Origin of the sequence: Desulfobacter latus (genome assembly GCF_013389365.1) — a bacterium.
Classification (GTDB): Bacteria; Desulfobacterota; Desulfobacteria; order Desulfobacterales; family Desulfobacteraceae; genus Desulfobacter; species Desulfobacter latus.
Genome location: NZ_JACADJ010000018.1, coordinates 1 through 57,671, shown reverse-complemented (window position 1 = coordinate 57,671; position 57,671 = coordinate 1). Strand labels below are relative to the sequence as shown.

The window sequence follows — 57,671 nt, the reverse complement described above, 5'->3', positions numbered from 1 at the left end:
GCACCGGCAATCCGGAACCGGTCTTTCTTATGGAAAATCTGTGGGTAACATCGTCCATCATCATTGGCGGCTGTCATCGAAAAATGACCCTTACGGATCAAAGCCGAGAACACCAGGTGGAAGCATTGCACTTCAACCTGGCTGACACGACCGGTTTGCCCGAATTTTTTCCAAAACTGATGGTAAAGCTCAGGTTGGACAGATTTAAACAGAATCGCGTTCAGGTTATTGTTCAGGATATATAGTTCAATCCATCCTTAAAATGCTGAAATATGTATGAAATTTCATAATGAAAAATCTGGGTATTGAATGGTGAGATTTAAAAAAACTGTTTTTCTCTCCACCCAATACCCACATATTTGATTGTTTGTTGTGTTCGCCGGAACATGGTCGTTATTTAAACATAAGTACCGTACCGGTATAGAAATAATTCCTGGTTAGTGTCTCTTGATAAAAATTCAATAAAGCTATATAAAAACAGAGTATTGAATAATAATCTATAACTTGTCTTAATAGGGATTTATTTTTTTACCCCTACTTACCTATTTTATTAAAAAAGGAGTTGAATCGGACTGATGAATGTTATTCTACACACCTGGTACGGTGGTTTAATCCTGATGATAATCTGTTCGTATATTATCGCAAAAGCCTGTGATGTTTTTGAATCGGCAACCGACTGTCTTGGAAGGAATATGAGCGAAGGGGTAAAAGGGGCCACGCTGAATGCAATCGGCTCTTCCATGCCGGAGCTGCTGACCACGGTTTTTTTTCTTGTTTTTGCGAAACAAGGAAATTTGGGGCGGGATTTTGCGGCGAGTGTCGGCGGAGACACCGGTTCTGCAATCTTCAATAGTATCGTTATTCCCATGCTCGTAATTTGGGTTGTTTTAGCCATGGGCATCACCGGCGTTAATGTATCCAAAAAAGCCATCTTAAGAGACGGTCTTTTCCTCATCGCTGCTGAAATCCTGGTTCTGGTCTTATTATCCAGCAGTTACATCACCCATTGGCATGGATGGTATTTTACCGGTTTCTATTTCATCTATTTAGCTTATACGCTGTTATCCATGAAAAGCGATAATAATGAAGCAGCGGAAGACAATGATGACTCTGACACCTGGTTTGAAAAATATAAATTTAGATCTAAAGAAGGCATCATCGGAAGAAGCTGGATATTATTAATATGTTCTACACTGGTTATTGCATCCGCATGTGCAGGACTCGTTGAAGGATGTAAAGGGATTTCAGAAGCACTGAAAATACATCCTTTGTTCATTGCATTGATTCTCGTTGCAGCGGCAAGTAGCGTTCCGGATACAATTATTTCCATTAAAGATGCTAAAAAAGGGAATTATGATGATGCGTTATCCAATGTATTGGGATCAAATATATTTGATATCACCATCAGCATGGGGCTGCCTCTTGCGCTTTATCTTTTATTTACGGGCCAGAAAATGGATTTTATTGAAGCGGGACCTGCTTTTATCGATATCCGGATCATGCTTCTGCTGGTTACCATTATAACAATCGGTATCTATTACTTCAGTGAAGAGATGCACAAGTCGCATGTTTATTTATTGGGAAGCCTTTATGCTGTTTTTATTCTTTATGCGATTGGTGCCGCAGATTATTTAAATGGCGGCGGGAATTCATTTTTGGCAAAGCTGTCCGGTGTCTTTATCGAATTCCTGCATCAACCCGGTGGTATCAGCGAATTTTTACACAATACGGCAAATGCTGTGACCGGTAGTTGGTGATAAATATTTCAGGGCTCGGAAGAATTCAACTACGATTATGGACTGAAAGTCCATAATCGTAAAATGAGGGAAATAATGACCCGTTTAAAGTTATTGACCATTGAGGATCTGATAAATGAGCTGGATATGGGTAAGGCCACGTTAAAGTTTATTTTACATCGATTCAGCCCGTGGCTTGCCACACAAGTCGTCAACGATGAAACATGTTATACCGAACAGGCGGTTACCATCCTTCTAAAAATCAAAAAATTTCTGGATGCAGGTATGCTGCCCGAACAGGTTGAGGCGTTCCTTGCACAGGACGCAGAACGGCTGAAAGCCCCGGTAAACGAGCAACATCCTGTGGGGAATCATGGCATAATCCCCGTGGATATCGCGTCGATATCTATGTTCAAGGATATGTTCCAGGTATATATGCAAAAACAGGACCGTATTGCGTTAGCCCAGGAAGCACTTGCCCGGGTGGAAGAAAAAAAAGCCGATGCAATGGAAAAACGGGCGGCAGCGGAAGAGAAAAAAGCCGATGCAATGACAAACATCGCCCTGGCATTGCAGGAGATGAACCAGCGGCACGGCGCTGCGCCCCAGGCCATGGAAATTGCCGGACGTGCCGTGGAAACCATGGCGCTGGAAGAATCACCAGAAATCGACCAAAGCACGTTGGATACCAGCTTTGATGAAAATGAACATCTGTTTGAAGATCGTGTGCCCATGGACGATCAATTCAAGGATCAGGACCACGAGGATATTGGCGACATCGGCTCTTCCAATATGGATGATCTCTCTTTGCTGGTCAATGAAACAGCCCTGAACCCTGACGATCTTGATGATTTATCCTCATTGATTGGCTCTGTATCAGATCCGGACAGCGACCTTAAAAACCTTCCGGAAGAGACGCAGTCCGCCGCACCTGAGACAAACAATCAACCAAGTGATATGGATGATTTGTCAAAGCTGATTGATTCTGATGTTTCTTCGTCCAATTCCCCTGAAAATGACAATGAAGACGATCTGGATGATCTGTTCAGCGTTGTGGATATGGACACCGATGTTCCAGAAGATCTTAATGAAGATCTGGATAACCTGTCTGCGCTGATAAATGAAGACAACAGCCAGGCCACAGCCGACACAAGGTCTGATGATAATGAAGACAGCTTTGAGGCTCCCACGGATAACCTTACGGAAACGCCCTCGATAAAACCGGATATTTCGCCGGATCAGGACATGAAAAAATACAAAGCTGCCGTCATGGAAATCATTATTAAATTAAAGGAACAAGGTCTTACAGCTCAGCAGACAACAGACCGGCTTAACCGCGACGATGTGGCCACCCTGTCCGGGAAACCTACCTGGGGATTAAAAGCCATAGAAAAAATTTACGGTTTTATTGATTCTGCAAAATAACAGCCATAGGCTGACCTGGTCTACCAACACCCGAGGCTGAGCCAAAAACAAAACATAAAATCAATTTCACAACTTATTAAGACTCCTATTTTGCCCCTGCAGCATCGGCAAAACGCGTGTCCACAAATTCATTCAAATCAATAAGGGAGGTCAGAATATTCATTTTATCCATCATGTATTTCTGGATTATATCAAGATCTTCTTTTTGGGGGTAAAGTTCGCCTGTCAGAATCCGGTCAGGGGGATCTGTAAGCACTCGCCTGATAATATCCTTGTCCTGGGAAAAAAACTCAGCACCAATAATTGAAGCCGGCTCAGGCTGGGCATCAATAGCAAGCCCGGACCGAACAAAACTTGTGCAAATTTCCTGAATGGCTTCGGGATGTTTTTCAATAATCTCGGTACGCATAACAAAAACACAACAGGGATGCTTGGCCCACAAATTTTTTGACAGTTCAAATTCTTCGCCATGCCCGGCGGCAATAACCTGGGAACCAAATGGTTCAGCGACAATAAATCCGCCGATTTCGCCTTCTTCATCATACTCAAGGGCTTCGGGCATCTGGAAGGGTGCAACCACCTCAAGGGTAACATCAATTCCTTTTTCCGTGGCACGCCCGGGTTTCAACCCTTTCTCGGATAACAGCTTATGGAACAGCATATTGTGGATGGAGAGTTGATATGGAATCAATACGGTCTTGCCCGCAAAATCTTCAACGGAATTGATGTTGGCTCTTTTATTTTTAACCAGAACACTGCCGGATTTATGGGCTAACAATAAGAGTTTGAGATCAACACCGGATTTAAAAAGATCCATGGCGGTTGGTGCCAAAACCAGCGCACCGTCCAAGGATTTCACAGAAAGCGCATCAGCAACTTCATTCCACCCGTTTTTAACCACAGGTTCCAGTGTGCAATGTTCAAAGGTTTCCATACCTTGTTGTAGTTTTCGATCTGTTACACCGAGAATGAAATGATCAGTGATTTTAAGATATCCGATCTTGATTGCGGGTTTTTCCGCCATTTCAGGCACCTCCGGGGATGATAAGTGTATAATAAATAATACTGAATCGCATTACCGATTATGCGTAAGTTTAATTTAAAGTCAATAAAAACCTGAGTGCCCGGTTAATTCAGCCTCTTTTTTTGCTCGAATAATCAGACCTGCGAAAATCAAATCCTGGGGAGACGTAAGTTTAATATTAAACAATCCGCCTTCCACCATCGCCACCGGTATTTTCGCATGTTCGCATACTGAAGCTTCGTCCGTACCCAGAAAGCCGGTTTTCCGGGCATGGGAAGCCGCCTTGATCATCAGATCCAGGCGAAAGACCTGGGGCGTCTGGGCCCGGAACAATCCATCCCGGTCAAGGGTGCAAATTATCTTGCCGTTTTTATCAGCCCTTTTTACGGTATCAGCGATACCAAGCACCGGGATGCAGGCACCCTCTTGCAATGCACCGTCAAGGCACCGATCAAGCAGATTGTCACCCACAAAAGGCCGGACTCCGTCATGAATCAGTACAAACGTTGTTTCTGGCTGGGTACAAATTTTCAACGCTTGATCAAGTCCGTTTCCCACGGAATCCTGACGGGTAACACCGCCTTTAATAATGTGCAACGGTGTGGAAAATGAAACTCGGTGCAAAAGGTCGTTGCGGGTAAAATTCAGATCCTGTTCAGGCACCACCAGAATAATTTCATCCACCCGACAGTATCTGTCAAAGGCGGCAAGCGTGCGAACGATCACCGGAATACCTTCCAGATCAATGAATTGTTTTTTTACAGTGGACTGCATGCGCAACCCTTTTCCGCCCGCCACAATAACGGCAATATTTTTAAACCTCTCTTTGTTTTCGACGTCAGACATGAATTCTAAATCAAATAACTCAATTCAATGGGCAAGGGAATCCCCTTGCCCATATGGTCTTCACCATAATTGACCCCGGAAAGGATTTTCAAATCATTCAACGCCCTGGAATCTCCCGTAAAAACGACCGTTTCAATCTCCTCTTTTTTAATTTTCCCCCCGGCCCACTGAATATCAAGGACCGAGGAAGCATCAAACTGGTCTTTTCCCACATGAAGCTTGACTTCTCCGCCGTAATGCTGAACGATTTTTGCCACCAAAAGGCTTGGCCGGCTGTGAAAGCCCCTGTCTTTGGGAATACCCACTTCAATTGTTTCGGATTCCATATTTTTGTTTAGAACCTTTGTGGCCACAGCCTTGCCCGAGGATAAAAAACGGCCTGCATAATATAGACAGTAATTTACGGCACGATCTAAAACATTATCCGGATCAATGAGATCCGAAAGGGACAGACTGATATTTTTATAAACATGCTTAAAGCCGGTATCATACAAATGACGTTCATAAAAATGAAGCAAGCGCCCTAAAACCTGCAGAATATGAAATACAATGGAAAAATGACTGCGCAACTGACTTAAAAGTTCAGCATCAGGGGACTGTAACGTGGTAACGACATAAGAATCAAATGAAGACTGAATATTATGCACCCGCATCTCATAACTTCTGATGGTCACCTCGTTGATAACATCAGGGACAAGCTTGTAAATGGCCTCAAGATCATAACGTTCGTAAAAGGTAAACTCTTCAAAATCCCGGATCAATTCAAGAAACTGACTGGCAATTCGTGTCAGATTCTTTTTCTGACTGCTTTGGGGCATGGCGTCGTCAATATTATGTTCCAGTTGGCCGGCTGTGGCAATGCCGGGGAAATAGTCCAGGTCATAGCCGGATTCCGGAATGGTGATACCTAAACGTTTTGCCTCCCTCAGGGCAACGGGTGCGGCCTGATGAATGGCATTCTGGAGAAATTGAAGCATATCCAGGGCTTCCTGTTTAAACGCACTGTGGTTCTGATCCCCGAAATTATAAAAATCGAACCGATCCAGGGTGTGACGCTGGGAATAACAGGCAAGGGAGAGGTGCCGAACAGATGCTGATATTGCACGGTAAAACACCCAATCCTTGTTTTTTTTTGCACCATGAAAGTCAAGAAAATCTTCCATGATATGGGAGGTGATGATCAGTTTTGAGCAAAGCTTCTTGGTAAAAAGATAACTGTCGTCATTCAATCCAATAAGAAACAGAATGCACTGAAGATACTCATATGAAAAAATATTTGCTTTTTCTTTAAAAGATATGTCACACGTGTCATTCATAGATAGATATTGTCTTCGTTCAAACATTATTTAATAAAATTTCGGTCTGACCGGCCCGTAAGCCGAATTCTGTTATTTTTTTGCAGTTACCCGCAAAAAAATCAACGGTCATTCATCTAGGATGCATGTTGCCATACACCTCAAGCAACCTACCCGGAGACTTGGACGGGCAGCCCTCAAGCGTCTCTCTATTTGGTCTTGCACCGGACGGGGTTTACCAAGCTTTCCCGGTCACCCGGAAAACTGGTGCGCTCTTACCGCACCGTTTCACCCTTACCCGGCAACTCATTTAAATGAGTCGCCGGGCGGTCTACTCTCTGTTGCACTTTCCTTCACGTCACCGTGACTCCACGTTATGGAGCGTCCTGCCCTGCGGTGTTCGGACTTTCCTCCCGGCGTTAATTTGCCCGGCGACCGTTTGTTCCGGTCAGACCGAAATTAAAAAAAATTGTTCGTTAACCCAAAAATCTCAGCCGTTCTCATAATAAAGAATTCGGCTGCACTGGGGACAGAATATTAACTTACTTCCGCGCTGAACTTCAATATACAGCTGGGGCGGAATATTCATAAAACACCCTAAACATACCTGATCCTGGGCCTGGGCAACAGCAGATCCCTGATTCATTTTGGAAATACGTTTGAATTGATCTAAAAGTTTAGGATCCAGACTTGCACCGATCTCTTTCTGACTTTCAAGATATTCCTCAAGACGCTTTCGGTCCTTAGTGGTTTGTTCTTCAATCTGATTCTGTTCCGCCTTGACCTGCTCTTCAAGCTGCTGATATTCTTTTGTACTTTCATCCACAATCGCCTGGGAGTTTTCCCGCTCTTCCATGATCTGTAACAGTTCTGTCTCTAAGGCATCTTTTCTTTTTTTGTTATCATCCACCTCCCTGAGCAACACCTGATACTCTTTATTGGTCGTTACATTGCGAAGGGTTTCGTTGCTTTTAATAATACGTGCATCAACAATTTTAATTTCATTTTCACTGTCAAGGCAGTTTTTATTAAGCTTTTCAAGTTCTTCTGTATTTTCCTCAAGTGCTGCCGCAAACTGTTTAAGCCTGGATGCCAGCTTGATTTTCTTTTTTTCAACCTCGTACAATACCTCCTTAAGACGGACTATTTCGGTTTCAGCCTCTTGAAGTCTTACAAGGGTGGATATATCTGGTTTTGACATAAGGTGTTACATCCTCATATGGTTAAAAATGGATCTTGTTCCTGATCATATGTATGAATTACAATTTCATATTTTTCGGCCTCAAATATCCGACCAAGGCGTTTTTTCAAAAGCTCAACAGCAATGGATTCGGAACCAAAGTGGCCGACATCGACAGCGGATTTAGCATGGCCTTCTATATCCCGTGCCTCGTGGTATTTTAAATCTCCTGTGATATATACATCCATTCCTGATGCTAAAAATTGAGTTGTCAAAGAGCCGCCTGACCCCGAACACAGCGCTGTTGTTGATACCATGTTCCCGGGATTTCCAATAATTCTTACCCGGGGAACTCCCAATTTTTCTTTAATCCGGCAAGCCAGTTGTTCAAGTGTCATGGCCCCGTCAAGCCGCCCGATACGCCCAATCCCCAGCATCTGATCGACAGATTCATTTTGCATTGCATCGGCAATAAAAACATTGGTGCAAACGATTCCCAATTTTTGGGCCAGATAATCGTTCAAACCGTCCCGGGCTTTATCCAGATTTGTATGGGCGCTTACGACGGCAATCCGGGATCCGGCACTGATCAGAATCGCTGCGCCGGGCATCTTGCTGAAATCAATTTTCTTTTCAGGTGACATGATCAGAGGATGATGGGTAATCAGCATGTCACACCCCAACGTTTCCGCTTCAGCAAGTGCTTTGTCCGTCACATCCAGGGCAATTAGAATTTTAGACACCGGCCACCCGGGATCACCGGCCTGAAGCCCTGAATTATCCCAGGATTCAGCCAGGGAAAAAGGCGCAATTTGATTTATAATATCAATAACCTGTTTTACTGTGGGCATATTTTTAATTATATATTATACGTCTCAAAATAAAAAAGCGTGGAGTACACTCCACGCTTTAGATTCAGTTTATTTTCGTAGTGCTTTACAGGCATATCCATGTATGACCTGGTCATTCATCCCCTCTTTTCAGCATATCAATCGGCTTCCCCTCCTGTTTAAGACCTCATAAATGAATAAGTTCTTTGGTGGGCCCACCTGGATTCGAACCAGGGACCGACCGGTTATGAGCCGGTGGCTCTGCCAAACTGAGCTATAGGCCCGAAAAGCCGCTTTGATACTGCGTTACAAGCAAATTTGAGATATATATAGTAACACCTGTTTACTGTCAAGTGTTAATTGTGTTTAGGATATTTGCCATAAGCACTTTTTACGTCTAAAGCGTCTGTATGTTGTGACTAAATGTTACAAAGATAGCGTTTGGTCATAACATCAGCCACAGCGTAGGTTGGGTAGAACGAAGTGAAACCCAACAACTTATCGGCGTTGGGTTTCGTTCCTCAACCCAACCTACCGGAAATTCGTATGCCCTAAACTATCCATGCCGTTCCTCAAGCATCTCCTGGATTGCAACCTCGTCAAGCAATTCAGACCTCAGTGAATTAATCGTCTGTGCCATCTCCACAGGAATGGCATAATCCATACCATCATCTTCAGAATGCAGATCAAAATCCATCTGCTCCATCGCCGATGAAAGCTGCAGTTCAGCCTGTCCCAGCGTTTCCTTGCTTACATTCAGCTCGGTAATGGCCTTGGTCATACTTTTCACGGAAACACCGGCGCGAAGTTCCCTGTTCAAGGATTGAATGCCCTCAAGTATGCCGGTCATGGCATTGCTCATCTGGCCGCGCATGGACAAATCTTCCATGCGCAAAAGAAAGGCATCCCATTTTTTTGCCTGCTGCTCATACTGCAGACGCTGCATCAAGTATTGATCGCACTGGGCCTGCCGGTCAAGTGCCAATGCACGTTTTGCCAGTTCTGTGTACTTACCTGCCATCTTCCTGCATTCTGCAACAAAGCCGGCCACCTTTTTCTGGGCCATGCGGATAGCCACCTCCCGCTTGGCCCGCTTAACCTCTTTGGATTCAAACAACCCCATTGCCTTCCTCCCTGTCAGCCGCGATACCGGGCATAAAAGTCATTGTTTTTCTTTGTGGTTTCCGGATCTATCTTTATTTTTTCAATCTCTTCTAAAAAATCACGCTCCAGAAGTGCGCTGACCTTCAGGGTATATTTCTCCACGGCCTGTTTCCCTTGGCGGATCAAATCCTTTATGGCCGTATTATTACGCGCCACCATCCTGGCCATGGCCCCCCGGAAAATCCCCTGCAGGTCCCGGCCGCTGAATCCTTTTGTTTCAGACGAAAGGTTTTCCACATCAAACCCTGCTGTCATGCCGCTTTTGGTGATGATTTTTTTTAATATATCGGTACGGGCCTGCTCCCCGGGCAACGGGATATAAAACTGCTTTTGAAACCGGCTGCGAATGGCCTGGTCTAATGTATCCGGCCTGTTGGTGGCGGCAATGGTCAACACCCCCTTGTCCTCGCCCTTTTCCGCTAATCCGTCCAGTTCCGATAGAATTGTGCTTAAAATTCTTTGTTCAGCCCCGGACGTATCCCCTTCCCGTGCCCGGCAAAGCGAGTCAAACTCATCAATGAAAATAATGGATAACCCGGTATCCGCGGCAGAGCGGGCCTCATCATACAGGGCATTGACAAGCTTGGAAGACTCGCCAAAATACTTGGACGTCAGATCCGAGGCTTTTACATTGAAAAAAACAGCGTCAAGCTGGTTGCTGATGGCAGCGGCGATCATGGTTTTTCCTGTGCCCGGCGGACCATACAGCATAATATTGCGAAAGGAATCAATCACAACCCCTTCGGGTTTTTGGGCAAGAAATATGCCGAAAAAACTCTCCAGCTCGTCCCTGACCTCATCAAGCCCGCCGATATCATCCCAGTGGATTCCGGAAGAAAACTTTAAACCCCGCACCTCTTTGCGATAGGGATTGTTATCATGGTTTTCTTCCCCGGCCGGTGTTGTCCGGCCGGTTTGGGGTTGCACCGTACTCTGGTCCGAGGCTTTTGTGGCCAAAGATCTTGCGTTTTGGGCATATTCACGGGCTTTGGCCAACCTGCGTGTTTTCGAATTGTCCGACAGCGCATCAATGGCAAATACCTGCATCATTTCAGCCGCTTCCTGCCAGGTTTGAGCTGCTTTTTCCCGGTTGCCCTGTTGCTCTGAAAGGGTTGCCAGGGCCACCTTTTTCCCGATACTGTCACCAAGATAAGTCATGGATTATCCTCCTGTTCAGACCATATCCAGGATCTGTTTTGCTTTTTCCTCGTCGCTCAGGTCGGATTTATCAAGAACGGTGTCCTGAACCTCGCCCACAATTTCCAGAAGATCCCTGTCCACATTTTTATCTACATTTGCGATAAATCCATCCATGATATCTTTAATCTCTTCTGCATTCATGTCCTGGATATTGGTTTGTTTCTTTAAATAATCGAGAATCTCGGCAAGTTTGGAGGGAGAAAGGGCTTCCATTTGTTTTAATATGGTCTTATCCATTCTGCTGCCCAATAACCCTTCCAGCTCAATACAAATTTCAAGTGCGTTGAGCTGCATGCCCCGGGTAAAAAACGCATTATGGCGCGCAGCCATCAAAGCTTTTCTCTGCTGCAGCTTACTGATCAGCATGGGGGCCTTGAATTTTGATGTTTTCACAAGCTCAAGGGCAATATCTTTCATTTCTCTTTCACCCAGGGTGATTTTCTGCTCCAGATTTCTCTGCCCAAGCTTCATTTCCCGTAACGCTTTTTGTTTTTCATCCCCAGTCAAGTCAAAATACTCTTTTTTCTTCATTCCCAATTGTTTTGCCATGTTTGAATACCAGCTCATTTTGTCTCCTTGATCAAGTTAAACATCAAGATCCAGTGATTTTTCCAGATCGTCTAATTCGTCATTACCTTGTATGTTTATGCCGTCCAATTCCCTTTCCAGATCATCCAGGGCGCTGTCATCCTGATATATGTTGGTGGCCCAGGAATCCATTGAACTAAAGGTCTTCATGCCCCAATCCTCAATGGATTTTTCGCATTTTTCCCGAATCGCTTCGGTTTGTTCCATATCCAGCCCCAGATCCCCCACAGCCTTTGATTTTTCTATTTCAAGCAACAAGGTTGCATTGACATCAATATTTTTTTCCCGGATGGTGCGCACATCATTAAAACCGCTGATCTCCTTGCGCAGACGACTGATTTTTTCAAGGCAGATTTTTCTGCGCGTGGATTTAGGGATTGTGTTTCCATAAGCTTTTAACTGCTTTTCTTCCTGGTCGAACAACAGGTCAAGCTTTTCTTCTATCTTGCGCAGCTCAAGCTTGTTCATATCCCTGTAGCGTTTACGTTCATCAAGCCAAAGTTCCAGATCTTCCTGGGTTTCCATACGCACATCTTTGACCCCTGAGTTTCCCAATATCTTTTTAACGGTTGAAATAAGTCCCTGTCCCATGTTTTCTTTTCCTCCCGGTTTATGGTGTGTTAAATCTTTAGACGAAAGCAATGCTGATTTTCTTTTACCTGGCTGTCATATTTTATCTTTATAGTACAATAACCGTTCTCGTCCACGTGAACGTCCACGTCCACGTTAACGTTAACGTTAACGTTCACGTTCACGTTCACGTGAACGTCCACGAGCACGAGCACAATATTTCCCGAAGACAAGTACAAATAAAAGTATTAACGAATTGAATCTTCAACCCATTGATTTGCGTTCTCAAGACGCAGCGCAATCACCCGCCCCTCTTTTTCAATATATTTCATATCACCCCGGAATCTGTCCGCACTGATACGATCCAGCAGATCCCGGGAATAGCAGTCGGATTCCCGGTTTACATTAATAAGCACGTCCGTATCCGGATTTTGGTTATACGCCTCAAAAAATTGTGCTTTCAGTTTTTTCCAGCAAAAGGCATCCTTATCATTGACCTTGATGGCAATCCCTTTGTCTTTTGTAATCTCAAGATGCGTGTCAAGCAAGCATATCTGCGCCAGTAACGGCAGCAAGATCTTTTGGGGGACCCCGAGAATCTGCATCAACTGTTCCGGCGGCAGCACAGTTTCAGGATCATTGTCACATTTATGCCGCAAGAGCTGATGATAATAATATTGCACCCTTTTTTCAAAAGCATCGGCAGATAACGCGCACCATACCGGCCAGGATATATCTGCACCAGACGCGCTGAACATCAGTTCCCCGGCCGTGTTGTCCGAAGGCCGGCAAAACACAAGGGATTTCATTTGCTTTACGGAGACGGCATCAAGAATTGAGGCCGGCCACGGATCAGGAGAAAACACAAGAAACGCACAGGGCGTATCCTTTGCCTGCATGGCAAGGCGCTGCAAATGCCGGTTCACGGTTTTCACATCCAGGACCACATCATTTGCGCCCATCTTTTCAAGCACCCGGGTGGCGGCAAAACTTTTAAAAATCACCCGGAGAACATTCTTTTTGCCGAACCATCCTTTTTTGACTAAATCAAAGCATTGCTCGGAATTGACCGGCATAAGCGTTTTTAAATCACTGTCAGCACCTTGCACACAAAGCGCTTCCTCCACCATAAAACGCTGGCTGTCTGCGCCGGCCTCTTCAGGGATTACTTTTTTAACATTCACAAGGTCTTTGGCAAGGGGTGAGGCCATGGCAAAAAGACTTGCCCTGGCCCCTTCTAAAAACTGTTTTTCCATCCCGGCTGCATGTCGGATAAAATCTTTGCCTGATCCGGCATCCTGTCCAAACTTTTTTTCAATCATTTTAGCTTCTGTATTTGTTTTCATTGGTGTCCCCTAAGTATGGACAATAACAGTTTCCATATTAACGCCCCCATTCCCATACGCACCGGCAAGCAGGGTCGCAGCCCTGTGATAGTCGCTTGCCTGTTCAGGCAGCGCGCCCCGGACCCGGTTGGTCATGCCCCTTATGGCGGTCTGATCCCGCAGCATGGCAACCCGGGCATCAGCCAGGTGATCAGTAATGTTCAGTTCCTGTTCACTGGCCACCACCATGATACGCTCCACACCCGGATCTTCATCAAGTATCCAGAACGGACAGGACGGATAATCCCTGTTCACCCCGGGCCAGATGGTCGGCACACCTGCCTGCTGGCGGTTTGTACGCATAATACCCATAAAATCCGCCAGATCCGGCAAAAGACACTGCCATGTGCCGGTGGAGCCCTTGAGCAGGATATACACCCAGGCATCTTTACTGGTTGTAACCTGGACATCCACCATGGAACCCGACGGCAGGCTGGGGCAAACACCAATATCGGGAATAAGAATACCCTGGACGTCATGGGCCCGCCACACCGCCGATAAAACAAGCATATCCCTGGTCTCCGGGTCAGGGGTCAAGTTCGCTGCCTTTCGTTCCGCCAATTGTTCTGTAACGATATGAAGATTACGTTCCAGAAGATCAATTTTTTCCTCATAGGCTCCGGCCTTAAAAAATTCTTTTTCCAGGTGTCCAAGCTTGAGCTGTTCCGCTTCAGCCTCCGCCTCCGCCTTTTGGGCCTTTGCCTGCTCGCATCGAATTTTCTGTTTTTCGATCTGTCTTGCAACTTCAGCCCGGGACCGGATGTTTTCCAGCTCTTTTTCATGATTCAGTGCTGCCAGATCCCGGACATGTTCACGCCGCTTTTTTTCCAGGGCAGCCTCAAACTCCGCCTGTTCCCGGGCGGAACGGATCTCATGATCAAGTTCTCTTTTCTTTTGTTCCTCTTTTGCTTTGACCTTGGTATGAAAATAATCATCCAGGGCCGGGACACCTAGGGAAGTGACTTTGATCTGCCCTGCAACATAGATTCCGGCAATATCCTTTAAGCTGTTTTTAAGAACACTATCCTGAAATAACTGTATGATCTTGGCCTGAATCTGATCCTGTCCCTGTCCGGGCTTGTATTCAAAATTGGCGGCAAGCTGCGCCAAAGGCCCTGTGATGGTGGCCTCAAGCGCTGATCCAATGATCTGTCCAAACAACGCCTGGGATAAATCTCCGGATAATGCGGATGCCATTGGGTGGGCTTGATCTTGCTTTGGGGTAACAAGCCCCAGGACAAGCTGTAAGCTCATGTTTCCCATATGCCCCCCTGAAAAAGGGATATTGCTGCACTGTACCTGCACAGAAAAGGTGCGCAGAAAGGTAAAAACCAGTGATTTTCCAGAACATTCAATTGTCTGTTCAGCAGTTCCCAAAGGGAAACAGATACGGGTTTTACCATTGGTTTGAACGATGGCCAGTTCACCGGATGGAATAACAAAATGGCATTTTTTCCTGGTCACCCCGGTACGCTGGGGTTTTTGCGGTTTCAGGATATCCTTTATTGTTGCAATCAGATTCATGCCTTGGACCTCCTGGGCGGGAGCGCGGGCCGGACGTCCGGGCTCCCATGTTAAATTAGCGCCCTTTGGGCGGGCTGTTAGGTACTGGGTAGTGGGTGCTGGGTGCTGGGTACTGGGTACTGGAAATTCCTATACTCTTAAATTATTTTTTATCATCTTTGTTTTTGTTTTTCATTTTAATGTACCATTCCTCGTTTCCGTATAATTTATCAGAGCATTCAGGACACATGCCATGACTGAAAGAAACATCAGAATGTTTTTCAATATATTCTTCTAAAATATTCCAACATCCTTTGTCATCTCTAATTTTTTTGCATACAGAGCAAATAGGAAGAAGACCACTCAGCGTTTTTACATTTTTAAATGCCGTTTCTTCTTTAAACTCGGTAATATCCATAATGATGTTTATATACTTGGAGAGTTTCCCCCTGGCGTCGAGAATCGGGTCGACAAATACCTTAAACCATTTCTTATTAATTTGAATTTCAATAGATTCTTGTTGCAAACTATGACCGGCCTTTATAACAGGGCATTTTTCAACTAGAACAGGGCACTTTTCAATCGGTTTTTCAGTACCGTACGCAATTTCCCAGCATTTTTTTCCGATTATTTCAGAATCAGGTTGATTGAATAAAACCCGGCAAGCACTGTTTGCCTTCAAGATATGGTGATTTTTATCAACAATCCAAACAACAGACGTCATGGCGTTGAAAGCAGAGTGAAGTTCCTCTTCTGAATTTAGTCCTTGACTTTTAGCCTCAGAAACACATATTGTACTAAATTTTTCAAACAATGATTTCATCAAAATATTTTATCTCCCGAAAATCTCTATAATTTATGTTTTCCTCCTGGTCTATGGTGTTAAATTTTTAGACGAGATCAATGCCGATTTTCTTTTACCCGGCTATCATTTTTTATCTATCCATGAGAATTACGTTCACGAGTACGAGCACGGATTAGGAATGAGTCCGAAATAACCAAGCCCGTATAAATTTTCACCGCCGCCGGCCGATGCAAAAATCCGTAGTCCCGGGCTCCGCCTTCCGGGCCTATCGGCTTTCTGCACCGGCCGGCGGCCCGAACCGGACCGGTACTGCCTTACTTGACGGCCTGGAAGACAAGGCGAAAGCCAAGGTTGCCGTTGCGGTAGTCCGGCGTGTCCCTGCCGCGGTTAGCCGAGCGCACGTACCTGGCAGAACTGTCCCAGCCGCCACCGCGAACCACACGGTCAGCGCCTCGGGGAGAATCCATCCAAGCCGTACCGTCATCGGGTGCCCCATCGTAATTATTGTGCCAATCATCTTCACACCATTCCCACACATTCCCGCTCATATCATACAGGCCCAGACCGTTAGGGGCCTTTGTACCGACTTCATGGGTTGAGTTATTACTATTATCATCATACCAGGCCAGGGCATCCACATCATCTCCCCCGGCATACTTCTCTTTTTTCCCGCCGCTGCGGGCCGCGTACTCCCATTCCGCCTCTGTGGGAAGGCGATATGTCTGGTCCGATAGTTTATTCAGCGCCGGTATAAATTGCTCTACAATCATATTCCAGCTTACATTCTCCACCGGATACCGGTCTCCTTTCTTAAAATCTGACGGATTAGGATCAAAGCCGATAATTTTACTCCAGAATCCTGGAGACTTTTTATCCATCACCTTAACCCACTCCCCTTGGGTGACTTGATACTTACCCATATAAAACCCGCCCACCTTTACCTTGTGTACGGGTTGTTCATTTTCTTTCCCATCGCCAAAGGTATCACCCATATCAAAGGTCCCCCCAGGCACCCATACAAACGCCATACCGGTTTTGGGATCTTTCCACGCTTTACCTAACAATCCTTCCCGGGCAAGGCGTTCCGCCTCACGCTGTTTTTGTTCTTTTTCCTGCTGCCGCTGTTTCTGTCTCTCTTTTTCTATTCTAAGCGCTTCTTTTTCTTTCTCCTGTGCCCGCCGGATACCGTCCTGCTCTATTTTCTTTTTTTGATGCGCCGCCTGGCACTGCTCGCAAACATAGGTATTGGCATCCTGATGAGTTAAACACAAATAATCCTTGCCGCAGGAAAGGCACTTAAAGGTATTGATTTCTTCATTACGCCTGCCGCACAGGGGACAAAGCACATAACATGGCGATAAAATATCCGGTTCATCAGGTTGCTTATCTGCCTTTGGCGCGCATGTACGCAAAAGCCCGTGCTCTAATTCTTCGGCTTCATAGCTCACCTGTCCTTCTCCACAGCCATAGATAATATCCACATAACTGTCACCCATCAGGACCGCTTCTATATCCCGGCTTGCATAAAACCCGGGGGTGGACCTGCGCTTGTTATCATAAACCCGGTTTTCATTGCGGCAGGCATCAAGCAAGATAAGGATTTTACTGAAGCCCAGATCATATTGCAGTATCCTGGATAATACGCTGAAATCCAGCGCACGGCGGCCATTTGCATTTGATCCGCTGGGAAACAGGTTATACTGTCCCCGGTGTTCTCCGCCGTGACCGGCATAAAACAACACAAACAGGTCTCCTCCCCGGTAATTGTCAAGGGCGTCTTCTATGCCTGCCCGGGTGGCGGCTTTACCCAGCAAAGTATCAACCTCAAACCCGTAACGGCTGCTGAAAATTTTGGAGATATGATCTGCATCTTTTTCCGCAAATTTAAGGGAACCCAGACCGGAATCTTTTTCGTATTCATTTACCCCTATGAATAAACCCTGTTGTTTCATTGTCCTTCCTTTTAAAAATATTGCCGCAATCTTCACCGCCCTTGCGTGTTGGTATCCGTGCTCGTTAACGTGAACGTACTCGTGAACGAAAGCCCATTCGTTAACGCAGTTGCCATAATTGTATAACCATTGAAACTGTTTTCATGATCTCACATTTATGGACTATTAATCCGTTTACGAGCACGAGTACGTTCACGAGCACGGGCGTTGGCTGAAAGCTATGATCCTGTGAAATTTTTCTTTGCGGAATCAGCAAATAGTCTTCCAGCACGCCTGATCTGGCCGCTAAAAGATTCATTGACAAGATAATCCTGTATGTTGTGTGTGCCGGGAAGTCTTCGATAACAGTACACAATTTCATCCGCTTGTAACTCATTGATAACAGATTCATTTTTTTGATAAACGAGATCTGACAAATTATAATAAAGTGCCAGTGGTTCCTTCCAAAAACACCCTGTTTCAAGATCGTCAGGAAGTTGATCGCCACCCAAAGCCCCGCCACCAAAACAACGATCAGATAAATGGATACCACAAGTCGCCAAAGCGATACCCCCCGAATACCCTATAAAATAGAAAGGCAGATCAGGGAGCAAGGGCATGACTTCACTTTCTATATGTTCAAACCATCGTTCAACTTCATCTCCGCTATTTTCAAATTTTATTATATTGATGTCCGGCGGCGATGAAATATAACAAAAAGAAAAATCCAGCTCTTGCTTGAGTTGAAAAAAATATTGATCAAAAATCGGTATTATGGTTTTGCTTCTTTCAACATATTTATCTCTATCAACACCAGAGCCCCCATAATACATTATTAAAAAGGGCGCATTTTCACTAGTGGCAAAATAGTCTAAATAAAAATCTCTATTCAGAATATTACTGGCAGCAATAATTTTTTCTTTTTTCATAGTCCATCTTTATGAAGTTAAATTGTGTTTGCCTTAAATTATAGTTAGGGGTTTTAGCTTTATTGTATGTTGCGGGCTTACCCAAATCCCAAACAATAGCTAATAGCTGCCCCTATAAATTTTCCCCGCCTCCAGCCAAAGCAGAAATCCAAGTCCCGCAAAGCGGATGCTGCGGAACTCGGATTTTTGCTTTGGCTGGAGACTAGCTTACTTGCCGGCCTGAAAGACAAGACGAAAGCCAAGATAGAAGCTGCGGTCGTCCAGCGTGCACATTTTGCGGTTAGCCGAGCGCACGTTCCTGGCGGAATCGCGCGAACAGCCACCGCGGATCACACGGCCAGCGCCTCTGGGTGAATCAAACCAGGCAGTACCATCGTTGGGTGCACCATCGTAATTGGCATGCCAGTCATCTTCACACCATTCGTACATATTCCCGCTCATATCATAGAGCCCGAGGCCGTTGGGTTTCATTTTACCCACCTTATTGGTATGGTCTTTACCATACCAAGCCAGAGCATTCACATCATCTCCTCCGGCATACTTCTCTTTTCTCCCGCAGCTGCGGGCTGCGTATTCCCACTCTGCCTCTGTGGGAAGGCGGTATGTGTAGTTCGATATTTTATTCAGCTCCGGTATAAATTGCTCTACTATCATTTCCCAGCTTACTCTCTCCACTGGATACCGGTCTACTCTCATAAATTTTGACTGATTACTACTCATCACTTTAACCCACTCCCCCTGGGTCACTTGATATTTGCCGATATAGAACCCGTCCACCTTTACCTCGTGTACGGGTTGTTCATGACTGAATCCATCTCCAAAGGTATCGCCCATATCAAAAGTACCGCCAGGCACCCACACAAACTCCATGCCGGTTTTGGGATCTTTCCACGCTTTACCAAATACCCCTTCCCGGGCAAGGCGTTCCGCCTCACGCCTCTTTTGTTCTCTTTCCTGTTGTACTCTAAGCGCTTCCTTCCTTTTCTCCTGTGCCTGCCGGACACGTTCCTGCTCTCTTTTCTTTTTTTGATAAGCCGCTTCGCACTGTTCGCAAAGGTATGTTTCGGCATCCTGGTGAACTAAACACAGATAATCCTTGCCGCAGGACGGGCACTTAAAGGTATTGATTTCTTCATTACGCCTGCCGCACAGGGGACAAAGCACATAACATGGCGATAAAATATCCGGTTCATCAGGTTGCTTATCTGCCTTTGGCGCGCATGTACGCAGCAAAATACGATCTTCATAACTTGCCCGGCATTGTACCGCAGATGGGTGCTGGTGCCATTTCTTATTATTCCGGACACACCATTCTCTTACACGGTCTGCTGCCTGGCCGCCGACATCAAGGGAGCGGTCAACTATAGTCATTTTCTTTTTAAAACTTCATTGTTATTTTTCATTTTGAGCAACTAATTTTTCACTTTCACAATATCATTCTTTCTGCTATAATTCCTTAAGTTCTTTGAAAAGATATAGGGTTATGCTTTACAGACCTGAAGCATGTAAAATCTTTTGGGCTATGTGCATAAAACAACCGCGAAAACCAAGCTTTGTGTTGTGCATCACAAAAAAGCAATAAGTAGTAAATACCGTAGGTTCTACGGAATTTTAAGCCTGTGGAGAGGAAATGAGACCTAAGCAGTTTGTTCGGGCACACTCTATGAAGCAGGAATTTCTCATCATTCATACTCGACGGGTAAGAATGAGTAAGAAGAAAGGAACAGTGCATCTGTTCAGGGCCGTTTGCCAGCACCTGGCTGAGTGCATAGGTAAAAAGCCCGTGGCCCAACTCCTCAGCTTCATAGCTTACCTGCCCTTCTCCACAGCCATAGATAATATCCACATAGCTTTCCCCCACCAGGGCCGCTTGTATGTCCCGGCTGGCATAAAATCCGGGGCTGGCTCTGCGCCTGTTATCGTAAACCCGGTTCTCGTTGCGGCAGGCATCAAGCAGGATAAGTATTTTTCTAAAACCAAAATTATATTGCAGTATATCGGACAACACTCGAAAATCGAGAGCACCGAGGCCGTTTGCGCTTGCCCCGCTGGGAAACAGCTTATACTGTCCGTGGCTTTCTCCGCCGTGGCCGGCATAAAACAGCACAAACAAGTCTCCTCCCTGGTAATTTACAAGAGCACCTTCTATGCCTCCCTGGGTGGCGGCTTTACCCAGTAAGGTATCAACCTCAAACCCGTAACGGCTGCTGAAAATTCTGGAGATATGGTCTGCATCTTTTTCCGCAAATTTAAGGGAACCCAGCCCGGAATCTTTTTCGTATTCATTTACGCCTATGAATAATCCTTGTTGTTTCATTCTTTTTCCTTATATTCATAAAGAAAGCAAAAATTGTTTAAGGTGAATATGCTCAATACCTTTGTATGTGCCGCCGGTAACCGGATCCATAGTCACCACTTTTTTAGGGTGATTATCCGGAATAGAAAGAAGATTGCCGAACTCACGATCCCGGACCTTGTCATCCGGAATCATGTATGCTGCCTGGATGTACAGGCGTTCTCCTTGCTTTTCACAGACAAAATCGGTTTCCTTTTTACCGATTTGTCCCACGGTTACATCGTATCCAGCTGTTTTCAAGTGGGTGAAAATTACGTTTTCAATAATTTTATTGATATCTGATGCGTTAAATCCAATCATCGCATGGCGAATGCCAAGATCTTCAAAATAGTATTTTTCTCCAATTTCAAAAATTTTCTTTCCGGCAATATCATACCGTCTTGCAGGAAGTACAAGCAGGGCACTGGAGAGATATGACAGGTAGTCAATGACCAGGTTGTGGGAGATTTTGACCTGCTGGGATTTCAGGTAGGTACTGATTTTACGCGCTGTGACCAGAGAACCGACGTTATCTGCAAGAAAACGGCATAACCGCTGCAGAAAGGCAACGTTTCTGATATCGTACCGGGCAACAATGTCTTTGAGGATAATGGCATCTGAGACGTTGCTTAGATAATCAAAAACAATTGAATCATCTAAAGGCAAATGTTTCAAGTAGGGAAGCCCGCCAAATTTCAGATAGGTTTGCAGGCTGTCCAATCCTTGCTCAAGCCTGTGGAAAGTTAAAAATTCACCATAAGTCAGCCCGTATACCTTTATTTCCACGTACCTGCCGGACAGATAGGTGGCCAGCTCTCCGGAAAGCAGTCTGGCATTACTGCCTGTGGCAAAAATATCTATGCCTCCACCCGCCTGGAGGCTGCGAAGGGCGGTTTCAAATTGATCAATATCCTGCACCTCATCAATGAAAAGTGCCAGACGTCTGTCCAAATCCCGCCGGGAGGCTATATATTCCAGGAGATCCCGGGCATGGCGGATATCAACGAATTCATGAAGTTCCTTGTTGATATAGAGCTGCTGGTCTTCCGGGTACAGGGCAGAGAGCCGGTCCATGAGCTGGAACAACAGATAGCTTTTGCCTACCCTGCGCTGGCCTACCAGGATTTTCATAATATCCTTTCGGACATAAGGCATTATTCGGTCTATGTATACCGGACGTTCGATGTATTCAGGAATATCCACGGCAATCCACCTTTTGTTTATTATAATCAATATAATTAAAATAAATATATTTTTTGTTTGATATAATCAACAAAAAAACTCACAGCGTTCTTGTCGACCGTAAAAGATGCGTTTTAAGTCGAAAGGGAACCCAGCCCGGAATCTTTTTCGTATTCATTTACACCTATGAATAATCCTTGTTGTTTCATTGTCCTTCCTTTTAAAAATATTGCCGCAATCTTCACCGCCCTTGCGTGGTGGTATCCGTCCTCGTGCTCGTTAACGTGAACGTACTCGTGAACGAAAACGTATTCGTTAACGCAGTTAACATAATTTTGTAACCATTGAGACTGCGTTCATGATCTAACATTATAAATTATTACTTCGTTTATATTTACGTGTACGAGTACGTTCACGTTCACGAGGACGAGTACGGATAAAACGGGGCTTTGAACCATGTAGGCATCTAAGCATATAAACAGCCCTTGCTGTTTCATCAGCCTTCCTTTTAAAAATATTTGCCGGAATCTTCACCACCCGCATCCACGAGTCAATTACCAACACCGGCAAATTGATCTGTTTTGCCTTTAACTTCCAACTTCATAAAGGCAGGATCATACCCTGGCCGGCAGGTTCCTTTGGACCAGGCGTACTGGAAGACAAGGCGAAAGCCAAGGTTGTTGTTGCGGTTGTCTGGCGTGTTCCTGTTGCGGTTAGCCGAGCGCACGTTCCTGGCAGAATTGTTCCAGCTGCCACCGCGAATCACACGGTCAGCGCCTTGTCTTTTTCGGGCAGACCCTTCTTCCGTGCACGTTCACGTTCACGTTAACGTTAACGTTAACGTGAACGTGAACGTACACGGAAGAATGATAGATCATAAAAATAGTCCCAATGCTCACAAAATTAAATCAACTGCTTTAACAAATACGTTTACGTTCACAAGGACGTTAACGTTCACGGGCACGGAAAGAACCACCTAACTAACAACTTGATGATCGCATATTGCACAATACTCTCCTTCTAAACCCCGCACTGTCAGCATGTTCCGTAAAGCTGACCAGTGAGGTTACATGCCTTGTAAGGGTATCTATATCCCATAAGCCCTCATGATATAATTGCTCATATTTTTTCAATTTCCGGCTGAACCTGTTTTTGCTTTTACCCAGCAGCCTTAAACCATCCGGGAAAACACGATAGCCCAGAAAAGGAATACCGGTTCTGCATTGGGCCAGCAAACGATTCTGGTGAAGTTTCAGATGCAGTTTTTCAGCAAGAAAATCCTGCACATCATCCCGAACAGCCCTCAGGGTTTCACGATCATGGCCGAAAATTAAAAAATCATCCATATAGCGCAGATACCCTTTGATGCGCTTTTTCTCTTTTATCCAATGATCAAAAATAGCGTATCGCTCAAACACAGGTTCAACAAGATTCATGATTGCATGGTGTAAAACCCGGTCTCGAAATGGCGGCGCACAAATATGCCTCTTTTTAGGCTCGTAAACATAAAAAAAACGGTATTCACCAAGATTAATCGTTTCACTTAACACCTCATCTCTGAGTTGCAACAAATTGTATTGTAAGTTTTCCCTGAACCGGATAACTTCCCTGCGCTGCTGTTTCCCCAGGCAGGCCCTGGAAAATGCCAGGCGCAGATTGTCAGGATCAGCGATTTTCACAATTAGATTGCCTGTGCGTTTCATCCCAATTTATCCGCCTTGTTGGTTTTTTCGTACTCGTACTCGTACTCGTACTCGTACTCGTTAACGAGCACGGAATGAAAGACCATTCGATTCCCAATGCGTTTCATTTGTCTTCCGTGGATACAATATCCAATATTTCACCCCATTTATCCGCTTTGTTTTTACCGACACCATCGAGATTTTCAAGTTCTTTTATGGTCTTGATCTGTTTTGTTACGATACCTGCCAGCTGTTCATTGGTAAAGACCAGATAAATCGGTACACCTTCGCGTTCAGCCAACTCCTTTCTTTTTACCCTCAGCCGGGAAAATATCTCAAAATCAGATTCAGATAGCACTTCTTTGTAATCAACGGCTTTTTTATTTTTCTTGTTTGCTGGTGCATTATCATCAAGATATTCAACAAACACTGACCAGAACGAATGTGGCCCAGTATTGACAAACTCCCGATGCAAAGCCAAGACTCTCACGGATCTAAGAAAGGCGTTGCATTCGGCAATTGCCGAATCGTTATTTGAAAGCGGTATGGTATAAACTTTAATTTGCATTGATCATGTCTCTGTTTTCACTGTTTATAAATGAGTCCGAAATAACTTAACTTAGGAGCGCAGGCGTCCCGCCTGCAATAAAGATGCAGGCGGGACGCCTGCGCTCCCGGGTATAACACCGTATAAATTTTCACCGCCGCCGGCCGATGCAAAAATCCGTAGTCCCGGGCTCCGCCTTCCGGGCCTATCGGCTTTCTGCACCGGCCGGCGGCCCGACCCGGACCGGTACTGCCTTACTTGACGGCCTGGAAGACAAGGCGAAAGCCAAGGTTGCTGCGGCGGCGGCCGGGCCCGGAGCGGCTAGCCGAGCGCACGCCCCTGGCAGAATGGTCCCAGCTGCCACCGCGAACCACACGGCCAGCGCCTCGGGGAGAATCCATCCAAGCCGTACCGTCATCGGGTGCCCCATCGTAATTATTGTACCAATCATCTTCACACCATTCCCACACATTCCCGCTCATATTATACAGGCCCAGACCGTTAGGGGCCTTTGTACCGACTTCATGGGTTGAGCCATTACTATTATCATCATACCAGGCCAGGGCATCCACATCATCTCCCCCGGCATATTTCTCTTTTTTCCCGCCGCTGCGGGCGGCGTATTCCCATTCCGCCTCTGTGGGAAGGCGGTAGGTCTGATCCGATATTTTATTCAACTCCGGTATAAACTGCTTTATGATCATATCCCAGCTTACATTCTCCACCGGATACCGGTCTCCTTTCTTAAAACCTGACGGATTGCTTTTCATCACCTTAACCCACTCCTCCTGGGTAACTTCATATTTCCCCATATAGAACCCGTCCACCGTTACCTTGTGTACGGGTTTTTCATCTTTGTATCCATCCCCAAAGGTATCACCCATATCAAAAGTCCCTCCAGGCACCCATACAAACGCCATACCCGTTTTGGGGTCTTTCCACGCTTTGCCGAATACCCCTTCCCGGACTAAGTGTTTTGCATCAGATCTCTTTTTTTTCTGTTTATTATCGACAACCTTATCAGTATATGTAGTGATCGGCGTTAACCGTATCTGCACCCGCAGATTATCACCGCGCTTCAAGGCTATGGTTTTCCTGCGGGTCTTATAACCAGGCGCTGAGACCTCAATGACATAATCTCCCGGAGCAAGGGGCATCCCGGCACGATAGGCTGGTTCTATAGATAAATTGCGTATTGTGGCATTTGTTGGAACAGGAACCACGGTAAGACTTGCCAGCTTCAGGTTGTCAGGCTGCACTATGGGTTCCGCAGGCGGCAGGCTTAGTCTGAGCTGTTCGCCCAGGGCATACAGGGCCGGCATTGCGAGTAATAAGATACAGATATAAACAACACTTGCCCAAAACCGCTTTGTATGCTTTTTGTATTTTTGCAACGTGATTCTCCTTGTTGGTAAAAAACGTGTCCGAAGTAATTAAGCCTGGGGGGCGCTGGCGGCATTGCTTTTTTTCTACTCATGGCCGTGACCGTACTCGTTAACGTTCACGTGAACGTTCACGTTAACGTTAACGAGTACGAGCACGAACTAAACAACCACCCATTTTAGCTGATGGTTGTTTAGTTCTTACATTTTTTCTTATAATGTGCTGCAAGCGTCCCATAGAAATCTTCGGAGATTTGGATTTTTTTTGTTTGATCCATAAAATAAATTAATGTAAGCAACGAATCCTCATTGCTTGAACAGATGGTTCCTTTGTCTATGGCATCAGAAAGACCTTGAGTAAACTTTTTTCCGGTTGACACCTGGTTTCCGTTTATATCAACAAAAATGCCATTGTCTCCAGGATCAGCGTAGTAAAAAACATCTTGTGCCGTGCCGGAATAATCAATATCCACCCCTTCCAGCCAAACCACCTTATTGCCGCAGGAATTGTTATACCATAGGGCCGCCCTTTCCCAGAAAGACGGGGAAAGGGCAATACCTCCTCTTAAATGTATGGTTTGGAGCAGGCTGAAAAGTTGATCCGGTTGAAATCCACAGATGTTTTCATCCTGTGTGGAAAGCATCGATACCAGTTTCTTGGCCATTTCATTCCCCGTGGCAAGTACGTCGCCGGAAGATGCATCTACAAAGAGTCCCCCGTTTTTTTCCTCCGGCAGATACCAGGATTGCGGGACTGACCGGCCGGCTGCCCGAATGTCCTTAAAATGGATATTATTTGGCCCGCAAACCCTGTTATAGCGGGTAAAGAATTGCGCCATATCACCTTTTTTGTGTTCAAGCGCGCCACTGGAAAGCTGCTTGTACAGATCAGCAAAATATATGGACGCATCTTCAGGGCAGGTCCCTGGCTCAAAAGTCATTGAAGCAAGGGTTGCAGGCTTCGAGGATACTGGTTCAGGCAGGGGAGCTTCATTAACAGGCGGCTGTTTATGTGCCGGCAAAGATTCAGATTGTTTCTGTCTGGATTTTGTTGGTTCCGGGAATGTCAGATAGCCTTGGAATTGGGTGATTCCCTGATAGCCCCCTGCAACAACAAGCAATACAACCACCGCAACCATGCCTGCCCTTATTTTTTTTGCCCAAGGTTTTCTTTTTTCCGCTTTTTCCACACAACGGGTACAGATCCGGGTATCTTTTCCCCTGCAGTCAAGGCAGATGTGGTCCGTGTTGCAGGCCGGGCACCGAAACGTGTCCCCCACTTCTTTATACCTTCCACAAATGGCACAGGGCACAAGGTCCTGTTCAGGCTTGACTTCATCCCGGGCCAGAATAATATCCTGGGCACTTTCCAGCTGTACGAAATCCGGTATCTGGACCACTGCTTTCCCCTTGCTCCAGAGCCCGACTTCCCGTTCAACATACCGGCACAGCTCCGTTGCTCTTAGCGCATTGCTTTTCCAGGCAGATTCCAGCAGGCCTTTTTTCAGGTAGTAGCTGAATACCCCATGCTTTTCCTTATGCCATTCATAGGCCCGTTGTCCGGCTTTGCACGCTTTGAGCAGGATGGTCACCTGGCCTTGGGCGTCCTGGCTGGTGCCGGCAAAATCAATGTCCCGGCTGAAAATGGATCCCATGATATTGCCTGCAACACCCCTGGCGCTGAGACCATCATTTTCCAGTTCCGGATAATTCCTGCAGCAATCAAAGAACAGAAGGCGTTGACGGCAGTCAATTCTCTGTAATTGTTTTTTCAAGTCATGGAGCGCATATTTCCCTATGGTCACTTCCGGGTCGGCTACCGCATCTCTCATCAGAAGATATCCCCGCTCCTCCCTGGCATCATCCTTGAGTTCCTGGCCGTGCCCGGTGAACAGGAAGAAAAAAATATCATCATGCCTGACCCGTTTCACCATATCATCAAGGCCGTTAAATAAATCAGAGACCGTTGGATTTTCCAATATTTCCGGAGGCTGAAACCCGCAGCGCTGCTCAAGGACAGCGCCCACTTTTTTAACATCACGCACAGCATACTTCAGTGATGCAATATCAGAAGAGTTATATTCCTCTACCCCGGCTAGAAATGCGTATTTTTTCATGATATTTTTACCTGATCACGCCATTTACAGTAATTTCCAATGCTTTTCATTCTTGCCCGTTCCGTACTCGTGCCCGTACTCGTTAACGTGAACGTGAACGTAAACGAAATAAGGCCTTGGTCATATTTTAGGCCATACGAGTTTCCGGTAGGTTGGGTTGAGGAACGAAACCCAACACCGATAAGTTGTTGGGTTTCACTTCGTTCAACCCAACCTACGTTGTGGCCGATCTTATGACCAAGCTCCCAAATAATAATTCTTAACTACGTTCACGAGCACGAGTACGAGTACGGAATAAAGATTACCGGATATTAAAATAATCTTTACCAAATTTATTATAATGGTGGGCAACGCTGCGCTTTTGCCCACCCTACCTGGCCACCCGGCTATTTTTTGCCGCCGGCCGATGCAAAAAAAAATCCGTAGTCCCGGGCTCCGCCTTCCGGGCCTATCGGCTTTCTGCACCGGCCGGCGACCCGACCCGGACCGGTACTGCCTTACTTGACGGCCTGGAAGACAAGGCGAAAGCCAAGGACGTTGCCGCGGACGTCCGGCGCGCCCCTGCGGCGGCTAGCCGAGCGCACGAGCCCGGCAGAAACGTACCAGCCGCCACCGCGAACCACACGGTCAGCGCCTCTGGGAGAATCCATCCAAGCCGTACCGTCATCGGGTGCCCCATCGTAATTATTGTGCCAATCATCTTCACACCATTCCCACACATTCCCGCTCATATCATACAGGTTTAGGCCGTTAGGGGCCTTTGTACCGACTTCATGGGTTGAGCCATTACTATTATCATCATACCAGGCCAGGGCATCCACATCATCTTCCCCGGCATATTTCTCTTTTTTCCCGCCGCTGCGGGCGGCGTATTCCCACTCCGCCTCTGTGGGAAGGCGGTAGGTCTGATCCGATATTTTATTCAACTCCGGTATAAACTGCTTTATGATCATATCCCAGCTTACATTCTCCACCGGATACCGGTCTCCTTTCTTAAAATCTGACGGATTGCTTTTCATCACCTTAACCCACTCCTCCTGGGTAACTTCATATTTCCCCATATAGAACCCGTCCACCGTTACCTTGTGTACGGGTTTTTCATCCTTGTATCCATCCCCAAAGGTATCACCCATATCAAAAGTCCCCCCAGGCACCCATACAAACGCCATACCCGTTTTGGGGTCTTTCCACTCTTTGCCGAATACCCCTTCCCGGGCAAGGCGCTCCGCCTCATCCTGCGTTTGTCCCTCTGGTTCCTGTTGCGCCCTAAGCTCATTTTCATTTTTCTCAAAGTGATTGGAATAAAGAACGGTTCCTGCACCAATCACCACTGCAATAACACCCAATACAAACAGTAATTTTAAAAAATTATGCTGTCCTTTTTTGGGGGGACGCACTCTCCCCCCATCGGGCTGCGCTTGATTGCCTGTATTTTCCGCCTTTGCTTTGCGGGCAAGTTCTTCTGCCGCCTTGCGTTCTCTCTTTTCCTTACACGCCCTGCAAATATACAGTTCAGGATCCTGATGATTTTTACACAGATTATCAGTACCGCACTCCCTGCATAAAAAGGTCTTATCCTTCTGATTATTGGCACCGCAACAAGGGCAGGTAACATAGGTCAACTGATAAACCGGGGTATCTTGTTCCGGCGGGGCGGAAGGTACGTCTGATATTTCAGGCCCAAGTAAAACAATACGGTTTCGCTCGGAGGGTTCATAATATCTGCGCACACGCTGCTGGACACCCAGGCCGAGTTTGCCATGCACATCTCTCATGGCATCATTGACCTTGTGGGACAATAAGGTGGTATCAAGCTCGCCGGCATAATTTTCCAGAATATCCAGCATTGCGTAGGTAAAAACACCGTGATTCAGGCTCTTATCTTCCCAGCACTGTTCCCCTTCGGTACACCCGTAAATCACCTCAAGGGTAGTCCCGGTTGACAATGTCAGGTCCACATCCCGGGTACTCAGCCCCTCAAACACCGGTCCGCCCCGGGCACCGGATACGTTTCTGCAGGCATCAACGGCTGCAACAACCTTTTGATAATTGCACTCTTTCTGGCAAAAGCCGGTGATATCTTCAAACAGGATTGATCCGTAGCCGCTGGCCGCGCTGTCAAAGGGAAACAGCCGGTACTTGCCGCCCACCTGTTTCCCGTGGCCCGCAAAAAACCAGAAAAGAACATCACCGGCCCCGCTTTGTTGCAAAACGGTCATGATCCGGCTATATACGGCTTGTGTTCCCACTATAACCTCAGTGGTAAATCCGCAGCGTGTCTCAAGAACCCTGGCAAGGTCCGTTGCATCTTTTTCCGCAAACTTTAAGGGTGAAAACCCGGATGCTTCAGAATAGTTATTAATTCCAACGAGGATGGCATGCTTTTTCATAGATCACTCACATATCTCCATTTCCAAAAGACCATATTCCCACGCCTCCGGGTGTGACAATAGATTTGACCTGCCGGTCTCCACAGAGCCGCCAAACCCGGGGCCGCGGGAAGCGCAGCGGGTCAGGACATCGCCACAGCCTTGTCTTGTAACCAGCCGGGGCTCAAGATCTTCGATCTGCACCACTTGATCTGTCCGGGTGACGACCACAAACAAACGTTCAGGCTGAATATGGGTTTTATCAGGGTTCAGGCTGACTTTAAATCCGTTGGATCCCCCAAGATACCGGGGGCTGAACAACTTTTCCGACGGGATGGCAAACGCCTGGTTTGCCGCCACCCGGTTGTCGGGGAACTCCCTGGACGGGGCAAGCTTCTGGCAGGTGCCGCTGGTGCCCAGGTTGAACAGGTGAACAAACCCCGTGATTGGGGAGATACCCGAAAATGATACGGTACTGCCTGCCTTGATACGGCCATGCCATTGTTTGTCCCCGGGGGTGATGTTTTCTCTGATGTCATCCTTGGGGGCAGATTCAACGGTTTTTGTCTTTTGGCTTGGTTTATTGGTAAATCCCCGGGCGCTGGAACCGTTGGCTTCTGCCTTGTCTGTGCTACTTTCTTCCCAGACTTGGGCAGAAAGGGTTATTTTTCCATCTTCTTTTTTTACCTCGTTTAAGGCCTTCAAAAAATTCAAAATATCTTTATGTCCTTGATTCATATTTCCTCCTTCTTTATTCTACGTCCCCGCCCCGCCCCATCCTCGTGCTCGTGCTCGTGCTCGTGAACGTAAACGTAAACGTAAACGTAAACGAAACATACCACTCAACAAAATTGACACAACTTAGTAAGCATTGAAACAACACGAACAAGCAAGTCTTTACCCTGCTTCAAAGCTTCCATGTCATCAATCTCCAACACCCGGCAAACATCAATGATCGCACCACATTCCATTGCCGAACCCCTTGCAATCACATAGAACCGCCTTTTGTCGTTAACAGTACTTTTTCCGCAACCTTCAGCTATATTAAGAGGTATTGACCACGCCGCCCGTTTGAGTTGATCTGCAAGGGAAGAATAGCCCCTTGGTATATTGTCGGTAATTTTGATTGCAATGGCCATGAATTCGATAGAGACTTGATATACATCTAATTTTTCGTGGTCTAACATTTTGATTTTACTCCGTTTACGTTAACGTTTACGAGCACGAGCACGAGCACGAGCACGAGTACGAGCACGGGCGCGGGCGCGGGCGCGGATCGGACGGGTTTTCCGTGGCTTAAATTCAGTCCTTAATCTCAATGCGCATTTCGCTTTGGCCGCTGTTCCACAGGACGGTAAAGACATAGTACCCCGGACTTGGATCAGGCAATTTGGGCGGCATTTGCGCTTTTCCCACGTTTAATGGATCAATCAGGTCGTTGCCCTGGTTGTCCTGGACCGTAAGGGTAAAAGGCCGGACTTCCACACCGGTTTCGCTGTCCGTCAGGTTGACTTCAAGCTTAATCCGGTTTTGCTCTTTTAATGTGGTAATTTCCATACAATGGGTTCCGGTCACCCTGCTGATTTTACCCATGGCGCATCTTTGGGACGGGCTTGGATGCACGTCATCGGTAATGCCTCTTGCCATAACCGGCCCAGGGCTCATGGTCATAGCAGCGGCAATGCCTTCCACGGTGTCAAGTATTTTGCCTTTTACGGAAATCACGGCATCTGAAAAGGAGAAAGCCGATTGACGCCTTTTTTCCTGCTGGACCGAACGGCGAGCTGCATGCAAAAAATCCTTTTTCAGATGATCAAAGCGTTCTAATATGTTGCTGTCAGGCACCTGCATTGTTTCAAGCTCGGCTTCAAACCAGTCCGGCAATGCAATGTCCTGTTCATTCTTATTCCAGATCATGATGTTACTCCTCAATCATATCTTCCAATTTAATTTGATGCGTTGTAATGACCTTTTTTACAGACTGTTTTGCCTTATGAATATAGTTATTGATCGTAGTCACCGGCAATCCGACAAGCAAAGCAATCTGTTTTTGAGTATGTCCTAATAAATAAAGACGAAAAGGCTGCTGCCTTTCTTTCGGCATGGTTGAAATTATATGAAAGAAAAACTCAAGACACTTCCGGCTTTGATGGATACGCGCCAGATTCCAGTGCTCATCTGCCGTGATTTCAATGAATGTGGTATTTTTCCCGTCCGAATCACCGATGGGGGCATCAAGGGAGGGGTCCTGCCCCACCCTTTCCCTTTTCAACCGTTGAATATCAATGGAGGCATTGGTGACGACCGTATATAAAAACCTTTTCCAGTTTCTCACCTGGCACAGGTCTTCATGTTTTAGCAGGCTGATTAATGCCACCTGGACAATATCATCAATCTTTTGTTGGGTCCCCATTTTCCTGGAAACAGCTTTTGTAACCATATATACACTTTGCATCATGGTTTTCCACAACTGTTCGTCAACCTGGATATCTTCGGATTCCAGGTTGGCGAGCAGTTGGGGAATCTGTTGAAAGATGTCGGGCATCCACGTCTCCTTTCTTGATTATGGTTTTTGTAAATCCGTACTCGTGCTAGTTCCCGTACCCGTGAACGTGCTCGTGAACGTGAACGTGAACGTGAACGAAATAATAATTCATAATATTTGATAAGGTAACATTTTGATTATCTGTATAGGTTCAATGCTTACAAAATTATGTCTACCATGTTCACGGGTACGTTCACGAGCACGAGGACGTTCACGGGCACGCAAGGATCATAACTAAAACTAGTTAACTTTAAGACAAATAAATCTATACTTTCCATAACTGTTATTCAAATTGAAAAAAAAAAAAGAAAAGTGTTCTGTGCTTACGTCTAAGCAACAGGGCACAGGAAAAACCATGTAACCAAACAAACTATTTTAAGGAGAGATCAAATGAAACTGACAAACACCATCATGACAGCAGCTGCACTTTTCCTTTTCACTGTATCTTCAGCCCATGCCGACTGGTGCAGCGGCACACATTTCGGAATTTTGAGAATGGAACGATACGAACGTATAGAAAAGGCGTCCCAGGCGGTTGATGAAGAGTACAACCGGCTTGCGGAAATCAGCAACAACCTGACTCATGATATTAAACATAATATCATCGCACTGTCTGAGGAGCTGGACACCAAGAATGATACGCTTGCGCAAAAAACCGTGGAGTTGTGCCGAATCACCAAGGCCAATAATTATTCCGCAATTGAATACAACGGGGTGACACTGGCGGGCGAGGCGGAAATCACAGCCCAGTTGCGCATGAACCTGGCCGCGATTCAAGCCAATGAAGCCATCATTATATACCTTGGGGACAGCAAAAACGAATATCAGACCTTGATGATTCGGGTTCAGGAGAAACTCAATGAAATGGCGGTATTGAAAAAACAATATGCAAAACTTCTGGAGCCCAGGTCTGAAAACCGCGAGAATAATTTTGAGGATATTATTGCCAATACATGTGTTGCCGTTGACGTATCTGAAAAGCTGCGTATGTCCTATGTGCAATCCACCCGGGACAAGCTGTTTGCCAAGGCGTCTGAAACGGTCAAAACCAGGACCATCAGCGCCCAGGTTGTTGACAATTTTAAGAAGAGTTGTGATTTGAGCCGGAAATGGACCGTGGGCGGCAGCGGTCTGAATAAGTAGTCTTGGTGGATTTATATCACGCACTGAACATGCGGATACAAGTCACAGAGCGGTCTCAATCGTGAACGTACTCGTAAACGGAACAAAAGTTCATTATGTTGGATCGCGAAAAATTAAAAATTGTGTACTTAGGGTCATGTATTGTCCGCCTGAATTGTGGCAATGTTCATAAAATTATGACAAATTCGTATACGGGTTCGTTTACGTTCACGTTAACGAGCACGAGCACGTTAACGAGTACGGGCACGGATCTAAAACTTAACAATGGAAAATAAAAATTTGAAAAAAGGAGTGGAGAGATGAAAACAATAATTCTGGCACTTGCAACGATTTTAGCAATGAATTCAACGCTTGGTTATGCAGAAGAAACCACAATGATTGACAAAGTTAAACACTTTTTTTCAAGTGATGGTGAAAACCCGCTAACCCCGTCAATTAAGGAGATCGTTGACCAAACCCAGGAGGTTAAAGATGACATCAAGGATCTTTCCAGTAATTATGTGATTAAAAATATCAAGCAATACAACCAAATGATCGAGGAGATCAAAGATGAGGCAGGATCCAGGAAATGGTTTTTGTTCAAGCGTGACGATGCTGAGCAGTTTGACATCCTATATAACGGCATTAAGGAGATCAGGGATTTTTATCAGGATCTGAAAAAACAGAACAAGAACGGTAAAATTACAAAAGAGCTGCGGGCCTACGCCCGGCAGATTGATGATTTCATTGCCGTCATCCCCAGAAAAATAGCTGAGAACAACCAAACCAAACAAATGCTGCAGGACCAGTTGAAGCATCTTGAAAACCTTGATCCGGAAAAGGCTGCGGTACGATCCGATGCCCTTTCGCACCGCATCATGCTTTGTGATAAACGGATTGAAATGCTGAGTGGTTTTTCTCAAAACTTTGCAAAGATGAGGCAGGTGGTTGCCGATGCCGGCAAATCCATTGACCGATTTGTCTTCACTGTCGATGAAAGCGCGCTGGTTTATGATGATGTGTACAAAACCCTGAAGCTTGGCAGGGATATTTCAACGGCGTATCGCACATTAAAAGAGTTGCAGAGCCTTGATGACATTTCCAAAAACATCATGCTCAGCTGGAAAAATCTTGATGAGATTGTTAATGCGCTGACGGCCAATGTTACGGATTTTAATTAGTGTTTGGACGAAAAGTCACCCATCTGCGGTGTTGCAGAAAAATTTGGGACTTGGTCATAACATCTGCCACAGCGTAGGTTGGGTTGAACGAAGTGAAACCCAACAACTTATCGGCGTTGGGTTTCGTTCCTCAACCCAACCTACCGGAAATCCGTATGGCCTAAAATATGACCAAAGCCCATCTGGGCAACTTTTCGTCCAAACAATGAAAGGGCATTCATGACACAGATAAATGACAACAATGATCAAAAGTATCGGACAGATTGTGATCCCCCAAAATGGGGTAGGAGAAAATGAGTGCCCTCCTTTCAAGGGCTATGGCTGGACTTACACCAGCTAGTTCACGACCATTACTCTCAAGTTATCTTCCGCCAGCCAAATCTCCAAGGTTTCCAAGAATAGATCCTTCCCCCTGCCGCTTCGATCCGGTACCGGGGGAACAGGCCAACATTCGTCCAGCCAGCCTTGAAAAGGGGAGGCTTTGAAGCCAGACTTTACCCGGCCCTGTGAGTCTGGCAAAAAACAGGCCCTCTCCCCCAAACAGCATGGTTTTGATTCCTCCTGCCTGCATAATGTCAAAATCCACCGTAGCGGTCATGGCTGCCAGGCAACCGGTATCCACATGCAGCATCTCTCCGGGAGACAGCGTGATCTCCTTCACGGCACCGCCGACATGCATGAAAACCCAGCCGTCGCCTTCGATTTTCTGCATGATAAACCCTTCCCCGCCAAACAGACCGGTCAAAATCCTTTTTTGAAAAAAAATTTTGATCTGCACTCCTTTTGCACCGGCTAAAAAACTGTCTTTCTGGCAGATAATTTTATTCTGATACTTTGTCAGATCGACAGGAATGATCGTTCCCGGAAAAGGCGCGGCAAACGCCACCCGCCCCTTTCCCTGCCGCTGCTGGGTAAAGACTGTAATAAACAGGCTTTCGCCGGTCAAAAGTCGTTGTCCGGCACCCATTAGACGACTCATAAATCCCTGGGATTGACTTGATGCCGCATCACCGAAAACCGTCTCCATCTCAATACTTTCGGTTTTGTACATCAATGCGCCGGCTTCAGCCACGGCACTCTCTCCGGGGTCGAGTTCCACTTCGATATACTGCATCTCATGGCCATAGATATGAAAATCAATGCCTTCCGTAAATTCAGTCGTGCCGAATCCGCCGGAACGATTCCGGCTGTCGGTTACATCGGTACCTGCATCATAGCCACTACGGGATGGTGAGGGGGAGAGGCGTTTGTCTGTTTTTCCATCCTGTAACGCGGAGCCGCTCTGTACCGGGAGGTCTGCAACAGGTCTTGCAATCGGTTTCGTGGACATCATATGAGAAGGCGGGGATGGAAACGGCGTACCGTTTTTTTTAACCGGCCAGATTTCCGCTACACCATGGGCAGGTTCCCATTCATTACCGCCCTGACGCCAGCAATAGGCCCCATGATTTTCACGGACAAATCCCTTTGCCTGATCTGTCGTGAACGGTCCTTTGATATTATCATTTGTGGAGAGATACCATGTTGTCATAATTACCTCACTTATGATGGCTCCGGTTCCTAAAGATCAAATTCAGCGGCATCAATTCCGACAGATCGACAAATTTCACGAACAATCTGTTTTTCATCATCATCAAAAACTCCATCGGCATTCCCGATGATAATGCCGACTTGAACGGCAGCACGTGCCTGTGGCGGTGATTTTTTGAGTTTCGAAACAACCTGAAGAAGATCGATTTTTCCAAAATCGAAATCCTTAGTCAGTTTGTCACAAAACCCATTAAATGTGTCTTGCAGTTGACTGACTTCAAATACGGCAAGGGTGTCGCTTGAACTGATAAAACCGGCTGTTTTTCTTCGCTCATCGGCATCAATAGTCCCATCTGCAGCAGCGACCAGCGCACAGATCGCCATTGTTGCATCGGCAAAATTCTTATTCTGATACTGCTTTACCTGGGAAACCAGTTGGCTCTGCATTTCCACTGCACCTTGTTTCAGCTTACTTAAAAATCCCATTGATCACTCCTTTATCAAATGGTTAACATGTCCATCGGGTTCACACACACATCATACACTTTTTATATGCAAAATTAAGCATTTCATGCGCTGCCTCATGGGAAGTCAGCAACGAGCAAAACCCGTCTTTCTTTTTGACAATTGTTTTCAATTCATCTGCACCGGAAACCGGCATCACCGGCCAGGTACTCTGTTCCATCATTTGAATATCATTGATCTGATCTCCCAGGGCAATATAAGGATGAATGCCGAGAATGGAAAGCCCTCTCATTTTGTTCACGGTTCCCGGATAGATGAAAATTTTTTTGTTTTCCCTGTAGACAAGGTCGTCATACCCATATTTTTTCAGCATGGCCCGGGCCGTGCTTTCTGCACTCTCCCTGTCGGGGGATGGCGGAATGAAACCTGCACAATTTTCATAAAACGGAAGTCGCTCCCAATTCGGGAATAATGCCGCAATATCATCCCATTTCCCATTGTAAGGAATGCAATCGTCAATATGCTGCTTGACGATAAACCCATTTTCAAATACAAAGCCGCTGAAGGTAACATCCGGCAATTGCTTGACAAGCCTTCCGGTACTGACGCTGTTACGGCCCGTGGCAATGACAAGGGGAGATAGTTGGCTGATCCGGGCAAGAAGTCGTGCAGACGCTTTGCTTAAAAAACTGACCGTTGAACGGCCTTCAACGCCAAAGGCTTCCTCCCGGGGATAGAGCAGCGTACCGTCGAGATCACAGACCACGGCATCAACCACATTTTCCGACCTATTTTTAACGCTATGAACACATGGCATAATCTTTGAATTACCCGCCGCCCGTGACAACGCAAGGCGGCTTTATAAAATAAAATAAATTTAGAGTATAGGAATTTCCATTTCCCAGCACCCAGCACCCACCAGCCCGCCCAAAGGGCGCTGATTTAATTTTTATGACGCCAAACGGCACGCCACTTTTGTTTTTAACGCGTTGAGATGCGCCACATTGAATTCGACCGGCACCGATCTTTGAGCGGCCAGTTCTAGCAGCAAATTGAATTTTTCTTCGGCGGCAACGGTGTCGTCCGAAAAGAAAAGGACCTTGGGTGCCGCATTGATCAGTGCGCGGCACACTTCATTGCTGTGAATTCTAAGGGGGGTTTTCTCAAAAAATTTATGGCGCCGCCCCCCTGCTGTCCAGCCCAAAGAGGGGCCGGAATGTGCCGGGCATCTGCGTTGCCAGTCCTGAACCACGCCGTGCTGTAGAAATGTTTCCGGAAAGCGGTATGCAGAGAAACAATTTTGCCGATCCACAAAAAAAGTCCGGGAAAATCCAAGTGTCGCAAGCCCGGTGAAACAGGCAGAGGGGCATAGGACATCGTCCTGTATGCCGGAAAAATCAGCCCATCCCCACGGATCGATAAGTACGGCAAGCGGCCCCTGGTTGAGTGCGGATATCACGGAGGCAACGCCGCCCCGACCTGTCCAGCCGTCTACAAAAATAATGGCGCGATCAGGAAAATCCGTGCAAATACGATTCAGTGCCACGGTATCAATCCCAAGACCGACAAACAGAGATGTCGCAACGCCTACAGCACCGGGAAGTAAACGGCAGAGCCAGTCTGTAACGGGAACACCGGCTCTTAAAATCGAAACAAACACAATTTTGTCCGGATCGGGGTATTGTTTTAAAATAGCCCCTGCCAGATTTTGAGCGATCTCTTGAAGGCCGTTGTCCTTGTTGAAGGCGGCAGTGACCCCATGCCAAAAGCCATCGGTCAAGTCCGGTTCCGGGGATGGCGTAGCCCAGAATGTATTGTTTCCGGTATAGGCTTGATTCAAAGATCGAAACCGATGCAGATCCTTGAAAGGATGCACCTCTTCCCCAAGGCGCAGATAGAATGACTGATCCCACAGAAGCCCGTTACAGGCGCGGAAAGGGAAGTCTGAATTCCCTGAAGAATAAACCGTATGCCCATCAATATCCTGATCAATATCGGAATTGATATTGGGATTAAATGTGTTATTGCCCATCAATACAAGCGATCCTTTTCGTTTCTTCTTTTTCTGCCACAAAGGTCAATGGTGTTACACAAATACCATGTTCCCTCAATTTTTCAATGACTTCAATTTCAATGCTCCTGTCAACCGGATCGGAAAGTATGAAAACCGGGCCGTCAAGGCGATCGTAATTATAAAGATAATACCGATCCGCAAATGTCATTCTACTGAAAATGGTCTGTTGATCCACTTGCCAGGGACTTAACGAAATTTGCTGAAAAGCGATTTTCCGATTCGACCAGGCCAGGCAGGCTGCCAAATCCACGGCTTCTCCCACAGTTAAAATGGTTCCTCCGGAAATATCAGAGGGAAGCGCCCGGAATACCGGATCAAAAAAATGACCGGACATGACGCCGAGCGCAGGACGGCTAAACGGCAGATGCCAGCCATGCCAATCGGCATCGTCTCTAAAAGGGGGCGAAACCTTGGGGACGAAACGTTCCTGAAAAATTTGAAACGCACCCTCTTTACAGGTTCCCGGGTTTTCATGTTCTGTTGTGCCGGGTACCCTGCCATGGCCGTTGAAAAAATCCGGAATATGGACACTGCAACGAATCTGTTGTTTGGCCGTTTCAAAAATGAGCGCTGCTTTTTGATCTTGGGTTCTAAAATCGGCAAAAGCAAATATCCGAACGCGCTCCATGTGCATATGCCGCCGTAATCGGCCCATTAAATTCATCACGGTATTGCCGCTGGTGATTTCATCCTCGACGATCCATATCTCTTTAAACACGGCACCTGAACCTGCAAGGGGCAGCACATGATTTGGGCCATGGGAATGGATTTCATTGAATGCCATGCCGGCGATGGGCCGGCGGCTGGAATAGATCAGATGGCTTTTCAAATCTCTCTTACGCGATTCCAAATACATTAAAAAAGCGGGAATAATACCGGATTCAGTCAATCCGACAATCAAAATTTTCTCTTTTTCAAACGGTGCCATCTTATCGTAGACACACCCGCTCTTGGGAAGAGATGGCTGAAAAGATAAGGATAAAGGCGCTGACGCAATGTCATCAAGCAATGTTGACAACCCATGGCGAAACCGGATCAACTCCGAGAATGACGCAGGGAAGAGTTTGCCAAGGCATGAGACTGTAAAGGCATCTTCCCGAAGGGGGTTGTTTTCTCTTTTCAGGTGATAAAAATCTTGCACGTTTGATACGCTCCTTCTGGGCACAGGCTGCCCCACCCCACGTCTTTTTTTGTCTCTAGTTTCTGCGGTTCAGCCGCCTTAGACAAATGATAGAATGATCGAATTATTTGATGCCTCTTTTCCAACGAAATCCAAAGCCAAAATGTTTGTCCGCATCTTGATGCCCTGGAAAATAAAGCTCTTCCTTCCTCAGATCAAGGGATTCGCCTGTATTTGTAAAACTGCATGTGGCGCAGAAGGCATGTCTTGGATCCGGCGAATCCAGTTTGATATAGATCTCATTGCCCTTGTGATCCCTAACCGTCACACGGCCATTGACGGTGGTAAAATCCTTTGCCCCTTTGTAAATAAACGCAAAAATCATGATAACATCAATCAGCTCAGGCTTGTAGATGGTCAAATTTTCCCCGGCTGCGCTGCTGCCGCTGCGATCGTCTTGATCAAGAAGGATATAGGGAAGCTGGTGTTGGCTGCCGAAATTGTTCCCAAGGGGTTGTATGACCCCGGCGTTGCCGTCTTTAAGGCGAAACATGCAGCCCAGATCCAGATCCGGTGCCGCATCGGATCCAAAAAAGGAGAGCTTTTTAGATTGGGGCGCATCCCAGTTTAAATTGACATGTATGGTATTTTTAGCCGATTTTTCAAGGGAGATGGACTTCTTGTCGCCCTTTTTTTCCAGCGTGATCTTACTCAAACTGACTTTTTTTTCAGGGAGAGAGGGCGGTGGAGGGGGTGTCGATGTCGCTTGCGGCGCAGTTTCTTCCTCACCGCCGAAATGTCTGAGCAATGCGCCCAACCCTTCATTGAACCCTTGGGCAACCGCTGCCAGACGCCATTGATTCTTTAAATAAACTTCAGCAATAATCAGGGCCTTTTCCTGATTCAAGGACGCGCTGTTAAATTTGAACTCGGCTCCGCTTCCCGTATGATCGCGAAGCGTCAATGCCCCCGTTTTCAGAGCCTTCATTGTCCCTGCCCCATCAATGGTTGCCGTAAAAACCAGTTTTTGGACCGTTTCGGGGAGTTGATCAAGGTTGACTTGAAAGGTATGGCTGTTCGAAACATCATCCTTGACAATAGCGAGTGCACCGCATGGGGAGCGTTTTTGATTATAAAAAATCATATATCGGTCGTCAGAGAGTTGATTTTGGGCATCGACACCAAAGCAACTGATATCAACGAGAATTGACTCTGTGAACGACAGTGAGATCTCCACGTCAAAGAGATGCCCAAGGGGCAGGTCATGCAGTTTGCACCTTTGGCCTGGAACCATTGTCTTCAATTTCATAAAATGCGGCAAGGAAACCCCTGAGTCTTTAGCTCAGGGGAGGAATTGCCGCCTCCTTTTGGTTAAAAATATTTTTTGTAAAAGGCATATAATATTTAAACAGCCATATGCCAGGGCTCAACACCCGTTTCCGGGGTAATGTTTGCCTCGTCAATGTTATGATCGGGTTTGGCGCAAGCAGCACCGGCTAACCCCTTAAACCTGTTTAACCACTTGCCGTAGAGCCTGGAGCTGGCGAGCACCCCAGGGTACCTATTTCCGATCTAACGTAGTGCTCGAAGCACTTAGACTGGTCAACTTTGGGGCCTTTTCAAGCCCCTCGGTCTTCAGCCGAGGGGTAGTTGACGACATAGACACAATAGTGGCGTATCACTAAAACGAATTTTTTAAATAAGTTGAAAAAAATCTAACAAAAACAGACAAAATGCCGCATATCCGCCTGAAATAACATCGTCAAAAAGAATGCCTGTGGAACCGCCCACATGCTTGTCTACATAGTTTGCCGGAAATATTTTAATGATGTCCAGTACCCGGAATAAAATAAATCCCCAAAGCGCCGTCTTTGCAAACTGATGGGTACCGTAAAACAGCGGTACGCAGAGGAATCCGATAATTTCATCAAGAATGAACTGGGACGGATCCTTGGATTTCCAGTACACCACGGCCCAAGGGGTCAAATAGTAATTGAGAACCCCAAGCAAAAAGACCGATAAAAATAGTCCCACCCATAAAAAATCAGGCGCTGAAAACTTCCAGAGAAAATAATAGATGGCAATACCGGGAAGTGCCCCAAATGTCCCAGGCATCACAGGGGCGTATCCCAAATAGCATGCAGATCCTGAAATAATTTTCAATTTTTCTCCAAGAGAGCCCTTTGTTTCACCCATATCGCTATCCTTTGCACCATATGGAAAGGTGTCTACCTTGCGGCAATACCGTTATTATCACTGAATGATCATGTATCAGACTGAAATTCTTGAACAACACATTGCCTCGTTTCTGTTGAAAAACAAAAACGAGGCAAAAATTCAAAGTCGAAACGCCAAATTATCAGATATTGACTCCAAACTGTTTGCAGGCCGCTGACAGGCCCCCTTCATAGCCCTGCCCTACCGCTGTAAAGCGCCATTCTCCCCCTTTGAAATAGACTTCACCAAAAATCATGGCCGTTTCCATTGAATAATCTTCGGTCAGGTCAAAGCGGACAATTTCTTGATTGTTATCCTGGTTCACGATACGGATAAAGGCATTGTTTACCTGTCCAAAATTTTGCTTCCGGGTCTCTGCCTCATGAATGGTCACGACAACGGATATTTTAACGACATCCGACGCTTCGGTTTCCATCTGTTTTAAATTGACGTTGATGACTTCATCATCGCCGTCACCGCCACCGGTCAGATTGTCTCCCATATGTTCGACAGCGCCGTTGACGGCTTTTAAATTGTTATAGAATACAAAATCAGTGTCACTACGAACTTTACTGTCTGCGTTCAATAAAAAAACGGATGCATCAAGGTCATATTCGGAGCCATCCGTGGTTCTTTCATCCCATCCCAGCCCGATTTGGATTTTAGATAATCCCGGCGCTTCCTTGGACAGTGAAACCCGCCCGCCTTTACTCAAAGATACCGCCATTTTTTTGTGATCCTTTCTTCTTATTTGTTCTTACCCATTTGGTACGAATTGGTACGAATTATGAGAAGCGCCTGTGTCATCGCATCTGCCCGGACTTGCTGCCCAGGTCATATCTGTACGCCACAGGCTTGCAATCCTGTCGAACCGACAGAACTAAATATTGATTCCAAACTGGTTACATGCGGCTGCCAGTCCCCCTTCATAGCCTTGTCCCACCGCTGTGAATCGCCATTCTCCGCCTTTGAAATAGACTTCACCAAAAATCATGGCCGTTTCCATTGAATAATCTTCGGTCAGGTCGAAGCGGACGAGTTCTTGATCGTTGTCCTGGTTGAGGACACGGATAAAGGCATTGTTCACCTGTCCGAAATTTTGTTTTCGCGCCTCAGCTTCATGAATTGTCACGACAAATGAAATTTTTACAAGCCCCGGATCTTCTGTTTCCAGTTGCTTCAAATTGATCTTGACCACTTCATCGTCGCCCTCACCCGCACCGGTCAAATTGTCCCCCATATGCTCGACGGCACCGTTAACGGCTTTCAAATTGTTGTAATAGACAAAATCACTCTCACTTCGCACTTTCCCTGTCTCATCCAGCAGAAAAACAGATGCATCAAGGTCAAAGTCCGATCCATCCGTTGTTCTTTGATCCCATCCCAGCCCTACTTGAATTTTAGATAATCCAGGTGCTTCTTTGGATAATGAAACCCGTTCGCCTTTGCTCAAGGATACGGCCATTTTTTTTCTCCTTAATTTTAGAGGTTACAAAACAGTTAAATACACGGGATAATAGCAGGCAACAACTCATCAAATGTTCTTCCTTTTCCCCATTCGCCAAGGGCTTTGAATTTCCATGCCCCATTGTGGCGATAAAGTTTTGCAATCACAAGTCCGGTATACCCGCCTCCTTCAACGGAAAGGTTATACCGTGCAATCTCTTCATTGGTTTTTTGATCTCTGAGTACACAAAACGCATTGGGTACCCCGTCAAAGGTGTCGGAAGAAAAACTATTCACCGTAAATACCAGCGTCGTGATGTTATCGGGAACCGTATTAAAATGGACATTAATGACTTCATTGGGCGTGCCTGCCTTTCCCCCTCCGGTGAGATCATCGCCTGTATGGACAATGGAACCGTCTTTACTTTTTAATTGCTGAAACCAGACGGCATCCACAAGGTTTCTGTTCGCATCGAACAAAAGGCAGGAAGCATCCAGATCGACACTCACTTTTTTTTTCCCGAACAAGCCTTTTTTTTCAATCTGATCCCAGCCCAGCCCCAGTGCAATACTGATAAGTCCCGGCGCCACTTTTTCCAATGAAATGTTTCCGCCTTTTGTCAATGATACGGCCATTGGACACTCCTTTTCTTGAAGTTTTTAAAATCAATATAGTAGGATATTTCCCGCAAATGTCAAACTCTGAAAATTTCCCCGGCAAAGCTGGGGGTTTATAAAAAACCGGCAAGAAAACCCCTAAGTCTTTAGCTTCGGGGATGAATTGACGGATTGTGATGTGCTTTTCAGGCTATGCATTTTTGAAAAGCACTCAATTTAGGACAGTAGCATAGGTCTTTTGTCAACATGCCTAATGAAGGATGCCTAATTTTCTATAAAAGTTTTCAGCTTTTTACTCCGGGTCGGATGACGAAGTTTACGCAAGGCCTTGGCTTCAATCTGACGAATACGCTCCCTGGTCACGGTAAAATCCTTTCCAACTTCTTCTAACGTGTGATCAGACTTTTCTCCAATACCAAAACGCATCCTTAACACTTTTTCCTCCCTGGGCGTGAGCGTTGCCAGTATTTTACGCGTCTGTTCGGCAAGGCTTAAATCAATGGCGGCCTCGGAAGGAATAGAAAATTTCTTATCCTCAATGAAATCCCCAAGATGGCTGTCTTCTTCCTCACCAATGGGTGTTTCAAGGGAAATAGGCTCCTTGGCAATCTTAAGTACCCGCCGGACCTTATCAATGGGGATTTCCATTTTTTCGGCAATTTCTTCAGGGGACGGTTCTTTACCCATCTCTTGAACCAGGTACCTGGAGGTCCGAATCAGCTTGTTGATGGTTTCGATCATATGAACCGGAATCCTGATGGTTCTGGCCTGGTCTGCAATGGCACGGGTAATGGCCTGGCGAATCCACCAGGTGGCATATGTGGAAAACTTATATCCCCGGCGATATTCAAATTTATCCACGGCCTTCATCAAACCGATATTGCCTTCCTGGATCAAATCAAGGAACTGCAGCCCCCTGTTGGTATATTTTTTGGCAATACTTACCACAAGTCTTAAATTGGCGCGGACCAGTTCACGTTTGGCGGAATCCGCTTTTTTGCGCCCGATTTCAATCCCCTGAATAATTGTGTTTAGATCCTCCACACCGCCTTTGACAGAGTCTTTTTTTTCTGTAATCTGATCGCACAGCGCCTGAATATCATTAAAAAGAGTGACGGCACGATCCGAAGTAATTTCACTTCTTGCCGTGGCCCATTCAACAAAAACAGCCAGACTTTTCGTCTGTTTCATCATGGTGCTGGGCTGGACATTAAACGTCTTTGCACACTTGGCCAACAGATTGTCTACGGTTTTAAACCAGATTATTGTGTTTCTGATACTTTTTTCTATGTTATCAATGACATTGGATTCAAATCGCCAACTTTTAAGCAGTTCAAAAATTTCTTCGGTGTTGCAGTCAATCTGTTCCCTGAGATTACTGTATTTTTTTGTACTTTTCCTGATGTTCTGAAGCTGATCACGGCAGAATTGATTCTCTGCATGCAAGGTTCTTATCCGAGCTAAGGATTCAAGGAATTTTTCCTGTTTGGAAACTTCATCAACCACCCCGTCTCCCTCATCCACGTCCCGGAGTACATGCTTGGGCCGCATGGCCCTCTCTTCCATTTTTTGACCGTACATAAAAATGGTATTCAGCGCCAAAGGACAATCCAGCATGGCCCGCAGTACATCCCGTTCCCCAACCTCTATTTTTTTGGCGATCTCAATTTCACCTTCACGGCTGAGCAGGGTCACCATCCCCATCTCTTTAAGATACATCTTCACGGGATCAGTGACCGCACCAAATTCCATATCGGCACGGTCTCGCCCGGAAGAGAGTGACCCCTCCTTACTCCCCTTCTTATCCACATCGTTTTCAAGGCCGTCTTCATCATTACCCTCACGGGATACAGAGCTGTTGACTCTTTTGTTTTTTGATGGCCGGGAAGTCTTTTTGGCGGGTTTGGTCTTACCTGGTTTAATGGCAGACGTCTCCTTGCCTCTGTCATCAACCAGTTCAATACCCAGTTCCTTAAACTGAATGACAATATCATCTATCTGCTCAAAGGATTGCAAATCATCTGAAATGGCGTCGTTAATTTCAGCAAAGGACAGGACACCTGTTTTCTCTCCCTTTTTGATGAGCCTGCGCATTTCATCCTTGCCGATCATCACGCTTTGCTCAGATCTGCTGTTCTTTTCTGCCATATATGCCTCCCAAAGGCTTAACGTTAACTGTTATGCAACTGCTGAATTTGCTGCTGTTTAAGTTTGAGCAGCTTGATCACATCAACATCACAGCCCTCTTTTGCTTTTGTTAATTCACTGACAATTAATCTGTCTGTTTTATTTTTTATTTTTATAACCCGGTTAATCAGAACAACAAACGTGTACGCCGGATTCTGAACCCCGGTATAATCTTCCATTGCCATGGATGCAATCAACTGCCGGTCTTCATCGGTTTCAACCCGGGCCATGACCGCACCCACAATATTTTGTGGGTCTGTTCCGCTGTCAATGATTAAACAACCTAATCGCTTAAGTTGCTTTGAATAAAAGGAGGGAACCACCTTTTTTTCCACGGCAACAGATATCAGTTCAGGCCAGTGAAGCATCATGGAAAGAATTTGTTTTTCCCTTGGGTCTGATTCCAAAACGTTTTTGAACGTGTCAACCGCAGGAATCAAAGGGGCACGGGCCTGTCTGTTTACCTGTTTTTCATAGGCGTCCTTCACCTTTTCAAGCACAGCCTTTTCATCAATATTAAGTGTTTCAGCAAGTTCACGCACATAAATTGAACGGACCGCATAATCCTGGATCATGGCCAGGTGCTGCTTCATTTCGTCCAGAATTTTTATACGTCCCTCAACGGAAGTGCCGTGGGTATCCAGGGCCAGCTGAAGCAAAAACTGCATCACCGTCCTGGCAGTACCTGCAAGCTCAAGAAAGGCATCCCGGCCATGGGCCATGACATAGGCGTCAGGGTCACTGTTTCCCGGAAGCACCAGAATCCGGGTATCAACCCCCTCCTGAACAAAAATATCAATGCTTCTTTTGGCAGCCTTTATACCGGCGTCATCAGAGTCAAAAACCAGGATCATGGTCGTTGCATAACCTTTAAGAATCCTGACATGCTCCCGGGTCAGGGCCGTACCCAGACTTGCCACACTATTCTTAATCCCGTGTTGATAAAGGGAAAGGAAATCAAAATAGCCTTCCACAATAAATACCTGATCCTGCCTGCGGCACGCCTGTTTGGCCGCATGCAACCCGTAAAGAATACGGCTTTTACTGTACACCGGGGTTTCAGGGGAATTCATATATTTGGGCATACTGTCGTCCATGACCCGGCCGCCGAATCCGGCCACCTGCATGTTAATGTCAAAAATAGGAAACATCAGCCGGTTTCGAAACCGGTCGTAAAACCCATTCTTTTGTTTTCTTTCCAGCACCAGGCCGGAACTGATTGCAATCCCTTTAGATACTTTCTCTTGTTTCAAAACATGAACAATGGCATCCCAGGCATCCGGGGCGTAGCCGATCTGAAACTGTTCAATGATCTGTTTACTGGTTCCCCGCCGTTCAAGATACTGCCGGGCTGGAGTGCCCTTTAAAGGGTTCTTGAAAAAATCGGTATATGCCTGCATCACCTTTTTATTCAGACGGAAAAGAGATTCCCGGGTATGAACGGCTTTGCGCTGTTCCGGATTCATTTTTGGGGTTTCAATAACAATGTTGTATTTTCTGGCCAGCATCCTTGCGGCTTCGGGAAAGGCGATCCCATGATATTTCATGACAAAAGACAGGACGTTGCCCCCGGCATTGCATCCAAAGCAATGAAAAATCTGTTTATCGGGATTCACTGAAAAAGAAGGCGTTTTTTCGGAATGAAAGGGGCATAAACCAAAGTAACTCCTGCCTGACTTTTTTAAAATAACTGCCTCTGAAACAACATCAAAAATATCAGAAGCAGCTAAAATCTCTGCAATTTTTTCTTCAGGGATCAGCATTTTGGGTGGTACAGGCTCCAAGATCTCAAATCTTAATTTAATCCAGATAAAATAAGCAATGAATACAACATGTCAACAACGAAACATGCAATAGATTATAAACATCCCTTGGTGGATAATGCGCCTGATACCTGAGAAATCGGACGTGTGGCTGCGTGCAAAGACCGGCCAAAGGCCTTGAATATGGACTCAAGTACATGGTGTTCATTCTCACCGTACAAGGTATTCATATGCAGATTAAATCCGCCTTTGACACAGACTGCTTGGAAGAACTCCCGGGCAAGATACGCATCGAAAGGCCCCCGGGATTTCAAATTGTCAGGAATATTGTAAACAAGATAAGGTCGGTTGGATAAATCAATGGTTACCCTGGACAAGGATTCATCCATGGGAACGCTTGCATCACCAAAGCGCTGGATACCCTCCTTCTCAGACAACGCCTGCTGGATCGCCTGTCCTAGCACAAGCCCCGTGTCCTCTACAGTATGATGAAAATCTACGTCAAGGTCGCCTGTTGCTGAAATCCCAAGGTCAAAAAATCCATGCACTGTAAATGCTGTAAGCATGTGATCAAAAAAAGGAATGCCTGTGCTGATCTCAGCCTTTCCCTGTCCATCGAGGTTTAGCCGGATAGTTATCCGGGTTTCCTTAGTCAGTCTTGACACCTCAGATTGTCGACTCATAAAAAAACTCCTTGAAACCGGCAGAAATTTGTTTTATACAATCTTCATAATTAACCGGGACTCTCTTTTTCTTTTCCGGCCTGTCACGGCGTATCGTAATACGTCATAACGAATCGGATTAAAATATGCGCCTTTCTGATATTTGTCAACACCGAATTCACTACCTTGGATATTTGCCATAAGGAATTCGGATACCACATACTGTATTTTTGTACTATTTAGCCACAAGATACAGACGATTTAGAGGTAAAAAGTGCTTATGGCAAATACCCAGTCACTACCGGACAGGGAAATCACATATGAAACAAAGATAAATAGTGTCTCTTTCATACTTTGATAATTTTCATCGACAAGGCTTCCAGCACATCATCGGACGCATCCTCCTCGATCCAGATCAAGATTTCATCTTTTGTGATCATGCCAGCCGTAATCAACCACCGGACGGCCGTGCCGACAAAGCCGCGTTTAGCATCATCGAGGGTAACGGGATAAACCCCGTAAGCCAGGGCCAGGAGATTGTTCGTTTTTTCATCGCCGCCATGGGACAGTATCCAGCAGTCGGGTCTGAATCTGGAAATCAGGCACGGCGCGGCTCTGCCTTGCGTGCGGGTCAGAATATAACGTGCATTCAAGGCACTGGCGGATTCAACCGCATTCAGCGTGGCGACATCTTCCACGGTGGCGTTGCCGGAACCCGCAGCCGACCGAAAGTAGGTGGGCAAATCGGCTGAGCACCCGATCGGTTTTTCCTTCCGCTCGGTGGAGATGGCGATCTTACTGAGCATCTCAACTGCTTCGGCGGAATAACGTCCAATCGCTGTCTCTTCGGACAGCATCACCGCGTCCGTGCCGTCAAGAATGGCGTTGGCCACATCGGACACCTCGGCACGGGTGGGGCGTATGTTCTCGGTCATGGACACCAGCATCTGAGTCGCCGTTATCACCGGCCGGCCCAGCAGATTCGCCTTGCGAATCAGTTTTTTCTGAACGGCTGGCACGTCCTGTAAAGGAATCTGCACCCCCATATCACCGCGGGCAATCATGATCGCATCCGCCGCCAAGAGGATCTCATCGATATTGTCAATGGCCTCGGCGCGCTCGATCTTGGCAACCACATATGCGGAGTGCCCCCTTTTTTGCGCAAATTCCTTGACCTTTAACAGATCAGCGGCTGTCTCCACAAAGGAAACCCCGAAGGCATTTACACCCTCCTGAAGTGAAAAATCGACAAAGGCGAGATCGGTTTGCGATACCGCCTCGGCCACAATCTTCACCCCGGGAATACTCAACCCTTTATAAGAAAGGAGAGGACCGCCGATAACCGTCTGACAGAAGACATCTTTCCCCGACACCTTCTCCACCCGGAGCTGTATGAAGCCGTCATTAAGGAAAATTACGTCTCCCGCGGTCACACTTTCCGGCAGCCGCTTGTAGGCGACTGGTATTTGGTTGGGGGCAGCCGCAAGGTCTTTGATGATCAAAACAGCCTCATCCCCCTTTTCCAACAGAAGTGGTTCCTCCAGGAGTTGGCCGATTCGTATCTTAGGACCGGGAAGGTCCACCATGATCAGGCAATGGTGCTGAAGCCTTGCCGCAACAGTTTCGATGCGCCGAATATCCTCTCGATGCCCTTGTCGGGTGCCGTGGGCGAAATTGAGCCGCGCCACATTCATGCCCCGCAGCATCAGTTGTTCCAGGACGGCCTCCGAACGTGAGGCCGGTCCTATGGTGCACACAATCTTGGTTTTATGGGTCGGTAATCTCATGGTCGTTTCTCCTCGCCGTTTATTCTTGGTTCAAGCCCTGAAATCATGCCTCCATACAAACGTTCAGCATCCTGCCTTCGACATAGTCCCGTTCCCGGTGTCATGGCCGCTGCTGTACCTGCCGCAACGCCGAAAAGGACGGATTCCCTGAGCGGATTTTCCCTGGCAAAACCCAAAACGATACCGGCCACACCATGCTGCCCCCCCAGCCTCGACCCCTGCTGATAATCGATACGGTAGGCGACAGGATGTGTTCTTCTTCAGGTATGCAGTTGCTCTTTGAACTTTTTTATTTCACACAGAATAGTCTAATTCGGTACTGTTTTAATTAGTGCTATCTTTTATGCTGTCGCCCATCTCCTTAATTTTATCGCCTGTTTTTTCAACGGCCTCTTCCATTTTATCACCCGCATTTTCAACAGTATTATCGATCTTTTTGCCCACATTTTCAGCGGGACCGTCTTTTTCACAACCAACCAGTAAAAGCGCAAACACAACGAACATCAACATAATAATTTTCTTAATTTTCATAACTGTCCTCCTTTTAAGCAGAAATGAATCCAGGCAGACCACCAAATCGTCAGCCCGGTTCTTGTCATAAGTGTGGACTTCAGACGTGTCCACGGACATTTTGTCCATGGTGCGCTGTCGTTCCTCGTTTTTTTTCTTTGACAATGTCCTCACATTGTTTTGGTTTCTACTTGTCTTCTGTTTTATTCTTCACCTCCTTTTTTTGCTTATGCCCTGGCCAAAAGATTTCCAATTGTCTGTATCCCCTGACCGGCTGCCCCGCCAATTTTAATGGTCATGTCAATGTTTGTATGAGTGCTCATAAATTGCTCCCTTTTATGTTTTGCTTTCAGATTAAAATTCAGCGCCGGCTGAATCTGGTGCTATCAATCAAATAATTAAATAGCAGGATTTTAATTGGCCTTGATCATTTGATAAAACCCATTTTTTTGGGGATATCGACGTTGAAGATAATGGAGTCGGGAACCATATTCGGGTTCACCCGAACCGAGCAAAACAATTTGAATCGGGAGGTCTTCGTAGCTGATCGATATGATTTTTCTTTGTCTCCGTAATTGGTGTCTCTTTTGATGGAAAACTTCAATTTTTTCCCCTGGGGCTCGCCTGCTTGATATATTGATAGAAGTCACTGTCCGTGGTGAGAATCAGTACGGAATTCTTATTCGTTTTCTCCTTGTAGTTTTCAAGGGTGCGCAAAAAGGCATAGAATTCTGGATTTTTATTGTACGCTTGGCCGTAGATTTGCGTCGCTTCAGCGTCGGCTTTGCCTTGGACCTCCTGCACTTGGCGGTAGGCCGTTGAGCGAATCTGGCGCAGCTCTTTTTCCATTGTGCCGAGGATCTCGGCGCTGCGACCTTCGCCTTCGGAGCGGAACTGCGCGGCAATGCGCTTGCGCTCGGAAATCATACGCTCATAGACCTTTTCCCGGACACTTTCCACGTAATCCAGGCGTTTGATGCGCACATCCACAAGTTCAATGCCGTATTGCGGGATGATCTTCTGTGCCTTAGTCAGTATCGTGCGGGTGATCTCCTCCCTGCCCCGGGCAATCTCCCTTTTAAGCTCTTCTTCGCGCTCCTTTGGTATCTCTTTCAAGGCTTCGTCCTCGGGCACCTCCCACGATGCGCTGCGCACGAGTTCCACGAGTTCGCTGCTCGACACCTGGTCGCGCACGACCGAATCGAGAATATCGTTCAAACGCGACTGGGCCCCCTCTTCGCTGGCTACATTCTCCAGGAATTTTTTCGCATCGGCAATCCGCCATCTGGCGGTGGTATCCACCCAGATGAACTCTCGTCCCTTGGTGGGAACCTGATTCGGATCACCATCCCAGATCAGCAGACGCTTTTCAAATCGCCGGACCTCCTGCACAAAGGGTAGTTTCATGTGCAATCCCGCCTCGGTTACCGGTTCCCCAACAGGCCGGCCAAACTGCACGACAATGGCCTGCAGACCCTCTTCCAGTGTATATAGACCGCCATAGGATAGGGTGACGATCGCTACGGCTGCTGCTATGATTACTGCTTTTACGGTAAAGTTCATGGTTTCCTCCCCTGTGCTGATGGTTGCTCACTGGATTCCAATGGGAGCCAGGGCACCATTGCCTTCTGGTCCTTATCCACGATATAGAGCCCTTTCATGTTTGACAGGAAACCGGTCATGGCCTCCAGATACAACCGCCGGCGCGTGACCTGCGGCGCCTGTTCGTATTGTTCTAAAATGGTCTCAAAACGGGTGGCCTCTCCCTGGGCCCGGTTTACACGTTCCAATGCGTAACCTTCGGCCTCGCTGATGCTTTGCGTAGCCACGCCTCGGGCCTTGGGGATTTCCCGGTTGGCCTGTTCCTGGGCTTTATTGATCGTTCGCTCTTTGTCTTGACGCGACTCGTTGACTTCATTAAAGGCAGGTTTTACGGTATCCGGCGGGGTTACATCCTGAAGCTCTACGGTAACCAGACGCACTCCAGACTCATAGGTTGTCAGGATTTTCTGGATTTCGTTTTTGGCTTCACTGGCCACCGCCACCCGTCCGGTGGTCAGCACATCGCTGCCCAGACGGTTGCCGACTGCTCGACGCATGACCGCCTCGGTAGTGTCGCGGATTGTTTTTGAAGTGTCGCGGACCTGAAACAGGTAGCGGCTCGGGTCTTCGATGCGGTACTGAACGATCCACTGAACATTGATAACGTTCAAATCCCCGGTGAGCATCAGCGACTCGTCCTTGTAGGTGCCTCGCGTATCATAGCGGCTCTTTTCACCGGGAACGGTGGAAACCGTCCGAAACCCGAACTCTTCTTTGAGTACGCGAGCTGTAGGCAGCAAACGGACCTTTTCGATACCATAAGGGAATTTGAAATGCAGTCCCGGACCGGCCGTGCGCATGACCTTGCCAAAGCGCTGTACAATAGCCGTTTCCTCCGGTTGGACGGTGAACCATGCAGTCCATAAGACCACCACCAAAACAACGACTACCACCACACCGCCTACAAGGATAAGGACCGGAGCGCCTTTGAATTTTTCAAACTGTTTTAGATTTTTTTTCAGCAGGTCATCAAGCGTTGGCCTGCTCCCCAGGGGGTGATTTGATTCAGTCATAAGTTATCTCCTAATTAATAAGCCGATCAGCTTCATCGACCCTTGTTTGTTCAGGGCGAATAATATACCTCCCCTCTTCATCCATGGAGAGAGGGGTGAGGTAAATGGACAATTTATTTAATTTGCGGTCCTGAGCATCATGGGCTGCTCATCATAAATAGATCACCAGCTTATTTTCTCCAGAGCCAGGTTCTCTTTTTGTTTCAAAACCCAACTTTTTCCCCAAAGCGATCATATTCCTGTTCTCATTTAAAACTATGCCGTGAACCGTTTTAAAGCCTCGTTTTTTGGCAATTGACAGACATTTTTCCAAAAGGTTTGAACCAATACCCTTGCCTTGCCAGGCATCACCCACCAAAACCGCAAATTCGCCTTTTTCCCCATCCGGATCTCCGATGATTCTTGCAACGCCCAGCATTCTATCGATTTCACAATCTTCATCAATGGCAACTAATGCAACCTCACGATCGTAATCGGTTTGGGTAAACCTGGCGAGCATCTCAGGGTTCAATTCTTTTAATATCCCGAAAAAACGATAATAAATTGTCGTTGGAGAAAGTGTCTTGAAAAAATATTGAAAAAGCGGAGCATCTTCAGGCTTGATGGGTCGTACAAAAATCCGCTCTCCACCAACGCTTACCAGATGGGACTCTTCCTCTTCCGGATAGGGGCTTATCACAAGATGCAGGGGAGAAGGTGTTTCAATAGTTGAGACTAATACTTGGGCATCAACAAGCATGGGTTTTCCCGCCTTGATCATAACAGGATTCATGTCAAGTTCTGCAATTTCAGGAAAATCAATCAGGAGTTGAGAAAGCCTGATAATCATCTCTTCAAGTTGTTCCATGTCGGCGGCAGAGCGGTTTCTGTATCCTTTCAACAACGTGTATACTTTGGTCTGCTGCATGAGTCGCCGGGCAAGTAACCTGTTCATGGGTGGAAGCCCCAACGCACGGTCTTTTAAAACTTCCGTGTAAATTCCACCCATTCCAAAGAGAATCACAGGACCAAAACCGGCATCCCGTTTGGCACCGAGGAGAATTTCAAAATCAGCATTTGAAAAATAGGGCTGAATGATTACCCCTTCAATTCTGACATCGGGTTTAAACTTCCGCACTGACGATATGATTTGTGCGTAAGCTTTGCAGACATCGGCATCTGAGCGTAAATCTAAACTTATCCCACCAGCATCGGTTTTATGGGTGATATCAGGAGAGCGTATCTTCATGACCAGCGGATAGCCCATCTCTTTGGCAATACTTGATGCTTCTGCTTCTGTTTTTGCAATTTCTGTCCTTATTACAGGCAGTCCGTAAGCCGTTAACAATTCCTTAGAATCCGATTCCGGCATAAATTCACCCGGGAACGCGTGGATGATCAGCTTTCCAGCTTTATCCTGATCAACCATTATCTGCCGGGTCAATTTCGGCGGAATTTCCAGCAGTGTTTTAAGGTTTTTGCTATATTCCACCATGTAAAGGAAAGCTCTAACCGCCCGTTCCGGCGTATCATAGGTCGGGATTCCCGCTTCATTCAAAAGCGCCACTGCTGGGGCGATGTTTTTACCGCCTATCGTGGAAGCAAATACAGGATATCGACGCCCTTTCATGGTCAACACCAGCGTTTCTGCCATTGTAATAGAGGAAGTAAATGCTTGGGGTGTGAGAATAACAAGTACCCCGTCTATATTCTTCGAGTTAAAACAGACGTCCAGGGTTTGGGCAAACCGCTCCGGCGAGGCATCACCAAGGATGTCGATCGGATTACTTTGACTCCAGAAGAGCGGCAGGAATTGATCAAGTGCCTCCATGGATTCAGGGTCAAGCGGCACAGGTTTGTGGCCATACTTAGCCAGAGTGTCTGTGGCCATCACCCCAGGCCCGCCTCCATTGGTAATTATAGCTAAACGGGATCCATGAGGTCTTGATTGTTTGGACATCAGCTCTGCACAGTCAAAGAGCTCTTCTATGGTGTCCACCCGCACAATCCCGGCACGCTTGAAGGCAGCATCATATACGGCGGCCTCTCCTGCCATGGCACCTGTATGGGATGCAGCAGCTTTTGCACCGGCCGGACTTTTGCCGGATTTAAGTACAATGATTGGTTTGACCCTGGAGACCGAACGGGCGGCACTCATGAATTTACGAAAATTAGTAAGCCTTTCGATATACAATAAAATACTTTTTACAGAGGAATCATTTCCGAGATAATCAATCATATCTCCGAAATCAACGTCAAGCATGGAGCCGGTGCTTACAAAATGGCTGAATCCAATGTTCTCCTGTAGAGCCAAATCAAGTATAGCCGTGCAAATGGCCCTGCTCTGGGATATAAATGCTAAATTTCCAGACACGGGCATCTCGGATACAAAGCTGGCATTCAGGTCCCCGCCGGGCCGGATGAGACCCAAGCAGTTGGGTCCAACAATACGAAGTTTGCCGGCATAAGCTATTTTCTGAATTTTTTTCTCTATTTCCTTGCCTTTTTCACCGGTCACCTTGCCTCCGGCTGAAATAATGATGGCTCCGCCCACTTTTTTATCAACGCATTCACTCACTATATCAACAACCGTATGCATCGGTGTGGCAATAATCGCAAGATCCACTTCGGTTTGAAGCTTTGAAACAGATTTAAAGGCATCATATTGGTAGATTCTTTTATGTTTGGGATTCACCGGAAACAACTGTCCAGAAAATCGGTTAACAAGATTTTTCATCAATGCATTGCCGATTGTTCCTGCTTTTTCGCTTGCACCAACCACTGCAATATGCCGCGGTTTAAAAATGCGATCAAGATTATATTGTCCCATCATTTTCATCCTTATTTTTCTTTTTTTAAACAGGCTCCCAAAACATTAAAATTAAGCAATAAAGCTATCCCCGGCCTTTTGGTTTGGATTCATACGATGGTTCGCATCTCTCAATTGTTCATTTGAACTTTGAGACTGTCTTTTGATAAGCTGTTTTGACTTCATTCCAGGCTTTTTCCGTGCCTATTTTAAACGCTTCCCACGTCTCGTCTCCTGCGTTTTTCAACTCGCGGAGTTTTGTACCTGCAACTTCCTGCTTGCTCTCCAACGCTTCGATTTTTTTGTAATATCCAATTTTTACATCGGCTTTGGTCTTGTCCGCCTTGGCCTTAAGAAGCGCAATCTGCGATTTCCATTCCTCAAATTGCGCATCCAACTTTTCTTCGTAGGCTTTACGTTTGTCCTTCACTTAAAACTCCTTTTGTTTTTATATACGAAAACAAAAACAACTTATTACATTGAATTAATTTGAGGTTTCGTTGTGGGTTGAGTCTGGGTGTTGATATACCAGATCAGCCCACAACGAAATTTGAAAGATCTGTATAGATTGTACAGATCTTTCATACAAATTTCGTACCAGGTTTTTAATCCTCAACCAATAAACCTCCCATACCTTAGGTGCAATATGAATAATAGTTGTGGTTGATAATTCAGAAGAAAAGGTTTCTGCTTGACCGAATTGTATACGATAATGGAAGGATTGAAAAAAGGTTTTATTTGGCCAATAGGCCACATATAACCTTTCAATCATCCGGTTTTAGAATCAGGATCTGGTAATGTTTAATTTGCGCATACGGCCGAACAGGATGTTGTGGTTAAGGCCGAAAATCTGGGCAGCATGGTCATTGTTCATTATCCATTCACCTGTGGGCGCATTCCCATTTTCCCGGCTGACTTAACAACTCTTTAATCAGGAATTAAACACTTAAAAATCAAGCGGTTAAAGCACGCTTAGCATTGTATGTTTTTAACGAAAGGCTTCCACTATGTCCTAA

General features: G+C 46.3%; 51 protein-coding genes, 1 tRNA gene, 1 other RNA gene and 1 pseudogene (1 of these 54 running past the window's edge). 5 read left to right on the top strand and 49 right to left on the bottom strand.

Annotated elements, in window-relative coordinates:
* The 3 genes from recJ to HXW94_RS07550 form a co-directional block, all read left to right on the top strand.
* A protein-coding gene (recJ, locus tag HXW94_RS07560; RefSeq protein WP_178366285.1) for a single-stranded-DNA-specific exonuclease RecJ crosses the window boundary here: on the top strand, positions 1-245 show its end. It extends 1,459 nt beyond the left edge of the window; the window shows 245 of its 1,704 coding nt (coding positions 1,460-1,704); the start codon falls outside the window, past its left edge; its stop codon occupies positions 243-245.
* A gap of 330 nt (positions 246-575) precedes the next feature.
* Positions 576-1,757 carry a sodium:calcium antiporter gene (locus HXW94_RS07555; protein WP_178366284.1) on the top strand — a complete coding sequence of 394 codons (1,182 nt, stop codon included), beginning with the start codon at positions 576-578 and terminating at the stop codon, positions 1,755-1,757.
* A 75-nt stretch (positions 1,758-1,832) separates the two neighbouring features.
* Positions 1,833-3,161, top strand: a complete 1,329-nt coding sequence (locus tag HXW94_RS07550; RefSeq protein ID WP_178366283.1) for a hypothetical protein — start codon at positions 1,833-1,835, stop codon at positions 3,159-3,161.
* An 85-nt stretch (positions 3,162-3,246) separates the two neighbouring features.
* Here HXW94_RS07550 and HXW94_RS07545 read toward each other — a convergent pair whose 3' ends face one another.
* From HXW94_RS07545 to HXW94_RS07405, 29 genes and pseudogenes are all read right to left on the bottom strand, one after another.
* On the bottom strand, positions 3,247-4,185 hold the full coding sequence (locus tag HXW94_RS07545; RefSeq protein ID WP_178366282.1) for an ABC transporter substrate-binding protein: 939 nt from the start codon (positions 4,183-4,185) through the stop codon (positions 3,247-3,249).
* Positions 4,186-4,266: 81 nt separating this feature from the next.
* Positions 4,267-5,031: a 2-C-methyl-D-erythritol 4-phosphate cytidylyltransferase gene (ispD, locus tag HXW94_RS07540; protein WP_178366281.1), complete on the bottom strand. Its 765-nt coding sequence runs from the start codon at positions 5,029-5,031 to the stop codon at positions 4,267-4,269.
* Between the two features lie 5 nt (positions 5,032-5,036).
* Positions 5,037-6,347 (bottom strand): HPr family phosphocarrier protein, encoded by a 1,311-nt coding sequence (locus HXW94_RS07535; RefSeq protein WP_178366280.1) that lies wholly within the window; start codon positions 6,345-6,347, stop codon positions 5,037-5,039.
* Between the two features lie 42 nt (positions 6,348-6,389).
* An RNA gene (rnpB, locus tag HXW94_RS07530) (RNase P RNA component class A) lies at positions 6,390-6,778 on the bottom strand.
* A 38-nt stretch (positions 6,779-6,816) separates the two neighbouring features.
* Positions 6,817-7,527 carry a zinc ribbon domain-containing protein gene (locus tag HXW94_RS07525; RefSeq protein WP_178366279.1) on the bottom strand — a complete coding sequence of 237 codons (711 nt, stop codon included), beginning with the start codon at positions 7,525-7,527 and terminating at the stop codon, positions 6,817-6,819.
* 14 nt (positions 7,528-7,541) lie between these two features.
* Entirely contained in the window at positions 7,542-8,357 is an 816-nt protein-coding gene (locus tag HXW94_RS07520) for a Nif3-like dinuclear metal center hexameric protein (protein ID WP_178366278.1), read from the bottom strand.
* Between the two features lie 186 nt (positions 8,358-8,543).
* A tRNA-Ile gene (locus HXW94_RS07515) sits at positions 8,544-8,620 on the bottom strand.
* A 272-nt stretch (positions 8,621-8,892) separates the two neighbouring features.
* The gene (locus HXW94_RS07510; protein ID WP_178366277.1) at positions 8,893-9,459 is read right to left on the bottom strand and encodes a hypothetical protein; all 567 of its coding nucleotides are present in this window, start codon (positions 9,457-9,459) and stop codon (positions 8,893-8,895) included.
* Between the two features lie 14 nt (positions 9,460-9,473).
* Positions 9,474-10,658 (bottom strand): ATP-binding protein, encoded by a 1,185-nt coding sequence (locus tag HXW94_RS07505; RefSeq protein ID WP_178366276.1) that lies wholly within the window; start codon positions 10,656-10,658, stop codon positions 9,474-9,476.
* Positions 10,659-10,673: 15 nt separating this feature from the next.
* Complete coding sequence (locus HXW94_RS07500) at positions 10,674-11,267, bottom strand: hypothetical protein (RefSeq protein WP_178366275.1); 594 nt, start codon at positions 11,265-11,267, stop codon at positions 10,674-10,676.
* Positions 11,268-11,285: 18 nt separating this feature from the next.
* Positions 11,286-11,879: a hypothetical protein gene (locus HXW94_RS07495; RefSeq protein ID WP_178366274.1), complete on the bottom strand. Its 594-nt coding sequence runs from the start codon at positions 11,877-11,879 to the stop codon at positions 11,286-11,288.
* Positions 11,880-12,106: 227 nt separating this feature from the next.
* Positions 12,107-13,204, bottom strand: coding sequence for a hypothetical protein (locus HXW94_RS07490; protein ID WP_178366273.1), 1,098 nt, complete (start codon positions 13,202-13,204; stop codon positions 12,107-12,109).
* A 9-nt stretch (positions 13,205-13,213) separates the two neighbouring features.
* Positions 13,214-14,767 carry a DUF4384 domain-containing protein gene (locus tag HXW94_RS07485; protein WP_178366272.1) on the bottom strand — a complete coding sequence of 518 codons (1,554 nt, stop codon included), beginning with the start codon at positions 14,765-14,767 and terminating at the stop codon, positions 13,214-13,216.
* 142 nt (positions 14,768-14,909) lie between these two features.
* Positions 14,910-15,569, bottom strand: coding sequence for a PAS domain-containing protein (locus HXW94_RS07480; RefSeq protein WP_246293787.1), 660 nt, complete (start codon positions 15,567-15,569; stop codon positions 14,910-14,912).
* Positions 15,570-15,865: 296 nt separating this feature from the next.
* Positions 15,866-17,503: an SUMF1/EgtB/PvdO family nonheme iron enzyme gene (locus HXW94_RS07475; RefSeq protein ID WP_178366270.1), complete on the bottom strand. Its 1,638-nt coding sequence runs from the start codon at positions 17,501-17,503 to the stop codon at positions 15,866-15,868.
* 218 nt (positions 17,504-17,721) lie between these two features.
* Positions 17,722-18,411 carry a hypothetical protein gene (locus HXW94_RS07470; protein ID WP_178366269.1) on the bottom strand — a complete coding sequence of 230 codons (690 nt, stop codon included), beginning with the start codon at positions 18,409-18,411 and terminating at the stop codon, positions 17,722-17,724.
* A 207-nt stretch (positions 18,412-18,618) separates the two neighbouring features.
* A complete protein-coding gene (locus tag HXW94_RS07465; RefSeq protein ID WP_178366268.1) occupies positions 18,619-19,782 on the bottom strand; it encodes a formylglycine-generating enzyme family protein in 1,164 nt (387 codons plus the stop codon).
* Positions 19,783-19,867: 85 nt separating this feature from the next.
* On the bottom strand, positions 19,868-20,728 hold the full coding sequence (locus HXW94_RS07460) for a caspase family protein (RefSeq protein WP_178366267.1): 861 nt from the start codon (positions 20,726-20,728) through the stop codon (positions 19,868-19,870).
* A gap of 15 nt (positions 20,729-20,743) precedes the next feature.
* Positions 20,744-21,949 carry an AAA family ATPase gene (locus HXW94_RS07455; protein WP_178366266.1) on the bottom strand — a complete coding sequence of 402 codons (1,206 nt, stop codon included), beginning with the start codon at positions 21,947-21,949 and terminating at the stop codon, positions 20,744-20,746.
* A gap of 529 nt (positions 21,950-22,478) precedes the next feature.
* Positions 22,479-22,715: pseudogene (locus HXW94_RS20325) on the bottom strand (SUMF1/EgtB/PvdO family nonheme iron enzyme); the annotation flags it as partial.
* Between the two features lie 193 nt (positions 22,716-22,908).
* Positions 22,909-23,631: an RNA-directed DNA polymerase gene (locus tag HXW94_RS07445; RefSeq protein WP_178366264.1), complete on the bottom strand. Its 723-nt coding sequence runs from the start codon at positions 23,629-23,631 to the stop codon at positions 22,909-22,911.
* Between the two features lie 103 nt (positions 23,632-23,734).
* Entirely contained in the window at positions 23,735-24,178 is a 444-nt protein-coding gene (locus tag HXW94_RS07440) for an HRDC domain-containing protein (RefSeq protein ID WP_178366263.1), read from the bottom strand.
* Between the two features lie 233 nt (positions 24,179-24,411).
* Positions 24,412-25,551: an SUMF1/EgtB/PvdO family nonheme iron enzyme gene (locus tag HXW94_RS07435; protein ID WP_178366262.1), complete on the bottom strand. Its 1,140-nt coding sequence runs from the start codon at positions 25,549-25,551 to the stop codon at positions 24,412-24,414.
* A 182-nt stretch (positions 25,552-25,733) separates the two neighbouring features.
* Positions 25,734-27,656, bottom strand: a complete 1,923-nt coding sequence (locus tag HXW94_RS07430; protein ID WP_178366261.1) for a caspase family protein — start codon at positions 27,654-27,656, stop codon at positions 25,734-25,736.
* A 497-nt stretch (positions 27,657-28,153) separates the two neighbouring features.
* Positions 28,154-30,046: an SUMF1/EgtB/PvdO family nonheme iron enzyme gene (locus tag HXW94_RS07425; RefSeq protein ID WP_178366260.1), complete on the bottom strand. Its 1,893-nt coding sequence runs from the start codon at positions 30,044-30,046 to the stop codon at positions 28,154-28,156.
* 3 nt (positions 30,047-30,049) lie between these two features.
* Entirely contained in the window at positions 30,050-30,763 is a 714-nt protein-coding gene (locus tag HXW94_RS07420) for a hypothetical protein (RefSeq protein ID WP_178366259.1), read from the bottom strand.
* 104 nt (positions 30,764-30,867) lie between these two features.
* Complete coding sequence (locus HXW94_RS07415; RefSeq protein ID WP_218576616.1) at positions 30,868-31,212, bottom strand: four helix bundle protein; 345 nt, start codon at positions 31,210-31,212, stop codon at positions 30,868-30,870.
* A gap of 115 nt (positions 31,213-31,327) precedes the next feature.
* The gene (locus HXW94_RS07410) at positions 31,328-31,942 is read right to left on the bottom strand and encodes a hypothetical protein (protein ID WP_178366258.1); all 615 of its coding nucleotides are present in this window, start codon (positions 31,940-31,942) and stop codon (positions 31,328-31,330) included.
* Positions 31,943-31,946: 4 nt separating this feature from the next.
* A complete protein-coding gene (locus tag HXW94_RS07405) occupies positions 31,947-32,570 on the bottom strand; it encodes an RNA polymerase sigma factor (protein WP_178366257.1) in 624 nt (207 codons plus the stop codon).
* Between the two features lie 390 nt (positions 32,571-32,960).
* Here HXW94_RS07405 and HXW94_RS07400 point away from each other — a divergent pair, with 390 nt between their 5' ends.
* Both HXW94_RS07400 and HXW94_RS07395 read left to right on the top strand, forming a co-directional pair.
* A complete protein-coding gene (locus tag HXW94_RS07400; protein WP_178366256.1) occupies positions 32,961-33,713 on the top strand; it encodes a hypothetical protein in 753 nt (250 codons plus the stop codon).
* A 299-nt stretch (positions 33,714-34,012) separates the two neighbouring features.
* Positions 34,013-34,873 (top strand): hypothetical protein, encoded by an 861-nt coding sequence (locus tag HXW94_RS07395; protein ID WP_178366255.1) that lies wholly within the window; start codon positions 34,013-34,015, stop codon positions 34,871-34,873.
* A 361-nt stretch (positions 34,874-35,234) separates the two neighbouring features.
* On the opposite strand, the gene HXW94_RS07390 is transcribed toward HXW94_RS07395, so the two are convergent.
* From HXW94_RS07390 to HXW94_RS07295, 20 genes are all read right to left on the bottom strand, one after another.
* Entirely contained in the window at positions 35,235-36,404 is a 1,170-nt protein-coding gene (locus HXW94_RS07390) for a TIGR00266 family protein (protein WP_178366254.1), read from the bottom strand.
* 29 nt (positions 36,405-36,433) lie between these two features.
* Positions 36,434-36,889 (bottom strand): tellurite resistance TerB family protein, encoded by a 456-nt coding sequence (locus tag HXW94_RS07385; RefSeq protein ID WP_178366253.1) that lies wholly within the window; start codon positions 36,887-36,889, stop codon positions 36,434-36,436.
* A 40-nt stretch (positions 36,890-36,929) separates the two neighbouring features.
* Positions 36,930-37,685, bottom strand: a complete 756-nt coding sequence (locus HXW94_RS07380; RefSeq protein ID WP_178366252.1) for an HAD hydrolase family protein — start codon at positions 37,683-37,685, stop codon at positions 36,930-36,932.
* Positions 37,686-37,817: 132 nt separating this feature from the next.
* Positions 37,818-38,900 (bottom strand): cysteine protease StiP domain-containing protein, encoded by a 1,083-nt coding sequence (locus HXW94_RS07375; protein WP_178366251.1) that lies wholly within the window; start codon positions 38,898-38,900, stop codon positions 37,818-37,820.
* Entirely contained in the window at positions 38,890-40,083 is a 1,194-nt protein-coding gene (locus HXW94_RS07370) for a phosphoribosyltransferase domain-containing protein (RefSeq protein WP_178366250.1), read from the bottom strand. Before HXW94_RS07370 ends, HXW94_RS07375 begins: the two co-directional genes overlap by 11 nt.
* A gap of 103 nt (positions 40,084-40,186) precedes the next feature.
* Positions 40,187-41,383: a TerD family protein gene (locus HXW94_RS07365; RefSeq protein WP_218576615.1), complete on the bottom strand. Its 1,197-nt coding sequence runs from the start codon at positions 41,381-41,383 to the stop codon at positions 40,187-40,189.
* Positions 41,384-41,757: 374 nt separating this feature from the next.
* Positions 41,758-42,258: a phosphatidylglycerophosphatase A family protein gene (locus HXW94_RS07360; protein ID WP_178366249.1), complete on the bottom strand. Its 501-nt coding sequence runs from the start codon at positions 42,256-42,258 to the stop codon at positions 41,758-41,760.
* Positions 42,259-42,421: 163 nt separating this feature from the next.
* Positions 42,422-43,006 carry a TerD family protein gene (locus HXW94_RS07355; RefSeq protein ID WP_178366248.1) on the bottom strand — a complete coding sequence of 195 codons (585 nt, stop codon included), beginning with the start codon at positions 43,004-43,006 and terminating at the stop codon, positions 42,422-42,424.
* A gap of 153 nt (positions 43,007-43,159) precedes the next feature.
* Complete coding sequence (locus HXW94_RS07350; protein ID WP_178366247.1) at positions 43,160-43,744, bottom strand: TerD family protein; 585 nt, start codon at positions 43,742-43,744, stop codon at positions 43,160-43,162.
* 35 nt (positions 43,745-43,779) lie between these two features.
* A complete protein-coding gene (locus tag HXW94_RS07345) occupies positions 43,780-44,361 on the bottom strand; it encodes a TerD family protein (RefSeq protein ID WP_178366246.1) in 582 nt (193 codons plus the stop codon).
* Between the two features lie 246 nt (positions 44,362-44,607).
* Entirely contained in the window at positions 44,608-46,491 is a 1,884-nt protein-coding gene (gene rpoD / locus HXW94_RS07340; protein ID WP_178366245.1) for an RNA polymerase sigma factor RpoD, read from the bottom strand.
* 23 nt (positions 46,492-46,514) lie between these two features.
* A complete protein-coding gene (gene dnaG / locus HXW94_RS07335) occupies positions 46,515-48,293 on the bottom strand; it encodes a DNA primase (protein WP_178366291.1) in 1,779 nt (592 codons plus the stop codon).
* A 95-nt stretch (positions 48,294-48,388) separates the two neighbouring features.
* Complete coding sequence (hisB, locus tag HXW94_RS07330; RefSeq protein ID WP_178366244.1) at positions 48,389-48,976, bottom strand: imidazoleglycerol-phosphate dehydratase HisB; 588 nt, start codon at positions 48,974-48,976, stop codon at positions 48,389-48,391.
* A gap of 326 nt (positions 48,977-49,302) precedes the next feature.
* Positions 49,303-50,742, bottom strand: coding sequence for a pyruvate kinase (gene pyk, locus HXW94_RS07325; protein ID WP_178366243.1), 1,440 nt, complete (start codon positions 50,740-50,742; stop codon positions 49,303-49,305).
* Entirely contained in the window at positions 50,739-50,933 is a 195-nt protein-coding gene (locus HXW94_RS07320; RefSeq protein ID WP_218576614.1) for a hypothetical protein, read from the bottom strand. The genes pyk and HXW94_RS07320 overlap by 4 nt, the downstream gene beginning before the upstream one ends.
* 133 nt (positions 50,934-51,066) lie before the next feature.
* Positions 51,067-51,273, bottom strand: a complete 207-nt coding sequence (locus HXW94_RS07315) for a hypothetical protein (protein ID WP_178366242.1) — start codon at positions 51,271-51,273, stop codon at positions 51,067-51,069.
* A gap of 579 nt (positions 51,274-51,852) precedes the next feature.
* A complete protein-coding gene (gene hflC, locus HXW94_RS07310; protein WP_178366241.1) occupies positions 51,853-52,815 on the bottom strand; it encodes a protease modulator HflC in 963 nt (320 codons plus the stop codon).
* Positions 52,812-53,867, bottom strand: coding sequence for an FtsH protease activity modulator HflK (hflK, locus tag HXW94_RS07305; RefSeq protein WP_178366240.1), 1,056 nt, complete (start codon positions 53,865-53,867; stop codon positions 52,812-52,814). The genes hflC and hflK overlap by 4 nt, the downstream gene beginning before the upstream one ends.
* A gap of 151 nt (positions 53,868-54,018) precedes the next feature.
* Positions 54,019-56,679 (bottom strand): bifunctional acetate--CoA ligase family protein/GNAT family N-acetyltransferase, encoded by a 2,661-nt coding sequence (locus HXW94_RS07300; protein ID WP_246293786.1) that lies wholly within the window; start codon positions 56,677-56,679, stop codon positions 54,019-54,021.
* Between the two features lie 115 nt (positions 56,680-56,794).
* Entirely contained in the window at positions 56,795-57,085 is a 291-nt protein-coding gene (locus HXW94_RS07295; protein ID WP_178366239.1) for a sll1863 family stress response protein, read from the bottom strand.
* Between the last annotated feature and the right edge of the window lie 586 nt (positions 57,086-57,671).

Excerpts from the sequence above, each read along its gene's own strand:
- HXW94_RS07555 (WP_178366284.1), top strand. The coding sequence starts at position 576 with ATGAATGTTATTCTACACACCTGGTACGGTGGTTTAATCCTGATGATA.
- HXW94_RS07550 (WP_178366283.1), top strand. The coding sequence starts at position 1,833 with ATGACCCGTTTAAAGTTATTGACCATTGAGGATCTGATAAATGAGCTG.
- HXW94_RS07545 (WP_178366282.1), bottom strand. The coding sequence starts at position 4,185 with ATGGCGGAAAAACCCGCAATCAAGATCGGATATCTTAAAATCACTGAT.
- ispD (WP_178366281.1), bottom strand. The coding sequence starts at position 5,031 with ATGTCTGACGTCGAAAACAAAGAGAGGTTTAAAAATATTGCCGTTATT.
- HXW94_RS07535 (WP_178366280.1), bottom strand. The coding sequence starts at position 6,347 with ATGAATGACACGTGTGACATATCTTTTAAAGAAAAAGCAAATATTTTT.
- HXW94_RS07525 (WP_178366279.1), bottom strand. The coding sequence starts at position 7,527 with ATGTCAAAACCAGATATATCCACCCTTGTAAGACTTCAAGAGGCTGAA.
- HXW94_RS07520 (WP_178366278.1), bottom strand. The coding sequence starts at position 8,357 with ATGCCCACAGTAAAACAGGTTATTGATATTATAAATCAAATTGCGCCT.
- HXW94_RS07510 (WP_178366277.1), bottom strand. The coding sequence starts at position 9,459 with ATGGGGTTGTTTGAATCCAAAGAGGTTAAGCGGGCCAAGCGGGAGGTG.
- HXW94_RS07505 (WP_178366276.1), bottom strand. The coding sequence starts at position 10,658 with ATGACTTATCTTGGTGACAGTATCGGGAAAAAGGTGGCCCTGGCAACC.
- HXW94_RS07500 (WP_178366275.1), bottom strand. The coding sequence starts at position 11,267 with ATGAGCTGGTATTCAAACATGGCAAAACAATTGGGAATGAAGAAAAAA.
- HXW94_RS07495 (WP_178366274.1), bottom strand. The coding sequence starts at position 11,879 with ATGGGACAGGGACTTATTTCAACCGTTAAAAAGATATTGGGAAACTCA.
- HXW94_RS07490 (WP_178366273.1), bottom strand. The coding sequence starts at position 13,204 with ATGAAAACAAATACAGAAGCTAAAATGATTGAAAAAAAGTTTGGACAG.
- HXW94_RS07485 (WP_178366272.1), bottom strand. The coding sequence starts at position 14,767 with ATGAATCTGATTGCAACAATAAAGGATATCCTGAAACCGCAAAAACCC.
- HXW94_RS07480 (WP_246293787.1), bottom strand. The coding sequence starts at position 15,569 with ATGAAATCATTGTTTGAAAAATTTAGTACAATATGTGTTTCTGAGGCT.
- HXW94_RS07475 (WP_178366270.1), bottom strand. The coding sequence starts at position 17,503 with ATGAAACAACAGGGTTTATTCATAGGGGTAAATGAATACGAAAAAGAT.
- HXW94_RS07470 (WP_178366269.1), bottom strand. The coding sequence starts at position 18,411 with ATGAAAAAAGAAAAAATTATTGCTGCCAGTAATATTCTGAATAGAGAT.
- HXW94_RS07465 (WP_178366268.1), bottom strand. The coding sequence starts at position 19,782 with ATGACTATAGTTGACCGCTCCCTTGATGTCGGCGGCCAGGCAGCAGAC.
- HXW94_RS07460 (WP_178366267.1), bottom strand. The coding sequence starts at position 20,728 with ATGAAACAACAAGGATTATTCATAGGCGTAAATGAATACGAAAAAGAT.
- HXW94_RS07445 (WP_178366264.1), bottom strand. The coding sequence starts at position 23,631 with ATGAAACGCACAGGCAATCTAATTGTGAAAATCGCTGATCCTGACAAT.
- HXW94_RS07440 (WP_178366263.1), bottom strand. The coding sequence starts at position 24,178 with ATGCAAATTAAAGTTTATACCATACCGCTTTCAAATAACGATTCGGCA.
- HXW94_RS07430 (WP_178366261.1), bottom strand. The coding sequence starts at position 27,656 with ATGAAAAAATACGCATTTCTAGCCGGGGTAGAGGAATATAACTCTTCT.
- HXW94_RS07425 (WP_178366260.1), bottom strand. The coding sequence starts at position 30,046 with ATGAAAAAGCATGCCATCCTCGTTGGAATTAATAACTATTCTGAAGCA.
- HXW94_RS07420 (WP_178366259.1), bottom strand. The coding sequence starts at position 30,763 with ATGAATCAAGGACATAAAGATATTTTGAATTTTTTGAAGGCCTTAAAC.
- HXW94_RS07415 (WP_218576616.1), bottom strand. The coding sequence starts at position 31,212 with ATGTTAGACCACGAAAAATTAGATGTATATCAAGTCTCTATCGAATTC.
- HXW94_RS07410 (WP_178366258.1), bottom strand. The coding sequence starts at position 31,942 with ATGATCTGGAATAAGAATGAACAGGACATTGCATTGCCGGACTGGTTT.
- HXW94_RS07405 (WP_178366257.1), bottom strand. The coding sequence starts at position 32,570 with ATGCCCGACATCTTTCAACAGATTCCCCAACTGCTCGCCAACCTGGAA.
- HXW94_RS07400 (WP_178366256.1), top strand. The coding sequence starts at position 32,961 with ATGAAACTGACAAACACCATCATGACAGCAGCTGCACTTTTCCTTTTC.
- HXW94_RS07395 (WP_178366255.1), top strand. The coding sequence starts at position 34,013 with ATGAAAACAATAATTCTGGCACTTGCAACGATTTTAGCAATGAATTCA.
- HXW94_RS07390 (WP_178366254.1), bottom strand. The coding sequence starts at position 36,404 with ATGACAACATGGTATCTCTCCACAAATGATAATATCAAAGGACCGTTC.
- HXW94_RS07385 (WP_178366253.1), bottom strand. The coding sequence starts at position 36,889 with ATGGGATTTTTAAGTAAGCTGAAACAAGGTGCAGTGGAAATGCAGAGC.
- HXW94_RS07380 (WP_178366252.1), bottom strand. The coding sequence starts at position 37,685 with ATGCCATGTGTTCATAGCGTTAAAAATAGGTCGGAAAATGTGGTTGAT.
- HXW94_RS07375 (WP_178366251.1), bottom strand. The coding sequence starts at position 38,900 with ATGGGCAATAACACATTTAATCCCAATATCAATTCCGATATTGATCAG.
- HXW94_RS07360 (WP_178366249.1), bottom strand. The coding sequence starts at position 42,258 with ATGGGTGAAACAAAGGGCTCTCTTGGAGAAAAATTGAAAATTATTTCA.
- HXW94_RS07355 (WP_178366248.1), bottom strand. The coding sequence starts at position 43,006 with ATGGCGGTATCTTTGAGTAAAGGCGGGCGGGTTTCACTGTCCAAGGAA.
- HXW94_RS07350 (WP_178366247.1), bottom strand. The coding sequence starts at position 43,744 with ATGGCCGTATCCTTGAGCAAAGGCGAACGGGTTTCATTATCCAAAGAA.
- HXW94_RS07345 (WP_178366246.1), bottom strand. The coding sequence starts at position 44,361 with ATGGCCGTATCATTGACAAAAGGCGGAAACATTTCATTGGAAAAAGTG.
- rpoD (WP_178366245.1), bottom strand. The coding sequence starts at position 46,491 with ATGGCAGAAAAGAACAGCAGATCTGAGCAAAGCGTGATGATCGGCAAG.
- dnaG (WP_178366291.1), bottom strand. The coding sequence starts at position 48,293 with ATGCTGATCCCTGAAGAAAAAATTGCAGAGATTTTAGCTGCTTCTGAT.
- hisB (WP_178366244.1), bottom strand. The coding sequence starts at position 48,976 with ATGAGTCGACAATCTGAGGTGTCAAGACTGACTAAGGAAACCCGGATA.
- pyk (WP_178366243.1), bottom strand. The coding sequence starts at position 50,742 with ATGAGATTACCGACCCATAAAACCAAGATTGTGTGCACCATAGGACCG.
- HXW94_RS07315 (WP_178366242.1), bottom strand. The coding sequence starts at position 51,273 with ATGAAAATTAAGAAAATTATTATGTTGATGTTCGTTGTGTTTGCGCTT.
- hflC (WP_178366241.1), bottom strand. The coding sequence starts at position 52,815 with ATGAACTTTACCGTAAAAGCAGTAATCATAGCAGCAGCCGTAGCGATC.
- hflK (WP_178366240.1), bottom strand. The coding sequence starts at position 53,867 with ATGACTGAATCAAATCACCCCCTGGGGAGCAGGCCAACGCTTGATGAC.
- HXW94_RS07300 (WP_246293786.1), bottom strand. The coding sequence starts at position 56,679 with ATGATGGGACAATATAATCTTGATCGCATTTTTAAACCGCGGCATATT.